Origin of the sequence: Acinetobacter sp. A22 (assembly GCF_030913345.1) — a bacterium.
Taxonomy (GTDB): Bacteria; Pseudomonadota; Gammaproteobacteria; order Pseudomonadales; family Moraxellaceae; genus Acinetobacter; species Acinetobacter junii.
The window spans coordinates 57,672-115,342 of sequence record NZ_CP133163.1 but is presented as its reverse complement, the minus strand read 5'-3'; the positions used below and the strand labels follow the sequence as shown (position 1 = coordinate 115,342).

Genomic DNA, 57,671 nt, shown 5'->3' with positions numbered 1-57,671 from the left:
GCCCAAGATTGAGTACCAGCAATTAAAGTTCCAGCACACATTAAAATTGTTAGACTACGACGCACTACAGTTTTCATAAGTTTCTCTAAAAGTTAATTTCTTGCTACTACAATAAAGTGAAGCACTGAACATCTAAGTGACTTGAAAATGACATTTTTGTAATCTATCTCGATCAGATGTTTTATAACGTTATTATAGTTTTAATGAATGACTTAGGATTCGGAAATGAGAATACTATTAGTTGAAGATGAACAAAAAACTGGTGATTATCTCAAGCAAGGTTTATCCGAAGCTGGCTATATTACGGACTGGGTTACAGATGGGTTAACGGGTAAACATCAAGCTCTTTCTGAAGAGTATGACTTAATTATTTTAGACGTGATGTTACCTGGACTAAATGGTTGGAATATTATCAATGATATTCGTAGCAGCGGTAAAACAATGCCCATTCTTTTTCTTACCGCCCGAGATCAAATCGAAGATCGAGTAAAAGGATTAGAGCTAGGCGCTGATGATTATTTAGTTAAGCCTTTTGCTTTTGCAGAGCTTCTAGCTCGAATAAAAACGCTCCTTAGACGAGGGCAACAAAGAGAAGATAATAATATTATTAAGATTGCTGATTTAGAACTTGATTTGAGAAAACGTCGGGTAACACGAGCAGGTCAACGCATTGATTTAACGGCTAAAGAATTTGCTCTTATGGAGCTTTTTATGCGTAGAAGAGGTGAAATTCTACCAAGAGCACTTATTGCATCTCAAATTTGGGATATGAACTTTGATAGTGATACAAATGTAGTTGAAGTCGCTATTAAACGATTAAGAAATAAAGTAGATAGTAATTTTACCCCTAAGTTAATTCAAAATATTAGAGGAATGGGGTATGTATTAGAGGTAGAAGATGAATAATAAATTATTCAAATCTATCAGTTTTCGTATTGGTATTATTTTCTCATTATCGACTATATGCATTCTCATTATGATGGGGTTTTTCATCCATAAATTAGTGATGCATCATTTTGAAACGCAAGATCGTACCCAATTAGAAGGTAAAATCCAGCTTATTCAGAATCTTCTCCAACAGCATCCTAAAAATTCTCCAGAACTTGATCTTTATGTAAGAGATGCGTTAGTTGGACACCATGATCTTATGGTCCAAATAGAACGACCGACAGGTAAAGTTTTATTTAGTTCAGCATCCTCAATCCTTAATACTCAAAATTTAATCAAGTCAGCAAATAGTTCATGGATTAAATGGCAAGTTCAAAATAAGACCTATCGTGGCATGATCTACACTACAGGTATAAATAGAAATTCTGAAATACAATCTGTACGAATTATTGTTGGGATCGATACATCAGAACATCTACATTTTCTAAAAGATTTTAAGCGTCAACTTTTGTATATTGGTTTGGCTGGTACAATTTGTTTAATGTTTTTAGGTTGGTTTGCAACCTGGAGAGGTTTAAGACCAGTGCAAAAAATGGCTAAGGTCGCACAAGGAATTTCTGCTCAACATCTTTCAGAACGTTTAGAAGTTGAGCATACACCAACCGAACTAAAATCATTGGCAATCGCCTTCAATGCTATGCTGGACAGACTAGAGTCAGCTTTAGAAAAACTTTCCGATTTTTCATCTGATTTAGCACATGAAATTAGAACACCAATTAATAATTTAATGACCCAAACTCAAGTATGTCTCGCCCGTAACCGAGATATTGGTACTTATCAAGAAATACTATTTTCTAATTTAGAAGAATTTGAACGTTTGGCTCGAATGGTGTCCGATATGCTTTTCTTGGCAAAAGCAGAACATGACTTAAATTTACAGAACTTACAGAATATTGACCTCATTAAAGAAGTTACCGCTTTATTTGATTTCTATGATGCGCTAGCTGCCGAAAAAAATATGACACTTCAACAAACAGGATCTGGCAATGTAAAAGGTGATCCTGCTATGTTACGTCGCGCACTCAGCAACCTATTGTCTAATGCAGTTAAATATGGAAACAAGAATTCTACAATACAGATAAAACTTCAACAGAATTTAGATAACACAATATTTTCAATTGAAAATGAAGGCCCTGAACTCTCTCCTGAACAACTATCCAGATTATTTGATCGTTTTTATCGAACAGATGCGTCTAGACAAAGAACAGAAGAAGGAACCGGCTTAGGGCTTGCCATAACAAAATCTATTCTTGATATGCTTGGTGCGACCATCCAGGCTGAATCCCTCAATGGTCGAATCATTTTTACCATTGTTTTTCAAAGTGAATCCATGCAAGGGGAATCATTTTAACTCATTTTTTGAACATCTTCCATTTACCCGAGTTGACCTTACATAAAGCTCAAACTGAGAGCCAGAGCTACGCCAGCACCTATCATGGCAATTGTGTAGCCAAATATGATAGCTCGGCCAAACTGTGCCCCCCCTGTCATCCATGCAATTGCCGCTTTGCTTAACATGTTGCTCAGTGTGGCCAGCCCTAGCGCGACAGCAGCCACATTTGTTGTTAAGCCTTCAGTACTATGCAGGCGGGCAAGTGAGACTAATATAGCATCTACGTCTGCTAGCCCAGAAATAGTCGATAATACGAAGATGCCGCTGGTGCCCAACCATTGTTTTGCTGCCGGGACCAAGACTGCCATGACAGCCAGGAAAGCAGCAAAGCTGAATGCTGTCCCAAGATCAAAAGGAGCCATTGCTTCTATTGTTCGATCGTTGTTTTCAGCGCTGGTAATTTGGCGTTGTCTCCACAATGCCATACCCAGCAGAAGGATTCCCGCAATCATCATTGCACCACCAAAAGTGCTTAGCAATGCTGGCTCAATGACGCCTATCAGCACAACCATACGAAAAAACATGATGCCACAGGCAGCCAATGTTCCAGAAATAGCAGCACTGACCATGACGGGGTGCTGGCGTGTATAGCGTGCCAGTGCGACAGTTGCAGCTGTAGAAGATGCCAAACCACCCAATAGACCTGTCCAGAATATGCCTCTTTCTGAACCGGTAAGCCGCATGGCAAAATGACCTGCCAGAGAGAGTCCGGCAATCAGGATCACTGCCCACCATAACTGGTAAGGATTTAATGCAGCAAAAGGTCCCAGACCCGTATTGGGTAAGTAGGGTAATATAACGACAGAAAGTACCAGCAACTGCAGGGATGCGGTTAATTCACGATGCTCTATCAAGCGTAGCCAACCGTGTAAGGTTGGCTTGAGATCCAAAAATACAGCGACGATTACAGCCGCGGTTAATGCTAAAGTAACATTACCATGGGATGCATATGCACCTAAAACTAATGTCAACAGCATCGCGATCGTCGTGGTAGCGCTTAGATTACCGGAAAGTTTTGCGGTACGCGCGTAGGACACTGTTAATAATAAGGAAAGCCCTAATACGGCCGCGACCAGCGGCCAAGGCCCGAAGTTTGGTTGTAAATGACCGAGCACTCCTCCGAGCAATCCTGTCAATGTGAAGGTACGTAGACCTGCTACTCGGCTGCCTTCTGGCAGTTCTCGATCCTGCCATCCTCGTTCTAAACCAATGAGCAGGCCGATGGCAAGTGCTGCAATAAGACCTGGTACATCTGGTGGAAGAAAAGAACTCTCTATCATAACTTTTTATTTCGCAGGCGAAGGGCATTGGTGATCACTGAAGCGGAGCTAAAACTCATCGCCAAGGCCGCAATCATGGGTGACAATAACCAACCGGTAAATGGATAGAGTACGCCAGCTGCGATTGGGATACCCAAGGCATTGTAAAGGAAAGCAAACATGAGGTTCTGTTTCATGTTGCCAACAGTAGCTTCCGAAAGGGAACGGGCAACCGCGATACCGCGTAAATCCCCCTTGACCAGCGTAACTTGAGCACTATTCATTGCGACATCAGTTCCGGTCCCCATAGCGATACCGACATCAGCCTTGGCTAGTGCTGGTGCATCATTGATTCCATCGCCGGCCATTGCCACGATGCGACCTTCCTTCTGCAATTTGCTGACCAGTTCTAGTTTATCTGCGGGTTTAACTTCACCATGTACCTCATCAATGCCTAGACGTGCTGCGACTGAACGGGCAGTGGTGAGACCATCTCCTGTTGCCATCACGATACGTAGACCCGCTTCCTTCAGGGTGGCAAGTGCTTCTGGGGTACTTTTTTTGATGGGATCGGATACTGCAAGCAGACCGGCCAATTCACCATTGATGGCTAGATGCATCACACTTGCACCTTCCGAACGCAGCTCTTCGGCTTGCGGAATCAGAGATTGTACCGAGATACCCAATTGCTCCATCAGTGCTGTGTTGCCCAAAGCTAACTGACGATCGCCCACTTGACCTCGAACACCAATCCCTGAGCCCGATTCAAAATTATCTGGTGTTTCAAGAGACAGGCCACGTTCGTGTGCTGCGTTTACAATCGCTTCGGCTAGCGGGTGTTCACTGCCTTGATCAAGACTGGCGGCTAAACGTAATACTTCAGATTCGTCAAAACCTGATGCGGCAACTACACGATCGAATACAGGGCGTCCTTCAGTTAACGTACCTGTTTTATCGATGATTAGTGTGTCAATCTTGCGCAGATTCTCAATGGCTGCTGCATCGCGGAACAACACACCATGAGTAGCACCTTGACCCGTTGCAACCATGATAGACATTGGAGTTGCCAAGCCTAGTGCACAAGGACAGGCAATAATGAGTACTGCCACAGCATTGATTAATGCATAAACCCAGCTCGACTCTTCTGGGCCGAACAGTCCCCATCCAAAGAAGGTAAGCAAGGCAATGGCTACTACAGCCATGACAAACCAACCTGCAACCTGATCAGCCATGCGTTGCATTGGGGCTCTTGAGCGTTGAGCTTGCGCCACCATCTGTACGATCTGAGACAACATGGTACTTGAACCAATTTTCTCTGAACGCATGATTAGGGAACCATTGGTATTCAGGGTAGCACCAATGACTTTATCACCGATGCGTTTAGTGATCGGTAAAGGTTCACCTGTCAGCATCGATTCATCCACTGAACTACTTCCTTCAGTGATTACACCATCCACAGGCACTTTTTCACCTGGGCGAATTCTGAGTAAATCTCCTACATGGACATGCGTTAGAGGAACATCTTCTTCAGTTCCATCAGGCAAGATTCGGCGAGCTGTTTTAGGAGCGAGCCCAAGGAGTGACTTAATTGCAGCAGAAGTTTGCGAACGTGCTTTTAACTCCAATATTTGTCCCAGTAGGGTCAATGAAATGATGACCGCTGAAGCTTCAAAGTAAACAGCGACACGACCCATGGAAATAAATGAGTCTGGGAAGATTTGCGGTGCAATGGTTGCGACCACACTATAAATAAATGCAGCTCCAGTGCCCAAACCAATCAGCGTCCACATGTTCGGGCTGCGATTCACAACCGATTGCCAACCCCGGGAAAAAAATGGCCAACCTGCCCAAAGTACAATTGGGAGTGACAACACCAGTTCAATCCAGCTCTGAACAGCCATATTGAACAGGTTCAGTTGATGACCAAACATCGCCAAAAAAGTCACGATGATGGTCAATGGCAGTGTCCACCAAAAGCGTCGGCGGAAATCACGTAACTCCGGATCCTCATCTTCCTCTAATTCAGGAATGAGTGGCTCCAGTGTCATTCCGCATTTAGGACAGTTTCCAGGATGATCTTGCCTGATTTCTGGATGCATTGGGCAAGTATAGATGGTCGTGCCTGTTGTGCTTGCATCATTAACGGATTGAGTAGTCTGATGATGCTGTGTGTGTGCATCGGCATTCATAGTTCCAGATTTAGTGATGTATTGCACAGGGTTAGTATGAAACTTGGATTGACATTTATCACTGCAAAAAAAGTAAGTTTTCCCCTTGAATTCCTCATGGTATTTCGATTCTTCAGTGACGGTCATACCACAGACTGGGTCTTTCAATACGTCTGTTGTAGCCTGTGTCATATGATCCTGATTATGATTTTTTTGATCTAACATGAATAATTCTCTTATGGCAAAATAGTTTTATGGCCGAATTTCGGAATAAATCTCGGAGTCTGTTGGGCATAGCTGTCATAGACAGCGCCAAATTGTTTACTCATTTCAGCCTCTTCCTTAATTGCCAAGCGGCTGTACATTAAGAGTAAGATTGGAAACATAATCAGTGTCAGTAAAGTTGGCCATTGCAATAAAAACCCCAGCAAGATCATTACAAAAGCTACGTATTGCGGGTGGCGTATGCGCGCATAGGGTCCGCTTACTGCCAATTGGTGATGACGTTGTGCGTGGTACAACACGTTCCATGCTGATGACAGTAAATAGAAACCATAGCCCAAAAAAATATAACTCGCGATGTGCAGAATGCCAAAATGTGGATCACCCTTTTCGCCTAGTAGCGTTGACCATAAGTGACCTGAGTTATGCGACAGCAAGTCAAGTTCAGGAAAGCGAGTTTGTAGCCAGCCTGACAACAGGTAAATGGTTAAAGGGAAACCATACATCTCGACAAACAATGCAATGATGAAAGCAGAGAAAGCGCCAAAAGTACGCCAGTCTCGTGCTGTGGCGGGTTTAAAAAAACTGAAGGCAAACATAATGAAAATTGCCGAATTTATGATGACGAGCCACCACAGACCATAGGCCGATTCCGCATGATTCATGAGGGGTCTCCTGGTTCGCGTGATTTTTTATTATCTGATGTGTCTGGATTTTTCTGTTGATGATGGTGATGTCCATGACCACCATGCATAAAAATATGCATGAGTGGGCATGCTAAAAGGAGTAAAAAGGGTAAAAAACCAACGACATGGGCCAAATGCTCGGTTAAGAGAAAATAGGCTGCGATACCACCCAGCACGATTAGACCAATGGCATAACGTGTAGACCAGAAGTTAGGTACTGAATTATTTTCTTGGTGTTGGTGATTCATGGTGCTTTCCCCTAATTCATGGGTAACTATTTAGTTGCTGACGGAGGCATACAGTCCATCATCATCTGCATCATGGATTGCATCATGTCCATACGTTTTTCCATCATCTGCTGACGGTCAGCCATATTTGCATTCATGCTTTGGCTGCCCATCTGTTTCATCATACTCATACCTCCTTGCATGAGTTTCATGTGCTCAGCCATAAGTTTCTGACGTTCTTGTGGGGTTTTTGCAGCCATCATCTTCTCATGCATGGCTTGCATCGCCTTCATGTGTTGATCCATTGCAGCCATTTTATCTGTAGCAGTGGTGCTGGTAACTGTTTGCTTAATTGTTACTGCAGATGGTGCTGTTTTTTCAGGGTGGTGATCTTTGTGTTCATCGGATTGCTGTGCAAATGTATTCAATGACGCGGCTGCGATACATAAGCCCAAAAAAATGTTTTTGAATTTCATCATAATTTTTTCCTTTAAATAATTTGGAAGTAAAAGCTATGTTTTAGTACTGAACAGAGTCTAGGAATTTGACTACTAAACTGATGAAATTTTTGGTTATTCTCTGTCTCTCTTAAAAATTTTAGCACTATTAATTAATTATTTTTAAAAATGACAAAAATGTAATTTTGAGATCTTCTCGAAATATATAGTCTATGCTGAGATGACAAAAATTTTATTTAATATTAATCTTTTAAAACTATTAAAGTTGTTATGATTTTATGTGCTTAAAAAAATAAAAATGAAATGATTAGATGACTCCAAGGGTAGTTAGAGACACATTCTTAATGTAATTTACACTGTTATTCCTTTAAAGAAAAAATACAGTTGATCAAAATAGTTTTTTATAGAAAAAAGGGTGGATAATTTAATTATTAAACTTATTGGTATATTTATTAGATAGAAGGGGCTTTGTTGCACAAAGATTTCATAACTATATGATTTTAGAAGTTTTGATTATTTTTTGATCCAAAATTAAATTTATTTAAATCAGATGCTTACATATTTATGCAACAAAGCCGATAGAAGGTAAAGAAGATTATTTTTAATATTAGGGTTTATAATCCAAATTTCAGAGTAAGGAATCTACTACTTATATAATAGAGATTCCATCTCCAAAACAGTACTACTGTATGAATGAGTTGTATTCAATGCAGGGAAGAATGTAGATCCTTAATACTAACGGAAAATTATTTTACTGAATTTTCATGTAAAGACTCATTTAATTGATCAATCACTGTCGTCCATTCACCATCAGAGTGTAGTTTTTCTTCTAAAAAATGACGTTGAGCATCAGTCCAAAAAATTGCTTGTGTTAAAAAAACATCTCCAGCTAGCTGATGGCTCTCTATGAATTTTGCAATTGCTTCTTCAGTAGAAGCTAAACCAAGCTGTTCAAATAATTTGGTCATTCTTGGACGTGTTTGAGTCATGTGCTTAGCCCACAAATTTATATTAGATCAAATTAAACATAACATGTTTATATTTAAAATAAAATATAAAAAATTAAATAGCTACTATTTTCTTAGACAAAATGATTACTACATTTCATAAATCAACCACCTACATAATTTGTTTGTTAAATGATCATTATTTTTCAATAAGATTATTTTAATAGTTAAAGATTTTAAATTTTAAAAATGACAAAAATGTAATTTTGAAGTCATCACTCTGTTTCTGTCTCTCACTTATAATTGAAATATAAGAGGAGATGATGTGGTCTCATTAAATACAGATTTTATAAAGTCATCTCTAATGAACTAACGAATCAAGAGGAAACGTAAATGAAATTATTTCAAAATAAAATGACTGCTCTACGTCATGTTTTAGTAGCTGCAACGATGATTGTGGCTACTACAACTACGTTCGCTCATGTGAGTTTAGTGAGTGCGATTCCTGCGGAAAATGCATCTGTCCTTAGTCAACCAAAGAACTTGACCCTTAACTTTGGTACAGAGGTTATGTTGATGAATATTAAGTTACTGGATGCTCAGCGAAGAGATGTTCCTTTAAAATATAAAGTTACTCATGACTTAAAGAAATCCTTTGATGTCGCTCTTCCGAAACTGAAAAAAGGTAAATATACCGTTGTCTGGACAACAATGGGGAAAGATGGCCACAACATGAATGGTGAATATAGTTTCACTATCAAATCAACTAAATAAGAATTGATTACCTTTCAACATGTCAGTGAGGTGCTGACATGTTGTTCTAGAATGGACAAAAATAATGATTTCTGAATATTGGATGTGGGCCACTTGGTTAACTAAGGTTATTTTATATTTAAGTTTAGCTTTTGTCGTTGGTGGAGCCTTTTGCTATTTTTTACTTAGACAATATCTTGAACTAAAAGAATCGATTCTTAAATATATTACAATTGGCGCTGGATTAGGCCTAATTTCCAGTACCTTGGGATTTTTTATTCTGATTGGTAGTTTTGCCAATACTGGTATTACAGGGATGGTGGACCCCACGTATATTAATATATTGGTTAATACTCCGACGGGGTATATATACGTTCTTCGTTCTATTAGTTTTGCTCTTTTACTTCTTCTCATGGTGGTTAAAGTTAACAGGAACAAAGGTCAGTTTTCTATAATTGAAAGTTCAATATTTTGTATTTTACTTATCCCGATTATTTTTAGTTTTTCCCAGCTCGGACATGTCGCTAATTTAACCTTACTTGCTCAAATTTTATTATCAATCCATATTCTAGTTATGTCGTTATGGATGGGGTCTTTATATCCGTTATGGAAAACCAGCCGGGAAATAAGTGGTTTACCTTTAAAAGATCGCATGCATGTATTTGGACGTATTGCTGCTTTCATTGTTGGGATATTAATCGCCTGTGGCGCTAGTGTAGCTCTTCTTTTAATTAAAGATTTTAATACCTTAATCAATACTGCATATGGCTATGGTTTCATGGTTAAAATGTTTTTTGTTATAAGTATTCTACTTTTAGCTGCCTTCAACAAATGGTATTTCACCCCGCGTCTTCAACATCCTAAATTCGCTAAACACCTTAGTCATGCCATTTTATTTGAGATGTTATTAGGTCTATCAATTCTATTAACAACAGGCTATATAACCACTGTCGTGGGTATTGAATAAGAGAATTTCAAAATAAGGGAATTGAGGAAATTTAACATTTCTAATGTTTTAAACAAATGTTTTGTTAAAAAGGAGCAACATATGAAATTTCACATCGCTAATATGACTTGTGGTGGTTGTGCACGCGGCATTACTACCGCAATTAAAGAACTCGACTCGAATGCTTCACTCGATATTGATTTACAAAACCGTATCGTTGAAATCAACACAACAGTGAGTCAGGATAAAGTCATTGCCACTCTCAGTGAGCGTGGATTTACAGCTGATCCTGCTTAATCTCTGTTAGAGTAACAGTGGGAATTCCTTACCACTTTTACTCTCTCTTATTTTCCTCATCGTACAGATAAAATCTGTACTTGCTTGCAATAAAAGTAGCCCCTGAATTCCCCATAATCTTGGTTCGAGCTGATCTTCGCATATAGAACTCAGCATATCTAAATGATAGAGATCGTATATGAGTACCGAAATGACTGATACGCCACACTACAGTGAAACATTAGAGATTGAGGGGATGACATGTGCTTCTTGTGTAGGCCGTGTGGAAAAAGCCTTAAAATCTCTTAAGGGTGTTGAATCGGCTCATGTAAATCTGGCTACCGAAAAAGCAGTCATTTATTCGCATCGTCCCCTTGACCGTTCTAGTTTAATTAAAGTTGTAGAAAAAGCTGGCTACGAAGTGGAAGCACTGCAACCAATAGAGCTTACGATTGAGGGTATGTCATGTGCTTCTTGTGTAGGTCGAGTAGAAAAAGCCTTAAAATCTGTTGAGGGTGTGGAATCAGCACATGTAAATCTGGCTACTGAAAAAGCGACTATTCAGGCAAGCTCATCTGTCACTCGTGACTCGTTAATTCAGGCTGTCACCAAAGCAGGGTTTGAAGCAAAGTCAGTTCATCAAACTACGGAAAGCTTTCAAGATAAAAAAAATATTGAATTAGAAAAACTTAAAAAAGATTTAATTTTGTCAGTCTTATTGACTCTACCCGTTTTTATTTTAGAAATGGGATCACACCTGATTCCCGCCTTTCATACGTTTATGATGGATAACATTGGCCAACAAAATAGCTGGTTAATGCAATTTTTCTTGACCACAGTAGCATTAATTTTTCCAGGCCGACGCTTCTTCAAAAAGGGCATCCCAAGTTTATTCCGCTTAGCACCAGACATGAATTCCTTGGTGGCTGTAGGAACATTGGCTGCTTATCTTTATTCAGTGGTTGCTACTTTCTTTCCAAGTGTCCTGCCACAAGGCACGGTCAATGTTTATTATGAAGCTGCAGCGGTTATTATCACTTTAATTCTATTAGGTAGATTTTTTGAAGCCAAGGCAAAAGGCCGAACGTCTTTAGCAATTCAACATCTAGTTGGAATGCAGCCTAAAGTTGCCAGAATACAGCTCAATAATCAGGTGATAGAAGTTCCGATTGCCGAAGTTCAAACAGGAACGATTGTAGAGATTAGACCAGGCGAGCGTATCCCTGTCGATGGTGAAGTTATTCACGGCCAAAGTTTTATTGATGAATCCATGATTACTGGCGAGCCTATGCCCGTTGAAAAAACGATAGGCTCTACTGTGGTAGGAGGAACAATTAACCAAAGTGGCAGCTTAAATATCAAAGCCACCTCTGTTGGTAGTTCATCAGTGCTTTCTCAAATCATCCGAATGGTTGAACAGGCACAGGGTTCCAAGCTGCCTATTCAGGCATTGGTTGATAAAATTACCATGTGGTTTGTACCTGTAGTAATGGGTCTCTCTCTTTTAACTTTTCTTACGTGGTTTATCTTCGGCCCTGAACCAGCCCTAACTTTTAGTTTAGTGAACGCGGTTGCTGTACTCATTATTGCATGTCCTTGTGCGATGGGACTTGCAACGCCTACATCAATCATGGTGGGAACTGGGCGGGGTGCTGAAATGGGGGTTTTATTTCGTAAAGGTGAAGCTTTACAGCTGCTCAAAGAAACTAAAGTGGTTGCAGTTGATAAAACAGGGACTCTGACTGAAGGGAAACCAGTTTTAACCGATCTGCATGTCTTAGAAGGGTTTGAATACAATGCCGTACTTTCACTTATGGCAGCCGTTGAATCAAAGTCTGAGCATCCTATTGCTCGAGCAATTGTACAAGCCGCTATAGATAAGGAATTAATCCTGTCTCCTGTTGCTGATTTCAAGTCAGTCACGGGCTATGGAATAGAAGCAACGGTGTCTGAACATTTGGTTCATATTGGTGCAGATCGATATATGGAAAAACTAGGTTTGAATCCTAATGTTTTTTCTCAATTTTCGGATCGTTTGGGAGAAGAAGGAAAAACCCCTCTCTATGTTGCGATTGACCAGAAACTTGCTGCCATTATTGCTGTAGCAGATCCAATTAAAGAATCAACATTTGCTGCAATTGAAGCGTTACATCAGTTAGGTTTAAAGGTTGCCATGATTACAGGTGATAACCGTCATACAGCTCAAGCGATTGCAAAAAAACTAGGTATTGATGAGGTTATTGCAGAAGTCTTACCAGAAGGTAAAATAGAGGCCGTTAAAAAATTAAAAAATCAATATGGTAAACTCGCATATGTTGGAGATGGCATTAATGATGCCCCTGCACTTGCAGAAGCAGATATTGGTTTAGCAATAGGTACAGGTACAGACGTAGCTATTGAAGCTGCTGATGTGGTTTTGATGTCTGGCAACCTGAAAGGAGTGCCAAATGCTATCGCTTTAAGCAAAGCGACTATAACCAATATTCGTGAAAATTTATTTTGGGCATTTGTTTACAATGCAGCTCTGATTCCTATTGCAGCAGGTGTACTTTATCCGCAATTTGGACTGCTACTTTCTCCTGTATTTGCTGCTGGTGCAATGGCTCTCTCGTCAATATTTGTACTAGGAAATGCTTTACGATTAAAACGTTTTAAAGCCCCCCTTGCAATTATTTAACCCTTTTTTATATACATTTAAAGTTTTGTTGGCTTCACTTTATATATTTGGAAATGAGATCCTTATTACAGGCATAACAACAGTAGTGGGTATTGAATAAGATAATTCTAAAATAAGGTTGTTGAGGAACTCAAACATTAGAGTACTTATCTTTAGTAGCTTACTCATACTTTTTTCTAAAAATAATACAAATAGTTTTTATCTTAGGTAACAATTTACTTTTGAAGTTCTATTCAGTATGCTTTCTGCGAATCTCGAGATGATTTTTTCGTATGCCACATAATAAGTTCTCAAAACTTATTCTTGCGTTTGTCCTGTTTTTGTTTGCGATAACAACAACGGGAGCTTACACATGGGCGCCAGTTATAGCTAAAAATCTTGACCATCATCATGATGTGACTATCTCAGTTGAAACAGACAGTTCCAGCCAATGGTCTCTTATTCATCATGCTGAAGAGCAAGTCTTAGAAGATACTAAAAATCACAACTGGACCAGTTATGATGAATCACCTTTTCATCATTCTACTCCACCGGTTCAAGCTAAAGACCAAATGAGCATTGATCCAGTTTTTCTCTTGAGTTTTTCCCTCCCGCTCATTCTGCTTTTTCTGAGTCTTTTTGAACGACCCGTTCGATCCTATGCACTTAGGAAAAGGATAGAATATCTTTGTAATTCCTATATATTTACAAAAGGTTTAATTGTTCTAAGAAATTGATTTTTCTGTACAAAAAATAATTTCCATTTTTTTGTATAGGTAAAGTCATGTCTAAAAAATATCAGATATTTCTTGCCTGTGGTTTAGTAGCAGCAACGACTCGATTATTTGCAGCATCTGATTACGTTCAGCTACAACAACAGGTAATTTCAAACGATTCAATTTTGAAGAGTTTGCAACAGTCTCAACACGCATATGCCATAAATCAGAAATATGCCGGTAGACTTAATAATCCTACGTTTAATCTTGAATTAGACAATTTAGGTAATTCAGACCTTAAAGATCTTGATGGGCCAACGACTATGATTGGTTTGTCCCAGGATATTCCTCTCAATAATAAACGCGCTTTGCGTAGGCAGTTGGCAGGGTTTCAAGGGAATAATAACCAATTTGAGGCATTGAAGCGTCAGGCTGAATTAAAAGCCGATTTCCGTGTTTGTATGTCAAATTGGTATGCGGCTTCAAAACGGGTAGAAATTTATTCTACCGAAAGCAAGATGAACGCGAGACAAGCCCATGTTCTGAATGAAAAATTGAAGTTTGGCAGAGTAATTCCATCTGATGTTCAATTGAGTTCAGCTTTATCGTCTGAATCAAAACTACGTTATCAGAACGAAGTGAAGAAAGTTCAATTTCAAAAAAATCTGTGTTCCAAATTCATATCTGTATTACCTGATCAAGCAATAGAAGTTCCTTTAAGCATTAACTTTGCCGATAAAGTGAGCTTATCTGAACAAGAAGCCTTGCTTAAAACTCAACTGGCTAAAACCCAGTATGAATTAGCTAAAAAAGAAGCCGTGCCAGATATTACGCTGGGTTTAGGGGTAAGGAACTATCAGGAGACCAATGATCAAGTTTTCTTAGTTTCTACATCTATTCCCCTATCTGTTTTTAATCGAAATAAGGGGAGCATTGCACTTGCACAAGCGGAGCAAGTACATGCAGAAACTCGTTCTATTCTCGTAAACCGTAACTCCAAAATTGAATTAGAAAATAAGTCTATTGAAGTATCGAACCTGATTGATTCGATCAAAAATTATGATCAGTCCATACTTCCTGCCACCAAAGAAAGTTTGAGAATTGCTGAAATGGGGTATCAGGCAGGAAAGATTTCTTTACTTGAATTCAATACTATTAAGCAAATTTGGTTGGATAAACATCTCGCTCGATTCGATTTGTGGTTGGCTTTGCAAAATCAAATTGCAGAGGTTGAACGAAATTATGTGACCAATTTAGATCAAGAATAAGGCCTGAAAATATGAATAAACCAACCAATACTTTAATTACTACAGGTGTTATCGCTTTATTAGTCGTTTTATGTGCAATCGCTTGGTACAAAACGGGTAATAAAGCCGAAACTTCAAGTCATAATGAGGTGACTGAAGAAAAAGTTGCTGTAGCAGGAGATGAAAAAGGCCCGCATGGGGGCCGTTTATATCGCGATGGTGATTTTGCTGCTGAAGTCAAAATCTTCGAGGAAGGGGTAGAGCCTCATTTACGGGTGTATGGCTACTTTAAAGATAAGCCATTAAAACCTGAAGAGATTAGTGCCAATATTTTTATCCAGCGTCTTGATGCAGAACAAACCATATCATTTAAGCCTGAAAGCGATTATCTGATTGGGAATGAAATTGTCTATGAGCCACATTCATTCTTGATGGTGATCAATGTTGATTATCAAGGTAAAAAACATACTTGGAAATGGGATACCAAAGAGGGACGAGTCACTATGCTTGATAGCAGTATCAAGAGCAGTGGTTTGGAACTTTTAAAAGTTGAACCCATGATGTTTGAAAATGCACTCGAACTCAAAGGTGAACTGAAATTTCCTGATAATTTTGAAAGTTTTATTACCCCTAAAGCGAGCGGAACATTAATAAAAACGTACCGTTCAATTGGCGATCAAGTGAATCAGGGGGATCTTTTGGCGACTGTACAAAGTCCGGATTTAATTCGTCTTAATGCGGAACGTACTCTTGCATTGGATACCTTACAATTTGCCCGTAAAAAGATGGAGCAGGAACGAGCTTTATTCCAAAAGCGTGTTTCACCTGAAATTGATTACATCAATGCCAAACGTGAATTTGAAAATACTCAGACTAGGGCTAATGAACTCAATAGTTTAATCAGCTCTTATGGAGGTGCGGGTAATGGAACAATTGAAGTCAGAGCCGCAATGTCAGGTACGATTTTACAAGTGCTTGGAGCAGTTGGTTCTAATGTAACGCCATCATCTCCATTGTTCAAAATAGCTAATACATCTCAGTTGCTTGCTGTGGTTAATGTACCAGCAGATAAATTAGATGCTATAAATCCAAACAATAAAGTAACTGTTAAGCCTCAAACTCAAACAGGCACAGAAGAAGCGTTGGGACGTATCAAATATATCAGTGATGTGATTGATCCAAAAACACGAACTGCGCAAGTCTTTATTGAAATTCCAAACCAGTTTAAATGGCGTTCAGGGCAGTTAATCACTGCACAAATCTTTGAAAACCAGAGCATGAAACCGATGGTTGTCCGTGAAGATGCTTTGCAAAACTTCCGTGATTGGGATGTGGTGTTTATTCGTGTCGGGAATGACTTTGAAGCACGTCCTCTAGAGTTAGGCGATAAATTTAATGGTTTTGTTGAAGTTAAATCTGGTCTAAAAGCAGGGCAGATTTATGCAGCAGGTAATTCTTATTTATTAAAAGCAGAGCTGGGTAAATCTGGCGCTACTCATGATCATTAAGGAGTAGCGTTTATGTTTGACCAAATTGTAAAGCTCTCGATAAAGAATCGTTGGCTGGTACTGATCATTTTCCTATTCATAGGGGCATTTGGCGTTTACAACTATTTTAAACTGCCCATTGATGCTGTACCCGATATTACCAACGTACAAGTTCAAATTAACAGTGAGGCCCAGGGCTTATCTCCAACCGAGATGGAATCCCAGGTCACCTACCCCATTGAAACGGCTTTGGCTGGTATTCCTAATCTGGACTATACCCGATCAGTATCCAGATACGGCTTATCTCAAGTGACTGCGATTTTTAAGGAAGGCACGGACATTTACTTTGCCCGTCAGCTAGTGAATGAAAAGTTGCAAGGGGTTACACCAAGTCTTCCAGGAGGTATATCGACTTCTATGGGTCCTGTTTCTACAGGACTTGGCGAAATCTTCATGTACACGGTGGAAAATGCAAAAAACAACCCGACTCCACTTTCACCGACTGAATTGCGAACACTTCAGGATTGGGTGATCAAGCCTCAGCTTCGAAATGTCGAAGGTGTGAATGAAATCAATACGATTGGTGGCTATTTAAAACAATTTGTTGTACAGCCCGACTATGCGTATTTACGAAGTATTGGTCTAGATCAAAAGACTATTTTGGATGCTATTTCTAAAAATAGCATGAATAAAGGTTCAGGCTATATTGAGAAGAATGGTGAGCAGTACTTGATACGTTCTGATTCTCAAATCAGTTCGATTGAACAAATTCAGAATATTCCGATCACCACAAGCAATGGTTATATTTTGCGTTTAAAAGATGTAGCTAAGATTTCTATTGGACATGAACTCCGTACAGGTGCTGCAACAAAAGATAGCCAGGAAATCGTGCTGGGTACAGCTTTTATGCTGATTGGAGAAAACTCTCGTAATGTCGCTCATGCAGTAGATCAAAAATTACAGCAAGTCCAAAAGTCTTTACCTGAAGGTGTTGAAGCCAAAGCAGTATATAACCGTACGACATTAGTTGATGCCACGATTGAAACCGTGAAGAAGAATTTGCTCGAAGGTGCAATTCTGGTCATTGTCGTGTTGTTCATTTTTCTGGGTCATTTCCGTGCTGCACTGATTACCGCAATGGTGATACCACTGTCTATGCTGATGACCATAACAGGTATGGTGAATCAGAAAATTAGTGCAAATTTAATGAGCTTAGGGGCTTTGGACTTCGGGATCATTGTAGATGGTGCCGTGGTAATTGTTGAAGCCTCACTTGCCAAATTGGCGATGAAGCAGAAAGAATTAGGACGAATACTCACCCGTCAAGAACGATTCACGACGGTTTTTGAAGCGACTAAGGAATCACGAAAAGCCATTCTCTATGGTCAGTTGATCATCATCTTGGTGTATCTGCCTGTCATGACGCTTACTGGTGTTGAAGGCAAGATGTTTACACCGATGGCAGCTACAGTTGTTATGGCTCTCGTGGCTGCAATGGTTCTTTCGATTACTTTTGTTCCTGCAATGGTGGCTTTGGTCACGACAGGCGAAATTAAGGAAGAGGAATCGAAGATTGTTCATTTCATTAAGAAAGTTTATAGCCCAATTTTAGATTGGTCTTTGAGTCATCGTTATAAGCTGATCGCGTTCGTAGCAATTTTCTTTGTATTCAGTGCGAGTCTTTCAACTCGTTTAGGTTCCGAATTTATTCCCTCATTAGATGAAGGTGATGTGGCATTACATGCACTTCGAATTCCTGGAACTTCTTTAACTCAAGCTGTTGAAATGCAGTATGCGCTTGAAAAAGAAATCGTCAAAATTCCTGAAGTGAAAACCATGTTTGCCAAAGTGGGGACAGCTGAAATTGCGACTGACCCAGTTCCACCAAACGTCGCTGATAATTTTGTGATATTGAAACCACGTAGCGAATGGCCGAATCCTGACAAGGAAAAATCAGCTGTCGTTGCCGATATTGAACGTGTGGCAAAAGGCGTTTATGGCAACAACTATGAGTTCACTCAGCCGATTCAAATGCGTTTTAACGAACTGATTTCAGGTGTCCGTACAGATGTTGCAGTGAAGATTTATGGTGATGATTTAGATCAGTTGCTTGAATCTGCAAATGCTGCAGCGAAAATTTTAGAAGGTGTGAACGGTACAGCTGACTTGAAAGTTGAACAGATGTCGGGACTGCCAATGGTGTCTGTTGAACTCAAGAAAGACATGATTGCGAACTATGGGCTAGATGCAGAAGATGTGCAAAAGCACGTTTCTAATCTAATCACCGGTGAAACAGCAGGTAAAGTATTTGAGGGTGATCGTAAGTTCGATATTGTTGTGCGGATGGATCAAAACTCAGTAACTGACCTGGAAAAACTGTATCAAATTCCTGTCAGTTTGCCTGATGGTTCAAGTGTATTGTTGTCCGAATTGATTGAATTGAAGAATATTCAAGGACCCAACCAAATTTCTCGTGAAAATGGTAAACGTCGTATTGTGATCACGGCAAACGTGCGTGGTACTGATATCGGTAGTTACATTGCTGATGCACAATCAAAATTAAACTCTGATTTCCAAATGCCAGAAGGTTACTGGCTCACTTGGGGCGGTACTTTTGAACAAATGGAGTCCGCCTCTAATCGACTTATGATTGTTGTACCCATCGCTTTGATTTTGATATTTGCAATGATTTATATGGCCTTAGGCAATATCAGAAATAGTGTGCTGGTCTTTACTGGTGTGCCTTTTGCATTAACGGGTGGCGTCATTGCTTTAGCCCTCCGTGATATTCCTTTCTCTATCTCGGCTGCTGTTGGTTTTATTGCTTTATCGGGTGTTGCAGTACTCAATGGTTTGGTACTCGTATCGGCCATTCAGAGATTGCGTGATCAGGGTGAAGGGCTGATTGATGCAGTAAAACATGGTGCATTAGAACGTTTGCGGCCAGTGCTGATTACTGCACTGGTTGCCTCTTTGGGCTTTATCCCTATGGCTTTAAACGTGGGGATTGGTTCAGAAGTACAGCGTCCAATTGCAACCGTTGTTATAGGGGGAATTATTTCCTCAACGCTACTTACCTTGATTATTCTGCCCACCCTGTATGTTTGGTTTAACCAAGCTCTTCAGAAAAAATCTGACGATTTCGCTGAGCAGAAAGGGTAGAGAAGTTCAATATGATGGCAATAGTGCAAGATTCAAAAATGAGATATGTGATGATGTGGCTGGTTTGCATCATCAGTCTTGCACTATGTCTGCATTTTAACGAGCATGCGACTGAAAACCGCTTTCAAGAGCATGCCTATGTAGATGTGATTCATACTCATCATCATGAGGTAAATCAGCAACATTCACATCATCATCAAGATACCTATTACGAACATTTTTCTAATGTTGCATCTCTCAAAGAAATAGCACTCATCTTGCTTCTGTTAGGTGCGCAAATATTTGACCGTACGAAGAAATACGCTCTATTGCTTGCAAGTCGTATTTTTAAACCTCCAAAAAAAATCATGAGTTTTTTGAACCATTTTTTAATTTTTGGAGTTTGATTTAGATGCAAATTATTGATTCACATTATGTGAAGCTCAAAACCTATTTAAAGCTGTTGATTGCTTTAGGTATGGTCTTGATAAGTCCTGCACTTTTTGCTCATGGAGTTGCAGAGGGTGACAAAGGCTATATACAGGAAATCTACGGTGTTCATGTGATCCCCTTTATTTATCTGGGCGCCAAACACATGGTTACAGGTTATGACCATTTATTATTTCTGGTCGGTATTATTTTCTTCTTATACCGTATGAAAGATATTGGTTTGTATGTCAGCCTGTTCGCCATCGGTCATTCAGTTACCATGCTGATAGGGGTGTATTACAACATTTCGATGAATGCATACATTATTGATGCAATCATTGGTTTTTCTATTGTTTATAAAGCTTTAGATAATTTAGGTGCTTATCAGCGCTGGTTTGGATTCCAGCCCAATACAAAAATTGCCACGCTGATTTTTGGTTTGATTCACGGCTTTGGTTTAGCTGTAAAAATTCAGGAATATGAAGTGCCAGATGATGGCCTGCTTGCGAATCTGATCTCTTTCAACATCGGGGTCGAATTAGGGCAACTCATGGCATTAGCCATCATTTTACTGCTTATGACGATGTGGAGAAAAACCCCTTATTTCTTCAAAACAGCATATCAAAGCAATGTCTTCTTGATGTTCCTTGGTTTTCTACTTGTTGGCTACCAACTCACTGGCTTCATTACACAATAAGGATCTAAATTATGTTTAACGCTGAAATTCCAAAAGATGTTGAATTACCCTCTTCAAAGAAACTGATTAAATCCACTGTGGTTGCTGCGGTGAGTGCCGTTGTTGTTCTTGTGACTTGTGTAATGCCAGCCGAATACGCTATTGACCCTACTGGTGTCGGTAAAGTTTTGGGTTTAACCAAAATGGGGGAAATCAAGCAATCTTTAGCGGCTGAATCAGAGAATGGAATGGGAGAGACCCCTCAGATCCCTTCAGTAAATACTGCTAATAGTTCGGTTGCTCAGGCTGCTGTAACAAATGATAGCTCAAATACAATGCCCGCTATTAAGAAAGAATCGATCTCTATCGAATTAAAACCTAACCAGGCAACTGAAGTTAAGTTGGCTATGCCTAAAGATGCAAGTGTAAGCTTTGATTGGAAATCTTCAGGTGGTGGTCTGAACTATGACACGCATGGCGATCCTGTAAATGCGCCAAAAGACTTTTATCATGGTTACGGTAAAGGTAAAAATGAAACTGAGCAATCTGGAACATTAACCGCAGCCTTTGATGGTAAGCATGGTTGGTTCTGGCGTAATCGTACTGAAAGTACAGTAACGGTCACTTTAAACGTAGAAGGTCAATTCAGTGAAATGAAGAAGGTCTTCTAAGTTTTAATCAATCTCCTTGGACTAAACTCCAAGGAGATTCTAATTAGCATAAATATTAGGTTCTAAATAGGAGTCCCTAAAATGCTAGAAGTTTTAAAAAATACAACATATCGGCATTTGTTCTTAGCCCAAGTCATTGCTTTGATTGGTACGGGACTCATTACTATTGCTCTAGCTTTACAGGCTTATGACATCGCAAAAGGGCAGGCAGCGCAGGTCCTGGGTATTGCCTTGGCAATTAAAATGATTGCTTATATTGGGGTCGCACCCATTGCTTCCGCATTTGCTGAAAGATTACCGAGAAAAAAAGTTTTGGTGGGCTTAGATGTCATTCGAGCTTTAACCGCATTGTGTCTGCCTTTCGTGACTCAAATCTGGCAAATCTATATTTTGATCTTTATTCTTCAGTCTGCCTCAGCTGCTTTTACCCCCACATTTCAAGCCATGATTCCTGATGTATTGCCCATAGAAGAAGAGTATACAAACGCGCTGTCTCTATCACGATTGGCCTACGACCTAGAAAATATTATAAGTCCAATGCTGGCAGGCTTGTTACTCACTGTGATGAGTTATCACAACTTGTTTTTGGGAACTGTGGTTGGATTTATTGGTTCGGCACTATTTGTAGTCAGTGCAAAATTACCAAATGCGAAAATGCCGGAGTTTATCGGGGTATATAACCGAATCAAACAAGGCGCAAAAATATATTTCAGAACACCCCGCCTAAAAGCCTTACTCGCTTTAAATCTGGCTATTGCTTCAGCCAGTGCGGTTGTCATTGTCAATACGGTTTTTTTAGTTCAAACGACATTTGAATTAACTGAACAGGCGACTACTTGGGCATTTGGTTTATTTGGATTAGGCTCAATGCTTGCTGCATTTGCATTACCAAAAATATTAGATAAATTGAATGATAGAACTGTCATGCTTTCAGGCACTGTGGTTCTCGTCGTTGGATTGTTTAGCGGTTACTTTATTTCTGCCTATACTGGGCTATTAGCCCTCTGGTTTATATTAGGTATTGGTTATTCAGTTTCTCAAACACCAACCGGACGTCTTATTAGAAAGTCTGCATCAAGTGAAAATCGAACAGCGCTATTTGCAGCTCAATTTGCATTTTCACATGCCTGCTGGCTAATCACTTATCCATTAGTGGGCTGGTTAAGTACAAGCTTTGGAACGCTTATAACTTTTTTGCCTATGGCATTCATCGCCTTGGTATCAATAGTCGTCGCGTTTGTTATCTGGCCAAAAAACGATAATTTAGTTTTAGAACATACTCATCTTGATTTACCAGAAGATCACGAGCATTTATTGCAGCACAACTATAAAGGTAAGCATGAACATGAATTTATGATTGATAGCTATCACCAGCACTGGCCTAAATAGTGGCTTATATTTTTTTATTCTTAAGTGCATTTGGGGCAGCAACATTACTGCCTCTTCAATCAGAATCTGTATTGGCAGGAATGCTAATATTGGGAGAATATTCACCGGTTTTACTTATAGGTGTGGCAACGCTAGGGAATGTATTAGGTTCATGTAGTACAAATATCGGGTGAGAGTTATCGTTTGAGGGATAAAAAAAGAATTGGGATTCAGCCCCAGGTTGAAACTTAATACGAGATCAAAGGGGTCAATTTTACTTAGCCATTTTTAAGGTAAAAGGGGTCAATTTTAGAATGCCGTTGACAAGCACACACCAAAGGTGCAGCTTCAACTGAACTTAGTTCATCAGGAATAGTCACTAATCCTGTTTCTTTGGCAAGTAGCATTTCTGCATAGCCACCATCATGGCTACTCCCCATAACAGGCTGGTTGTTGCAGAGATTAAATAAACCCTGACGACATTCAGCACAGTGATTGCAATGTCCGCCTAGGCGACTGACTCCAACTCGCTGACCAATTTTCCAATAGGATGAGGAATCTGCAATAGCAATAATCCGCCCAACCACTTCATGACCTGGCACACGGGGATATTGAAAATCAGGATTGCTACTTTCGACTGTGGTGGCATCTGCACCACAGATGCCACAGGCTTCCACCGCAATCAGAACCTCACCTACCTGTGGTGTGGGAATATTTCGTTCAACCATTTCCAGTTTACCAAACTGGCTTACCTGTACGGCTTTATAAGTCTTTTGCATAAATATGCCTATTGAATTTTATAAGAGTTGTTGAATACGCTGAACACCAATCTGAGCAGCATCTATCGCCCCTGCTAAATAGCCTGAATAGTGCTGTGACCATTCGCTAGCAATGCCAATGATACGGTTATGCCAAATTTGGTCATTCGGGGTATTTTCAGGTGCTACTCCATGAGAGACAGCAGGGTTTTTCCAGTCATCTTCAGTGGCGGTAAAATTGTCTGCTGACCAGTCTTTGATATATTCATATTCAGGGGTTGCAGCTTCTGAACCAAACAGGCGAACCAGTTGTGCCCGACAATGTGCCATCAAGTCTGCCTCACTGACTTTTTTACGAACGCTTGCAGGAATACCCAGAAAACCAAATAAGGCGGCATGACCATTGGATGTAGACGCATCGTGAATTTCACCCATAGGGCCAACATGGCTACTGGCTTGACCAGACAAGCCCTGTTTTCTCCAAAAAGCTTCAGGATAAACTGCCACATACTTGGCATGGGGAGCCATCCATGTCGCAGTGTGTTTCCACTGGCTCAGTAATGCAGGGGGCAAGGCTGGAGAGAATAAAATGTGTTGAGCAGTTAGACGAGGTGCAAGCGCAATTAGGATATAATCTGCTTCAATAATTGTTTCATCACCCGCCTGATTCTGAGTGGTTAAATGAAGTGGTGCTTGTTCTTGTTGAGTAATATGAGTGACCTGTTGTTGAGTCATAATTTTTTGTGCAGGAATTTGTTGGGCTAAGCCATGAATCAGGCTGCTCATTCCACCCTCAAGGCGAATCGAGGGTGTCGATGCCCAAGGACTTGATAACTGTACAGGGGGTATTCCTCTTTGCTTTTCAAAGACCAACTTACCCTTTTCAAACTGTTCGGAAAACGTCAATTCCAATTGATGTACCAGTCGCATTAGATCAGGATTGAGGTCAGGCCAGATCCATGTTGCACCTAAATCAAATCCTCGCTCTGAATAGACACGTCCTCCTAAACGCTCTCTCGCTTCCAGTACAACATAGTCGGTGATTTTAGCTTGCTCCAGTAAATAGGCAGCATAAAGGCCACTTAATCCTGCGCCAATAATGGCAATCTTGGTCTGTATCATGACTGCTGCTCCATAAATTTTTGGGCAGAGGAAAGATGGCCTGTTTTTACATACAGCATTGCGCCTATTTCACTTGCATAAAAACTATGGCTACTTTGAAGTGGTAAACGAATCCATGAACCTGTGGGATAACACTCTCCATTTGCAATCAATTCACCCTGTACAATTAAAAGTTCTATCCCATTTAAACTATGTTCATCAAAACTCTGATGTGGTTTAAGTTTTTCGAGATAGGTATGTTCATCATGCGAGAGGTATAAGGGACAAATCAGACGCTGACCAAGTGTTTGCCAGTTTTCAGGATAATGAGTATTGATACGCACAGTCTCAGTATTAGTCTTGGACATTTGCATGAGTTTGACAAAAATCAGTGTGCCATCTTCACTGGATGGAGTATGTTTTGAACCATCTGGATTGCGTAAATACCAGCCTGCTGGATAATGCTGATCATTATTTTCAGTGAATGTTCCTGAAAGCACCAAAATTTCTTCACCCAATGGATGCTGATGCTCTGGAAAAATGGTGTGTGGTGTATAACGAACCAAACTCGTGGCACGGGCAGTTTCATCTCCAACCCGATCCAGCATAACTCTTTCAACTTCACCACGAGGAGACTTGACCCATTGATAGTCGTTGGGTTTAACCACAGCCATTTGGGAAAAATCAGCGTTAATTAACATGCTTTGTCTCATCCATTCAAAAAGGCAAATATCCTATTGACCTGATGCAGATCAATAGGAGGAAGAATTTAAAAATGTTATTGCTGACTTACGCTATCTACTGCTTCTAAAACACGGGCTGAATAAGTCAGGGCAGTACCAGCATTTAATGCAATTGCCACAGAAAGAGCTTCTGCAATTTCTTCACGGCTCACACCTAGTTCAATCGCTTTTTTAGAATGAACGGCAATACATGCATCACAACGTGTCGTTACAGCGACTGCCAGAGCAATCAATTCATGGGTTTTGGCATCCAGTTTTCCCATCTTGCCAATACTTGGCTCAAGTGAACCAATGGCTTTCATTACATCTGGCGCAAGTTGAGCATATTCACCCACACGTTGTAATAAAGAATCACGATAATTATTCCAGTCTTGCATATTAAATCTCACTTAGCTAAAAGGTTAAAAATAGGTATAAATTAATGACCAGCCATTACACCACCATCAACAGGTAGAATGGTTCCTGTAATCCATGCTGCATTTGTTGAGGCAAGGAATAAAATCGCTTCTGCAACATCGGCAGGCTGACCGTTACGACCTAATGGATGGAACGAGTTAAAAGATGGAAGTGCTTCTTTCACTTGATCATCTGTCATAAAGGTGTTGTACACAGGTGTTTCAACTACAGCAGGAGCAACGGTATTAATACGGATATTCACCTCTGCAAGTTCAATTGCTAAGTTATGAGTTAATGCATGTACACCAGCATTCGCAGCAGAATAGGCAGAAGATGGCGTTGCTTTAACTGCCTGTAATGCCCATAACGAACCTGTTTGAACAATTGCACCGCCACCACGTAACTGCATGGCTTTTGCGGCAGCCTGAGCCATGAAAAACTTGCCTTTTAAGATGATGTCTAGAAATCCGTCATATTCAGATTCAGAGACTTCCAGAAATGGTTTAGGCGCAAAAATGCCAGCATTGTTAATCAGGATATCAACCCCACCAAATTCTGCGGTGGTGAAATCAACAAGTTGTTGTGAAGTTATTGGGGATGCAATGTCCGCAGCAAAATAACGGATATGCTCACCTGTGGCATCAATATCCTGAGCAGCCTGTTTTAACTTATCTTCATTACGTCCAGTAATGACAACATTTGCACCTTCTTTCACTAAGCGAGTGGCAACCTCTTTACCAATACCTGAACCACCACCTGTTACAATCGCTACTTTCAAAGAAAATCTATTCATGACTATGCCATCCTCTATCAATTTTGAGTTTTTCCCTGACATATCTATTCTGTATGTCATTTGCATGGATTGATTTTATGATTCATGTCCTATATAAACAAATGAGATAATCTTGTGATGATTAATAGAAAATCTTTAGAATGAAAACTCCTGTATATCTCAACGCATTAAGAGCTTTTGAGGCTAGTGCCAGACATCAAAGTTTTTCGGCTGCTGCTGATGAACTAAATGTTACCCCTGCGGCAGTAGGACAACTGGTTAAAAGTCTAGAAGATTATCTCGGCATGACCTTGTTTCAGCGGAGTACAGGAGGTAAAGCCAGACTGGTAGCAACTGAAGCGGCATTGTTGGCATTACCTGATATTCGTGCAGGATTCGACAGGCTGATATTTGGACTGGAAAAATTACAGGCTCAAACCTCAACAGGGGTTTTAACTGTTGCCATCAGTCCTGCTTTTGCAGCGAAATGGCTGTTACCAAGAATTGATACTTTTCAACAAGCTTATCCTGAGATTGATATTCGACTGGATACCAATTTAAAGCCTGTGGATTTTGGACGTCATGGTATTGATATTGCAGTGCGATATGGACAAGGCAACTGGTCAGGATTGGTTGCAGAGAAGTTAATGGATGAGGAGGTATTTCCTGTTTGTTCGCCTGCGTTTTATCAGAAGTATCAGCTACAATTACAAGATCCTAAGAGTTTATTAAATCTACCATTAATCCATGATTTAACAATGGATGCCCATTCAGGGTTTACGACTTGGGATACATGGTTACAGTACAATCAGATTAGTGATGAACCGACCCAACGAGGTTTAAAAATCAATAATTCGGCTGCGGTTTTACAGGCAGCCATAGACGGACATGGCGTGGCATTGGCCAGAAGTGTCATGGCAGCAGATGATTTAAAAACGGGGCGATTGATACGATTATATCCTGATATGCAATGTTCATCTGTATTGGCGTATTACATGGTGTATCGGGAAGAATGTCAGAATATGCCGAAACTGGTGGCATTTAAGACATGGCTGACGGAAGCACAACTATAAATTAAACAACTTTCGATAACGCCATAATGTAGTTCGGCTGATATTAAGGGCTTGAGCTGTTAAAGCGAAGTCATATTGATATTTGACTAACATCTTTTGCACTGTATCTTTGTTTAGCTTTCCCTTTTGTGGTGATGGCTCTAATGAATTGATGCATTCACTGTGGTATTGGGTATGACTGATTTCATCGGGTAAATCCATGACTTCAATATGAGATTGACCATTTGCCATCGTCAGTGCATAGAGCAGCGTATTTTTAAGTTCTCGTACATTGCCAGGCCAGTCATAATTTATCAATACTTCGATTGCCTGTTGTGTAAGTCTAGGTGTGGTGTTTAAACTTTCCTGTTGTTCTTTTAAAATTGCTTCGGCAATGAGGGGAATATCCTGTTTACGCTCACGTAAAGGCGGTATAAAAATAGGAATCACCCGTAAGCGATAGAGTAAATCCTGTCGAAAATGCCCCAGTCGAGCTTCTTCTCTCAATGCCCGATGGGTTGCAGTAATAATACGCGCATCAGATTTAATGGATTTTTCCCCACCCATTGGAGTAAATTCACCTGTTTCCAGAATACGCAATAACTTGGCTTGTAATTCCAGTGGAATTTCGGCAATTTCATCCAAAAATAATGTGCCACCTGCTGCACGTTCAAATACGCCTTTATGTTCTCTAATTGCCCCTGTAAATGCCCCTTTAACATGTCCAAACAGTTCACTCTCCAGAATATTGGCATTGAGTGCAGCACAGTTAATGGCAATAAAAACCTCATTCTTACGCTGACTGTAATGGTGAATGGCTTGGGCAACCAACTCTTTACCGCTACCAGATTCTCCACGAACCAAAACAGGAAATTCAGTCACCGCTACTTTTTCAATAATTGAATACATATGCCGCATTTCTTTGGAGCAACTATGAAATTTTTGACTTAATTCGAGTTGTATAGGGCTGCATTCGATTTCTTGTGGCTGATGTTTCATATGTTATTTCAGTTGTTGCAACATTTGAAACAATTTATGAAACAAAAATAAGTTGTTTGAAATACCAAAATAAATAAAACGAATATATTTAATTGATTTTACTGTATATAAAATTAAAAGATAAAATTGGCATTGTATTTGCAAAATTAGAATATAAGTTGATTTGATTCGAGAAAAATACCTATGATATTTCATCAATTCTTTGAACAGGAAAGTTCGACCTATACCTATTTACTCGCCTGTGAGGATACACAGCAAGCGATATTGATTGACCCTGTGGCTTCCGAGATTGGGCATTATGCCAAGCTCTTGGCAGCAAAGAACTTAACTCTGGCATATAGCTTAGATACCCATGTTCATGCTGACCATGTGACGGCTGCCAATCAGTTAAGGGAAAAATTCGGTTGTAAAACGGTGTTGCATCGCAATTCTGGTGTGGCGTGTGGTGATATTTTTATCACTGATAAAAGTGCAATTCGGATTGGCGATATTTTAGTTGAAGCCCGTTATACCCCTGGGCATACCAATGCCTGTACCAGTTATGTGGTCGAGGGTATGGTATTTACAGGTGATGCTTTACTGATAGATGGCTGTGGTCGTACTGATTTTCAGGAGGGTAATGCTGCAACCTTATATGACAGTATTCATCAACAAATTTTTTCTTTGCCCGATGAAACTATTGTTTACCCAGGCCATGATTACAAAGGCAGACTGTCTTCAACAGTTGGACAGGAACGTTTACATAATGCACGTTTGGGCAATGGACGAAGCAAACAGGAGTTTATCGACATTATGCAGAATCTGAATTTACCTTATCCAAAGAAAATTGATATTGCTTTACCTGCCAATAAAGCCTGTGGCAAATAAGGAGATCATGTCATGCAACTTAAACAGGTCAATACTGAGTTTCTAGTTTCGGAACAGATTACCGCACAGGATATGACAACGCTTGCAGAACAAGGCATAAAAACCATTATATGTAATCGTCCTGATGGTGAGGGGGCAGACCAGCCCAATATCATCGAAATTCAACAGGCTGCAACACAACATGGCATAACCGTTGAATATTTGCCTGTCACCAGTGGTCAGGTTACGGATGAGCAGGCACAGGCATTTAGAATGATGTATCAAAATGCCGAAAAACCGTTATTGGCATTTTGCCGCACAGGTACACGCTCAATTACGCTCTGGGCATTATCACAAGGACGTGAGCAGAATCTTGAACAGACTTTACTCACTGCAAAAACGTTGGGTTATGATTTACAGGGTATTGTTCCTCGTGTGTTAAAACAGGCAAATCCACAAAGTAGTACCAAATATACGGTGGTGATTGTCGGTGCAGGAGCAGCAGGAATTTCCGTTGCTGCAAGCCTATTATCACGTCAGGCTGATTTGGATATTGCCATCATTGACCCTGCCGATATTCATTATTATCAACCTGGTTGGACGATGGTGGGCGGTGGTATTTTTCCACCAGCAAAAACTGCCCGTCAGATGCGTGATTTAATTCCGCAAAAAGTCAAATGGATTCAGCAAGCTGTTGCTGCTTTTGACCCAGAAAATAAACAGGTCATTTTAGAGGGCTGTAAACCACTAAGTTACGAAGCTCTGGTCATTTGTCCAGGTCTAAAACTGAATTGGCATGGCATAGAGGGGCTGGTAGAAACACTCGGAAAAAATGGAGTGACTTCCAATTACCGTTATGACCTTGCTCCTTATACATGGCAGCTTGTACAGAATTTAAAAAAAGGCAAAGCAGTATTTACCCAGCCACCAATGCCAATTAAATGTGCTGGTGCACCACAAAAAGCCATGTACTTATCAGCAGATCACTGGAAAAAACAGGGGTTGCTGAAAGATATTCAGATAGATTTTTTTAATACAGGTGCGGTGTTATTTGGTGTGGCGGCTTATGTGCCTGCATTGATGGAATATGTTGAACAATACGGTATCAATTTAAATTTTAATCATCAGCTCATCAAGGTCGATGGTCAGCAAAAACGAGCTTGGTTTCAGGTTGTGGTAGGTGAGAGTAAGTCAATCATCGCAACGGATTTTGATATGTTGCATGTTGTACCCCCACAGCAAGCCCCCGATTTTATTCGTGCCAGTTCTTTAGTAGATGCAGCAGGTTGGCTTGATGTCAATCAACATACCTTACAACATGCCAATCCAAAATATCCTAATATTTTTGCTTTGGGTGATGTGATGAATGCTCCCAATGCCAAAACTGCCGCAGCTGCACGTAAACAGGCTCCAATCGTTGCAGTTAATGTCCTGCAATATCTTAAAGGCAGTGAACAATTTGCTCATTATGATGGTTATGGTTCATGCCCACTCACTGTAGAACGGGGCAAAATTGTACTGGCTGAGTTTGGCTATGGCGGCAAGCTGCTACCAAGTTTTCCAAAATGGTTCTTAGATGGTGAACAACCCTCTCGTATGGCATGGCTACTCAAAGAGCAGATTCTACCACCTATATATTGGGATGGTATGCTCAAAGGGCATGAATGGCTAGTTAAACCGAAGCTCACAAGAAAATAAATTAAATTATATATCAAATACCTATCTTTTTATAGGAGATGGGTTTAGGGCTTTTTTGACTTTAAAAAATGATTCGATATGAGATAAAAGGCGGGTTCAAGATATGTTTTTACTCATTATTGAGGGTTTAGTTATTGGTTGCTTGCTTGGCTTGACAGGAGCTGGTGGTGGCATTTTGGCGGTACCTGCATTGATGGCAAGTCAAGGCTGGACAGTGGCTCAAGCGGCACCTGTTGGTTTATTAGCAATTACCTTGTCTGCTTTTATTGGAACTGTTCAAGGCTTATTCAACAAGATTGTCCGTTATCGTGCAGCCATCTGGATTGCTTTAATCAGTATTCCATCGGCACGCTATGGTGTACACCTGTCTCATATTGTTGAACCACTCTGGCTAACACTGGCTTTCGCAGTGGTGATGCTGATTGTTGCTTATCGTATTTTCTTTAATAAAGTCAATGATTTTGAAAACCCACCTTGCAAGGTTAGCCCATCCACAGGACGTTTTATCTGGAATGTTAAAACTGCCTCAATACTGGGAGGACTCGGTGTAATAGCAGGTTTACTCACAGGTTTGTTGGGGGTTGGTGGTGGTTTTGTGATTGTGCCTGCACTACGCAAAATCACCAATCTGGACATGTACAGCATCGTTGCTACCTCATTGATGATTATTTTTTTAATCGGTGGTTTAAGTATCTCGATTCATGTGCTGGATGGGTTTCAGTACCCTCTTGAAGTCACACTTAGTTTTGTTTTGGCATGTATTGCTGGCATGTTAATAGGACGACGTATCATCACCCTGATTCCAGTTAAAACGGTACAAAAAATATTTGCAACGACTGTCACCGTTGTTGCTGCTTATTTAATTTTTTCCGCATTATCTGCTTGAGTAAGGAGGTCTTATGAATTTAGGGCTGACAGCTTTGGAACTGGCAAGAATACAGTTTGCTTTCACAGTTTCATTCCATATTATTTTTCCTGCTATTTCGATTGGTCTGGCAAGTTTTTTGGCGGTACTGGAATGGAAATGGTTGCGTACCCAAAACCCGATTTATCAGGATTTGTTTAAATTCTGGATAAAAATCTTTGCCTTGTCTTTTGGGATGGGCGTGGTGTCTGGTGTGGTGATGAGTTATCAATTTGGTACGAATTGGAGCGAATTTTCCTATTTTGCAGGCAGTATTACAGGACCTTTACTTTCCTATGAAGTATTGAGTGCATTTTTCCTTGAAGCTGGTTTCTTGGGGATTATGCTGTTTGGCTGGGGGCGTGTTAGTCCTCGCATGCACTTTTTTGCCACGTTAATGGTCGCAATTGGCACCTGTATTTCCATGTTCTGGATTCTATCCTCTAATAGCTGGATGCAGACGCCACAAGGCTTTAGCATTGAGAATGGCATTATTGTGCCACATGACTGGTTTGCAATTGTCTTTAATCCATCATTCCCATATCGCTTGGCACATATGGGTATTGCTGCATTTCTTGTGGCAGCATTATTGGTCACAGGTACAGCAGCATGGCACTTATTGAAAGGTCGTCGTGATGAACTGGTTAAAAAATCCTTTTCCATGGGATTGTGGCTGATTCTGATTTTAGCCCCGTTACAGGTGTTTATTGGTGATGCCCACGGTTTAAATACCTTAAAACATCAGCCTGCCAAAGTTGCAGCCATGGAGGGACATTGGGAAACTAATCATGAGGAAGGGATGCCACTTTATTTATTTGGACTGCCTGACATGCAGGAAGAACGTACCAAATATGCCATCGCTATTCCCAATTTAGGTAGTTTAATTCTGACTCATTCAATGGATGGAACTGTCACTGGATTAAAAGACTTTGCCCCTGAAGATCGTCCAAACTCAACCATTGTATTTTGGAGTTTCCGTATTATGGTGGGGCTTGGCATGTTAATGCTGCTGATGGCATTCGCCAGTGTCTGGCTTAGAAAAACAGGCAAACTCTATGAGCAAAAATGGTTTCATGGTTTTGCACTTATTATGACACCCTCTGGTTTTATTGCCTTACTGGCAGGTTGGTTTACCACCGAAGTTGGACGGCAGCCATGGATTGTCTATGGCATTATGCGAACCAAAGATGCGCTTTCTCCTGTATCAGCCGAGCAGGTGGGTTTAACCCTGATTATCTTTGTGGTGGTCTACTGCATTGTGTTTGGTGTGGGTATTTATTACATGCTCAAACTAATGCATAAGGGACCAAAGTTTATTCATAGTCAGGCAAGTGAAATAGGCGGTGTGGGACATTTTAAAACCCCGATGCGCCCACTCAGTGCCATCAATGAATCTCTTGATGAACAGGATAAAGGAGCATCATCATGATTGATTTATCTTTAATCTGGGTTGCCATTATTGGTTTGGGTGTACTGGTCTATGTGGTACTTGATGGATTTGATTTAGGTATTGGGATTCTCTTTCCTTTTGTCAAAGACCAACAGGAACGGGATGTGATGATGAATACTGTTGCCCCCGTCTGGGATGGTAATGAAACATGGATGGTACTCGGTGGGGCAGGATTATTTGCAGCTTTTCCCATGGTCTATTCAGCCGTCTTATCTGCACTGTATTTACCAATTATCCTCATGGTGATTGCCCTGATTTTTCGTGGGGTTGCCTTTGAGTTTCGTTTTAAGGCAAATCGTACCAAACATTTATGGGATAAGGCATTTATTGGTGGGTCGATACTTTCCAGTTTTTTACAGGGTGTGATTTTAGGTGCATATATTCAGGGCATCAAAATTATAGATGGTCGTTATGCTGGTGGTGGACTCGACTGGCTCACGCCATTTTCTTTATTTACAGGTGTGGGCGTGGTGGTGGGGTATGCTGCTTTGGGCTGTGGCTGGTTGATTTTAAAAACTGAATCTCAGTTGCAACAGCAACTTTATCAACTGATGCCTAAACTGGTGGTAGCATTATTGGTGATTTTTGCTGGGGTCAGTATCTACACGCCACTGGCACATCCTGTAATTGCTGAACGCTGGTTTAGCTTACCGCAACTGTTTTATTTTAGCCCTGTACCAATACTGGTTTTATTATTGAGTTTTCTGGTGATTCGTGCCTGTAAACAACGACATGAGTTTGCACCCTTGATGTATATGTTTGGTCTTGTCTTTTTAGCCTATACAGGTTTCCTGATTAGTCTGTTCCCCTACATTATTCCACCCTCAGTGACTATCTGGGATGCCGCAGCACCGTATCAAAGCCAGCTATTTTCGTTGATTGGTGCGTTAATTCTTATCCCAATTATCATTACCTATACTGCGATGTCCTATTGGGTATTTCGGGATAAAGTTAAAGTCGGTGATGGTTATCACTAAAGGAGTAAAGCCATGAAACTTTCTCAAACCCAATGGTTTATTGTGCTGTGGCTGGGTGGTTTTTTAAGTTTACTTATGATTGCAGGCTTTTTTAGGCTGTTACTTAAGTTGGCCTATTAAATAGTAAATTGCCAGAATAATAAGGTGCTGTCGATTTTATTTAGGAGTGATGGAGGTTTAAAGTGGAAAACAATTATTGGGAAAAGGTTTACCAATCCAAACAGGTAGATAAGGTAAGCTGGTATCAGCAGCAAGATTTAAAAAGACTAGCTCTAATTCAACATCATGTTGTTGATTTAAAATCAAATTTAATAGATGTGGGTAGTGGTGCATCATTACTTATCGACCAACTGATTGAAATAGGGTATAAAAATTTATATCTTCTGGATTTATCTGAAACAGCTTTAAATACAACTAAATATAGACTTAAGGAGAAAGAGCTGGATGCAGGTCATGTACAGTGGCAGGTTGCGGATATTTGTATAGCTCAGTTACCAACACAATTTTTTGATTTATGGCATGACCGTGCAGTATTTCATTTTATGGTGACAGAAACTCAACAACAGCAATATATAGATGTAATGCGTCATGCACTAAAGCCTAATGGTATGGTGATGATTTCTACCTTTGCTGAAGATGGTCCGACCCAATGTAGCGGTTTACCTGTAGAGCGTTATAGTGTGAATAAACTGGCGATGACATTGGGGCAAGATTTTCAGCTTATTCAGCATGATACTGAAATTCATTTAACGCCTTGGGGAACGGAACAAAAATTCCTAAATACTTTATGGCGTTTTCAAGGCTAATCAGAAATTGAAGAATAAATCCTGATTTTTAATCCTTGTGGTTGATTGTGCAAAAACTGCATTGAAAACCCATGTTTTTCCAGTAGTAATTTGACTAAAGATAATCCCAAACCATGCCCAGCATTTTGCGAAGATTTACGCCAGAATCGCTGTGTCAGTAAACCGAGTTCAGCATTGGTCAAACCATGACCTGTATCCGCAACCATTAAATCCCCCTTATCCATATATATTTGAATCGGGGTTATCGATTGTGCATGTAAGTAAGCATTCTCAATCAGGTTTTTAAGTACAATCGTTAAAGTAGCGTGAGGTAGATTGATTAAAGATAAACTTTCCCAGTCAATATTAAGATGTTTGGATATATCAGGATATTTTTGTTCAAGTTCAGCAATGACGTGTTGTAGGGTTTGGGCAATGTCTGTGGATTCGATTGAAGCATGTTGCGGTTGTATTTCAGTTTTGCTGAGTAATAATAGTTGTTCCAGTAACTGCTCATAACGCTGGATACTTGCTTCTGCCTGTTTGAGATTGAAGTCAATTTTACCTTGTGTTGGTTCAGTCTGGCTCAGCATAAGCTGGCTCAGTTGAACATGAGTCTTAATTGCGGTAAGTGGACCACGTAACTCATGGGCTGCAAAGGCACTAAAACTTTTTTCATTTTCCAGACTTTGATGCAGGTCATGGATAAGTTCCAGTAAACCATCAACAAAGGGTTGAATTTCTTTAGGGATATTCTGGGTTTTTAATTCCAGTAAATAGGTGGCCGCATCAGATAAATGCTGTTTCTTATGGCTTAGGTGTTGTGCAATCTGGTCTAAAGGTTGAAACTCAACCCGAATAATCCATAAAATTAAAAAAATACATAAAATCAATGTAATGATTAAAGGGATCAATACTGATTGTAAAATCTGTTTGAGCAAGGAATAACGTAATTGCAACCTTTCCGCAGCAACCACCTGTATCTGTCCTTTCTGCAAGACATAACTACGCCATTCCACTCCATTTTCTGACCAGGTACTCAGCCCTATTTTTCGTGTACTTAAACTTTCAGGTGAACCTTGTGTTTTGGCAATCACCTGATGGTTGGCTGAAATATTAGAACTGAATAATGAAACCTGACAGGCAATCAGATTTGGAGTGCCATGGTCTTGTTGTGTCGCATTCACTGTATTGGCAATCTCGTCTACAGGGAGCTGCTGAATTAAACGGGCGACCATATGAGCAGAAGCAGAAAGGCGTTCATCCAGTGTGTTTTGCAGGCGTTTTTCCAGTTCAAAATAAAGCCAGCAGAATACCAGTGACCACAAGATAACAAAGACCACCAGAATAGTGGAAACCAGTCGCCATTTTAAACTATAACTTTTCATGTGCTTTGCTCTGGCACTTTGAACATATAGCCCACACCCCGAACCGTCTGAATCATATCAGGATGAAGCTTTTGCCTGAGGTGATGGATATGCACATTCAATGCATTGCTTTCAATACTGTCCTGATAACCATAAATTTTATCAATCAATTGCTCTGTTTTTAACACTTGATTGGGATAAAGTATAAAGGCTTCCAGCAAACTATATTCCCGTCTGGATAATGTGAGGAGTTGTCCTTGATAATGCGCCTGTTGCGTGTCCTGATGAATCTCTAATTCACCAATATGCAGCACATTTGAGGAGTAACCACGATTTCGTCTTGCCAAAGCATGGACTCTGGCAATCAGTTCCTTTAAGTCAAAGGGCTTGGCCAGATAATCATCTGCCCCGATATTTAAGGCATCTACACATTGCTGGGTTTGATTACGTGCTGTAAGCACCAGAACAGGTACATGAATTTGATCTTTACGCCATGTATTTAACAAATCAAGACCATCCTGATCAGGCAAACCCAAATCCAGTAAACATAAATCAACCGCACTGTTGCGAATAAAATAATCCGCAGCTTTAGCAGTATCGACATGCTCAACTGAAACATTCAGGTAATCTAGTGCAGCAAGAATACTCTGGGCAATATAGGGATCATCTTCAACAAGTACGACAAACATGGTATTTCCTCATCTAGCCCACCTATTTTACAAACAAAAACAGCCCTTAATGTTCTGTTAATTTAGCGTCCCTGATAATGCTCTGAATGTTAAGTTTAGATAAGCTCGTATGTTGATTAAACCATTTATAGCGATTGTATTGGGCATAGCCACAACATCGATATATGCAAATCAGGATTTTTTGCCACCAGAACAGGCATTTAAATTTCAGGCAAGTTCTCTATCTGAAAAAACAGCCGAGTTAAAATGGGATATTGCCCCTCATTATTATTTATATCATGACCAGTTCAAGGTGAGTCTAGATCAGCAGAATCTGTCTTTAAACTTACCCAAAGGGCAGGAAAAGGATGATCCAACTTTTGGTGTAACCAATGTGCACTACAATCAGGTGCTGACCCAACTGGATGTAAAACCAAACAGCCAATATACAGTGAGTTGGCAGGGTTGCTCGGAAGATGGCCTATGTTATCCCGTACAACGTACCACAATCACGACTGATGCAGCAGGACTGCTTCCACAACAAAATTCAGAAACAAAGTTCTCTAATCTTGCAGCTTTAGTCACTCAGGAAAATACATCAAAAGTAGAAACAGAATCTGAAGAGCAAACTGTTCAGGAAAAATCGAATCCTGAAACTTCTTCGACCTTACAGGAGGATGAATCAGCCGTACCTCTTCATGATAAGGTACAAGAGCAGGCTGAAACTCAGCCACAAACAACATCATTGAGTGATGACTGGAACAATGATCAATTCTTTTTAAACCTTTTATCCAATCAAAGTGTCGTTTTTAACATTATCCTATTTTTAGGACTGGGTATTCTGCTTGCCTTTTTACCTTGCTCATTACCTTTGATTCCTATTCTTTCAGGCATTTTGGTGCAGCGTAATAAAGGCTATAAAGCTGCCATCATCGCATTGACCTTTGTACTGAGTATGGCATTGGTCTATGGACTTATGGGTATTGTGGTTTCACAAATTGGTTATGGTATTCAACGCTGGTTTCAAAATCCTGTATTCATTGGCTTATTTGCCCTGATGTTTATTGTATTTGCGTTGAACTTATTTGGTTTATATCAACTGTCCTTACCACAGGGTTTATTACAACGTTTAGACCAGATACAGCAACGCCAAAAAGGTGGAACACTGCTGGGTGCTGGCATCATGGGAGCAGTTTCGGCTTTGATTGTTGGTCCCTGTATGAGTGCACCATTGGCAGGGGCTTTGCTCTATGTCTCTCATCTTGAACATAGTTTACTTGGTGGATTCTACCTGTTCTTACTGGGTCTTGGGATTGGGATACCTTTATTTATCGCCAGTGTCTTTGGAGCTAAATATCTACCCAAACCTGGTTTATGGATGGATCGATTAAAGTTTAGTTTTGGCTTTATCATGCTGGCAATGGCGATATATTTTGCTCGTCCTTTATTGCCTTTAACTTTTTACTATGCAGGACTTGCCTTAATTCTGATTACAATGGCGGGATATTTACTGGGTATTTTACGCCATATTGTCCATATCCCTTATAAAGCTGCCATTCTGGTTTTGATCTGTGGCTGTGCTGTGAGTGGAATTTGGCATATCAATCAAGCGATTGCAAATGTCAAGACCACAGAAAGTGAGTCACTTCAATCGTGGATCATTGTTAAAAATCAACAGGAACTGAATCAGGCGTTAGCTGCACATGCTAAAGACCCTATTGTCATTGACGTCTATGCTGACTGGTGTGTTGCTTGTCAGCCTATCGAAAGAGATGTTTTACCAAGAACTGATGTTCAGGATGCATTGAAAAATGTGACTCGTATTAAACTGGATTTAACCCAGTATGAAGCTTCGCAAGACATCATTTTAAAACAGTGGCAGATTCTTGGTCCACCAACGGTATTGTTTCTTGCACCTAACCAGAAAGAGCAGCGTGATCTTCGTCTTACAGGAACTTATACCGCAGTACAACTAATTCAGAATATTCAAAAATTAAATAGGGAGAATCAACCTTGATTTCTTCCCAAGCATTGCATCTCGGTGTTTTTATACTCCCGTGGTCACTATTGATTTTACTGTCTGGATTTGTTGGCGTATGGTTCATTGGGAAATATTTTAAGCAACGTCATCAATGGAGTGATTCAACCTGGAAGTGCTATAAGGATTCCTTATGGACTGCACTATGGATTGGCTTATTTGCCGCAAGACTTGTATTTGTGCTGATTCATGCTGATTTATATTTGGCTCATCCAATAGATATTCTTAAGGTTCAGGATAAAGGATTTAACCTTTATGCAGGCATCATTGCGGGTAGTGGCTGGTTTATCTGGAAAAATCGCTTATTAAAATTGCCTGCATTGGTAAGCAGTTTTCTATTGTTTATCACAATACAGTTTGTGGGAATCAATTTACTCAATCATTGGAATGCACAGCAACACTATCCAGATTTAGCATTTAACGATCCCAAACAGCAACCACAATCCCTGACTCAATTTATTGGTAAACCTACTGTCGTGAATTTATGGGCGAGTTGGTGTCCGCCTTGCCATCGTGAAATGCCTGTGTTGTATCAGGCACAGCAAGATTATCCAAATGTTCAATTTGTCATGCTTAACCAAGGTGAAACACCTGAAGCGATTGTGTCCTATCTACATCGTTATCAATTGAATTTTAACAATGTCTTGTTTGATCCTCATGGGGAAATGCCTCAACACATGAATATGTATGGCTTACCCAGTACCTTATTTTTTAATGCACAAGGACAACTTGTGGAACGTCATCTTGGTGAATTAAGCCAAGCCATGCTCAAGCAATACCTGCGAAAAATTACTTATCCATCAAATCAATAGAGGTGTAACCTGATGAACGCTCATTTAAAGTTAATGTCTGGCTTAATATTATCCCTGAGTGCCGCTCAGACATTTGCTGCTGTACCCACAATTAAGCAGCAACTGGAAAAAGAGGGCTTTAGCTTTGTAAAACAGATAGAAGCCCCCGCACAAATGACGGGTTGGGCAGGACATATGCAACAAAATCCTGCAACAGTCTTTATCTCCAATGACCAGAAATATTACATCATTGGTGACTTACATAATGCCAAAGGCGATAACCTGACTGTTGATGCCCTAAATAAGCATGTTAAACAATCCGTATTGGATGATGTCTGGAAAAGTTTGGGTAAATCCGCTTATATTCAGGACGGCAATGTTAATGCACCCCGTATTGTCTATGTATTCTCAGATCCAAACTGTCCATACTGTCATATGTTTTGGGAAAAAGCCCGTCCTTATGTAAAATCAGGAAAAGTCCAGTTACGTCATATTCAAGTGGCAGTGATTCGTCCAGAAAGTAGAGGACAGGCAGCAACATTACTTGCTGCTGCAAATCCAGCAAAGGTTTTTGAAGAATTTAATGCGACCAAAGGGAAGCAGAAGATAAAAGAAATGAAACCAATCCCAGCGAACATTGCCCAAAAAATTGAAAGTAATGAAGAAATGATGACCAAGTATGGTTTTTATGCTACACCTGCAATGATCTGGAAAAATAGTAAGGGGCAAATGGAAACTGCTTCTGGCGTACCAAAAGATTTGAAAGGAATTTTTCAATGATATATTTGAAAGATATGAGCCAAAATTAAATTTGGCTCATATCTAAGTTCTATATGACAAGAATCCTGTTTATACCTGATAATATTTTATAATCTACTTATAACTAATAAGTTAAATTATTTGCTTAATGCCTTAAAAAGATTCTTGAATTTATTTTTCCATTCATCAGGAGTTGCCCAAGAATGTTTGAGAGAAATAATTTGTTTAGTAAAATGTTCGCAATGGGCCATCCATTTTTTAATCCCTTTTGCACTTTCAAGTTCTATACATATTTTACTTATCTGTTCTCCAGTTAATCTGTAAGGAGTAATGATAAGGAAAGCGCAGAAAGCTTCATGGTTTCTATTTTTATGTATATCAATTAAATAGTAGTGATCAATTCTATCTTTGAGTTCTAGTTTTAGAAATAATAGTTGTCTTCCAAGCTTATCATCAATCCAAGACGGGTGATTAGGATTAGGAACAAGTTCTTTGATTTGCAATAGGTTGAAGCCTTCTATTCCCTCACCAAACTCATTAATAGCATAGACTTTTTGCAATGGAGAATCTTTCTCTAACGCTAATGCTTGAAGTGATTCAATAATATACGGAATGTCAAAACGTTCATCCCTTGTAGGCGGTTTATCTGTAGTTTCTGACTTTTTGATATTTGTTTTTTCATTTCCATGCGGTTCATCGGATGATGTCTCAACATCTTCGGATTTATCTGTATATGGTCGAATATAGGAATCAACTTCTACTGGATCGGTAGTAGGTTCATTAAATGAATACTTCAATATACCATTGGTGTTTCCTGATTCTACATCAGACCTTTTTCGGTATTCACCATTTACTTTTGATGGCGGTTTTTGGGTATTGATATGTTCATTCTTATTTTTGCTTTTTTCCCGAGGAATTGGGTTCTTTTCATCGTCTTTGGGGATAGTGTTAATGTGGTCTTGATTTACATCAATGGTATGAACCGTACCGGGTTTGTCGGAGACTTTTTTATTTAAGTTAGGCCACCTGACCTAACGGGTTAATCTTATCATAGTACATTGCTTCAAACTCAAAAGGTGATACATAACCCAGTGCACTGTGTACACGCTCTTTATTGAACCAATCTACCCAGTTTAGTGTCGCAAGTTGTACATCCGCTAAACCTTGCCAATCCGCTTTTAAATATTCAATCACCTCTGTTTTGTATAAGCCATTCACCGTTTCAGCCAAAGCATTATCGTATGAATCACCGGTCGTACCGACTGATGCTCGTAAATTTGCTGCTTCTAAACGATTGGTATAACGAATGGAAAGATATTGCACGCCTCTGTCACTATGATGAATCACGTTCTTTGGCATGCCTCGATCATGCAATGCTTGCTCCAGTGCATCGAGCACCATATCTGTATTCATACGTGTTGATACTTTCCATCCAACAATTGCTCGCGAGAACACATCAATAATAAAGGCGGTATAGACCCAGCCTGAATGAGTTTGAATATACGTGAAGTCAGCGACCCACAGCTGGTCAGGATGATCTGCATTAAAATTGCGTTTTACTAAGTCATCTGCTCGTTTTTGATCATCTCGGCTACGGGTGGTTTGTTTATTCTTACCACGCCAAACACCTTGTATACCTAGCTTCTGCATCAATCGAGCAACTGTACAACGTGCGATAACATAACCTTCACGTTTCAATTGTTGCCAGACCTTACGCACACCATATCGACCTAAACTTTCTTTCCAAATACGTTTGATTTGCTCTGCATGATGTAAATCATGCAGAGCACGTTTCGCTCGATGTTCTGGGTTATCAACGAGATCTAAAGCCCGATAATAGGTCGAAGCTGCAATCGGTAAAATTCTACAAATCGCTTCAACACCATATCGATCTTTATTGTTCTGGATAAAATCCACCATTATTTGTGTGGGCGGTCGAGCTCCGCCTGGGCGAAAAAAGCGGCTGCTTTACGTAGAATTTCGTTAGCACGTTGCAGTTCTTTATTTTCACGTTCGAGTTGTTTAATACGTTCTTGATCTGAAAGTTGCTGTACTTTAATTGGGTTTTGTTTATCTAAATATTTTTGATACCAAACACGTAGAGTTTCAGGAGTACAACCTATCTTGGGAGCAATAGCGGTGATTGCAGCCCAAGTAGAAGGATAATCTTTTTCAGATTCAATCAATAATTGAACCGCTCTATCTCTGATTTCAGGGGTGTATTTTACTTTTTTCATCGGGACATTCTCTCAAGAAAAGTGGTCTCCGACAAACCCGGTACGGTTCAGTATGGTCATCAATCGGGTCAACTTTTTTGAATCGAGTGATAAAGAACCGTGTTTTATTATCATCTAACCAAAGTCCTTCTACCTCAACTGATAGCTTTGTTGGATGGGGAGGAAATACAATTGGATATCTTTTACCATACTGGAGAGGATCAAAATCAGTAATTTCCATACTGTGTTGAAGTCGTTCAACTATGTTTTGAACGTGTTCATTTAAAGCGAGATTTGCAAGAAAGATGATGGCGATTTCACCTAGATCTTCATAAGGTTTTCTAATCCTGATTCTGTATTCAGTTTGATCTTCTACGGATTCAGTTGTATAAGATTCAAGATAACGATTAATAATATTTTGAATTAGTGAGGATAATATCATTCCTCTAATATCTTTACGGTTCACAAATAAACTATGAAGTGATATGTGCTGAATTAGCAGGAGACTTTCACTTGGGATATGCTAGGCAGCTAACCGATAAAAGTTCTCTGCTATTTGATTTGGCGTTTTAAAATCCAAACTCTTTTGAATTCTTCGCTGATTATAAAATAACACAATGTATTTTGTAATATCTGCTTTAGCTTCATCTCTGGTTTTATAGTTGCAATGATGCACTAATTCATTCTTGAGTATGCCCCAGAAACTTTCAATCGGTGCATTATCGTAACAGTCCCCACGTTTGCTCATTGAACCTTGAAAATCACATTTTTCCAGTATCTTTCGATATTCATGGCTGCAATATTGGCTGCCTCTGTCCGAATGAACAATTAAGCCTTTCGTTGGTTTTTGATTACGAATCGCCATAGTCAGTGCATTGCAAACAAGTTGTGCGGTCATACGCTCATTTAAGCTATAGCCAACCACTTGTTTCGTGTACAGGTCTTTTACTGCTGCCAAGTATAACCAACCTTCAGCAGTCCAAATGTATGTAATATCGCTTGACCATGCAAGATTGGGCTTAGTCATTGAAAACTGTTGCTCTAGTAAATTTGCGTAGATCGCTCGATTATGATCACTCTTCGTAGTTCTTTTGAAACGCTTATGACGCTTACAATACAGCTGGTTGAGCTTTTTTATTTGACGTACAGCATACGTACTGATTTTGATACCTTGCGCTTGTAAATGCTTAGTTAATCGAATATAGCCATAGCTTTGTTTAGTTTCCTCATGAGCTATTTTGACCAAAATTGTCTGTTGATTTCGCTGAACCAATCTTTTATTCATGCCTCGTTTTAGCCAATCATAAAATCGTGACACTGAAACGTGAAGTAATCTAGCCATAAAGCTAATCGGGAATAAATATCTTTGCTGTTTCATATAGGCGTACCTTACTGACTTTCTTTCGCAAAGTACGCTGCTGCCTTTTTTAGAAATTCACGTTCCATTTCAGCTGTTTTGAGCTGTTGTTTGAGCTTTTTATTTTCTTCGAGTAAGGCATTTAGATCAGGTGAATATTGTTTAGTGCCTGCTAAGGTGCCAGTCTTTGCTTTATTATTCCAATTTGAAAGAGTTTGCATTGAAATGCCAAGTTGTCTGGCTGTTTCCGATACATTGCCTTGATTGGCTTCAATCAATTTTATTGCTTCAACTTTAAATTCTGCGGTGTAAGTCTTCTGTTTCTTGCTCATGGTAAACTCCTGATGAGTGTCTATAGTTTACCAAGTTAAAACCTCCTGTTTTCTCAGCACACATCAGTTTCTTTATCTTTAAAACCTGTCTGAATCACGGCTTCTTGCTGGAAATCATCCGCAGCAGCTCCCGTACACCAACCAGTTTCACTCAAAGGATAAGTAAAACTATATTTCTCACCTTGTTTAGGTTGTGGACCCTGTACTGGATGACAGATATCACTGTCTTTCAAATTGATTACTAGGTCATCCATCCGATTTTGTGTCGGACGCTTTTTGCCCGTACCAAAACCAATAATCGGATAAGGTTGTCCATGAATATCTTTGGCAAAACCCGCACGATCATAGTTTTTAACCAAACCTAGTACACTGGTTTCCTGACCTTGTACATATTTTCCAGTACGCTTGGCATAGCCATTTAAAATTAGAGTGTGATCATGATCTGCAGTTATCACAATCAAGGTATTTTTTAATTCAGGGTCACTTTGTCGAAGTTTTTTAATGGTTGCATCCAAAGCCTCGTTTAGGGCAATTGTATCCTGTAATGCACGCTTAGCATTGGTGTCATGTAAAGCATGGTCTATACGTCCCCCTTCAACCATCAGGAAAAAACCATTTTTATTTTGGGTTAGAATGTCCAAAGCGGCCAACGTCATTTGCTTTAAGCTAGGTTCAGGCAAGTTTTTTTTGGTTCGATCTAAGTCATAATTTAAATGGCTAGTATTAAACAAACCCAATAATTTTTCATTCTTTCCTAACTTCATCTGGGAGAGTTGAGTTTGATCATAGACCACTCGATAGCCTGCTTGTTGCATTTCTGCGATCAAATTCCGTTGGTCTATCCGTTCTCCCCCTTGATCTTTCGGCAGAAATTGACGCTTACCCCCGCCTAGAATCACATCAACCCCATCTTTTAATTTGACGTTATAACGCTGATAGGTATCACCTTGCGAACTTGGTACTAATTGGGATGCTATGTCATTTTCAGCATCACGATGACAAATATGGGCATAAGTCGATGCTGGTGTAGCATGCGTAATGCGAGTTGTCGTGACTACACCTGTACCCCAACCTTGTGCCTTGGCCAATTCGAGTAAAGTTTGGGTGTCTTGCTTATTCTGGTTCTGAGGATTGGTTCCACATTGATGGTTTCCAGCCTGATCTGGTTCTACTGCAATTGTTCCAGTCTGCATGGATATCACTTCATTTTTCATTTTTACACCTGTCATATAAGCACCCATCGATGGTGCGCTATCTGTAACCTGTGCATCTTCTGAGAAAGTACGAACAAATGCTGACTCTGGAAGTTGATCTATCGGCAGTTGCCCGTCTTCACCAACAGCATAGATTCGTGCAGCTGTTAGTGTCGTGATACCCATTCCATCTCCCAAGAAAAAAACCACACGTTGAGGCTGTTTTGATGGTTGTACTGAAGTAGAAGTTGATTGAACTAAAGCAGGACTTTGACAGCCCATCAAAATAACTGTGCCCAAACTACAGCATGCCAAACTTATTAATTTTTTATTAAATTTTTTCTTATGCCAAAGCATTGCATCGACTCATCTTAGGATGGTCGAAAAATACGCTTTAAATATTCAATTTAAATGACAAATTTATGAAAATATTATTATGACTACTTATATAAATTTTCCTAATTGCAAAAAATAGTGTAGCAAGTTGCTACACTATTTTTTTACTTTATTTTTCTAACATTCTTTTTAGGAAAGCTTCTAATTCTTGTAAATTTTGATCATCAAATTGTCCGATTTTTAAAGATATCTTTAATGTATTATGGTCAAATTTGATATTACCAGCAACTTTCCCATCATATTCAATTTTATGTACAATTGAAGTTTGAATTACTTCTTTCGTTTCTCTTGACTTAAAGATTTTTTCAGCTAGTGATGCCAGTTTTGTCTGTTCAACTTCTTTTTTAAGCAATTTTGACCATGCTTCGAATAATGCTTCTTTAGCATTTTCATGGTTTTCTTCATGATCTGATAGAAACTTTTTCACTGCTGTAGCAGCGGTCCGTGCTAATAATGACGGCTGTTTTTCCAAATCTTCAATCAACTCTCCAGGTAATTTTTCAAAAGATAAATATTTATACATATCTTCACGATTCATACCTAATGACTTTGCTAACTTCTGCTTATTTTTTTTTAATTTTTCATCCAAAGAAGTTAATCCAACATATATTTCATAATCTGTCAGATCTTCTCGCTTTAAATTTTCAGCTAATGTTAATAAAGCAACTTCTTCATCCGATGCATCAATAATGATTACTTCAATGGTGTTCTTATTGAGAAATTGGTGGGCTTTCAATCGTCTTTCACCAGCAATCAACTCATATTTATCATTTATTCTACGAACTGCAATTGGTTGTAATAGCCCAATTTCCTCAATTGATGCTGCTAAATCTTCAATATCTTGTTGATTAAAGAGTTTTCGAGGCTGGTTAGGGCTAGCCTGAATATCTGTAATTTGTACATTACGTCTTAGCTCTTTGACATCGTTAATATGCTCCTTTTGGGCATGTTGATGCTTTTGAGTATTTTGCTGAAGACGTTTAGCCAATAGCTCTTTATTACTTACCATAGTATTTCCAGAATTATATTATCCGACACGCTGAACAATTTCTTGTGCTAAAGTTTCAAAAGCTTTTCGAACTTTTGAGTTTTTATCAACAGATAATAAAGGTTGTTGCAAAATTGCAGCTTGATTAACCTTAGTGCTCATTGGAATTGTGGTATGCAATAATTCTCCAACTTGATTAAATGCTTCATCTTTTATTAATTTACATACATTCTGACGCTCATCATGTTTAATTAATAAAGCACCTAAGAGTTCTAATTCAGGGTTAACTCTTCTAATTTTACTTAAATGATTAATTAAATCAGTAACACCATAGAGACCGTATTGTGAACCAGATTCAATTGGAACAATAACATGTGTCGAAGCGGCTAAAGCATTGCTGGTTAGTAATTTTAAGCTAGGAGGGCAATCAATAAGAATGTAGTCATATAATCCTTCTAGAATTTCCAATTTATTTGAAAGTTCCTCGGATGGTCTTGGTGCATCATCTTTCAATTGATCTTCAGTTTTACCAAGAGTTAATGAGCCATATATTAAGGAAACATTTTTAAATTTTGTTTCTTCTTCTAATGCTTCCGATAATAGACTTATATCACCAATAAGTAATTCAGCTGATGTAGTTTCAACTTCGCTAGGATGTCTTAATCCTATATGTAAACTTGCATTTGCTTGTGGATCCAGATCAATTACTAAGACCTTATTTCCTAATTCAGCAAGTTCTGAAGCAAGATGTACTACAGTAGTTGTTTTCCCGCAACCACCTTTATGATTAGCTACAGCAATGATTTTAGTTGACATATTTGTCTTAAGGAATTTACTTTGATTTCATTTAATATAAAGATATTTGTAGCAACTTGCTACAGTTCCTTTGTCATATTTTTATCTTTTGAATTCAAAAGATGTGGGAAAAACATTTCTTAACTTTTTTTAAAAATATAGCTAGCTAATTTTAATTAGTATTAATTAATATTAATTAGTTAATTATAATTAGACTGATTTTATTTGTTTAAAAACAAATATATAGAGTTTTTAAAGTGGAAGGCCTGTCATTGATAAGTGGAAGGCCTGTCATTGATAAGTGGAAGATCTGTCACCGATAAGTGGAAGGTTTGTCACTAATAAGTGGAAGGTCTGTCACCGATAAGTGGAAGGTTTGTCACTATGGTGGAAGACTTGTCCTTGTGATTTATTTTAACGTGGATTTTTTAATTTAAAACAATATAATTCAATTGCTTATGATGTTGATAAGTTTGTTTTTCTTAAAATAAAGGTGGAAGACTTGTCATTAGATGTTTTTTATTCTGTGGATAAACTATTTGTATAAAATTTAATTGATAACATGATGTTTGATAGTCAAGAATACCGGAATGGTGGAAGGTTTGTCACTTTAATAGTGGAATATGTGTTAAGTAATTCCACTTTAGTGGTGTTGTAGGCTATTCCTACTTTCAAATTGATTACTTTAGCGACACGGATGAATTCTCAAAGGTGGAAGAATTGTCACTTAAAAGTGTTTAGTTTTATAGATATTCCACCATAAGGCTGAATAGTATCAAAATTGCACTTTAATAGTGACACTTCTTCCACTCTTAAGATGTTTGATGGGCATAAACTGAGTTAATTTAATGTAAGCAAGAGAAAATAGTGAGCGGTTTGCATCTTCTTCCACTTTTGTGTATAACATGTAGAAAATATTTTAATCTTTCCACTTATGAGCAATCACAACGAACCAGAAGAATTAGAACATCTACCTTATTGTATTGGTAATATTCGACATAATGGAGTAGTCAGCACTAGTAACCGTCTGATTAGACCAATTGAATTATCATCTAATGAGTATAAAGCTCTACTTTATGCAATGGCTGTTGCGAATTATGGTGAGAAGAATAATCAAGATCGTGAAATTACAGAGCAAACTTATATTTATTTGCATAAAGATGATTTAGGCGAACTATTAGGATTAGATAAAAAGAATTCCATTAATGTTGCTATTGATCGTATTTATAAAGAATTATCATCACGAGTAGCTCATTTTGTAATTGAAGAGCCCGTGGATGATAATAAGCGTAAAGTTAAAAAAGTACACTCAGTAGTACCAATTATTCGTGAACTCCGTTGGGAAGATGACGCTAAAAATGCTTTGCAGATACGTTTCACCAGTGAAGTACTTCCATATTTTACTCGTTTAGCAAATGGAAATTTTACGACCTATCAATTGAAAGATTTATTTGCTTTGGACTCTGTAACTAGTATGAGTTTGTATTCATACTTTATCAAAAATGAATTTAAGTATGCTAATCAAGATTCTTATGAGGTTGAACTTTCACTTGAGAATATCAAAGCATTAATTGATATTGGGGAGAAAAAATACGATCGTTGGGTTGATTTTAGACGATACGTTTTAGACAAAATTATTGAAGAAATTAATGAAAGGACTAGTCTTCAATTAGAATACGATACCATCAAGAAAGGTCGACCTATTGTCGGAGTTCGATTTAAAATTCTTAATAGGCATGCCACTGAAGTTGTTGTATCTAATACTAATGATAAGACTCAAATCTATTTAGATGTCAATTTTGATGATAATGCGCTTGTTAAAGAATTAGGTGCGAAGTTCGATATGACTGTAAGGTCTTGGTACATCTATGCAAACGATCCAAATTATAAACAATTTAGTAAGTGGTTTAAGACAGAAGGGTGCTTAACTGAATCTCAAGCAAATGTGATAGTGAATGATATTATGTTCCAAATGGATTTTGCTGTAGCTGGCAGTTCAATGAGTGAATTTAAGAAAGAAATGAAATATAAATTAAAAAATAATCCAAATTTTGTAAAAGAAAATAGAAAACGATTGAATGAAATATTTGGAAAAGACGTTATATGACTGTGTAGCAACTTGCTACACTTTTCACTATAAGGTGTGAAATAAGCTTGATATCAGTTTACGTCATATTTTGATAGCTATTTAATAGACCTATGAACTCATAATCCGTTGGTCGACAGTTCAATTCTGTCTGGGCCCACCATATAAAACAACCACTTACGCGTACAAATCGTAAGTGGTTTTTTTGTTTTTAGATTCTGGTAAGCAGATAAAATCAACTTAAACAAACAGTTTCTTTCTATAGTTCTACTAGGTTTTGATCTGTGCTTGGAATGAAGTCTTGAAGTTTGGGGTGAACACGGAAATCTGCTTCAGCTTTTGTAGATATCTCTTTAACTTCACTAGACCAGTTTTCCTTTCTGTATTCTCGCCAATTTAATTTAATTTTGAGTGGACGACTATATCCTTTTAATTCCATAAGGAAGATCTGATCACATAATTCATCAAATAAAAAGACATGTGAACGATGGAAGTGAGGATTTCTTTTTAGTAATAACTCTAATGAATTTATGAGAAGTGAACAGCAATCATTAGAAAGAGCAGTACTATTAATTGTTACTCCCCAGTGATGCAATAAATACAATGTACATAGGCTGTCGAGTGAGCCATAGCTTGCTATATGTTCTAAGCAACTCTTATCAAAATCTTTAATACGTCGATTGGATGAAATGAACTCTACGATATAGTGAGGTAGAGTAGTTAATTCTAATAATATAAGACATGCAAAAAAAATCATTTGAAGTTCTGATCAAACTCAGAGCACTTTTGATATTAGATTTACCAGACTTTATTCGAGGTTTTATCTTGAATCTTAAAAACAAGCTGGATGCTTACATCAAAAGAACTCTTAACACGGGGGCGAAATCGAATAAAGCCGTTGATGAATTTGAGGTCCTAAAATGGTTATGTATAAGCAATATTCAAAAGATACTGCCTTTAGAATGTTATGGAAATACAGTTTGCAACAGGGTGTCATGAGATAAGGAAGATTTATGATGTGGAATTGAATACGAGGAGAGTTCTATACATTGTTAATGGTACTGGAACGTTATCCTAAAGTTTGGATATTACCTTGTATCTTTTTTCTATTTTGTATAGCTGTTATGGCATGGCTTAATAGTCACTCCTCAGCATGATGCAAGTCATGTAAATCTCGCTTTGCTCGATGTTCTGGATTTTCGCAGAGATCTAGAGTCCGGTAATAGGTTGAAGCTGCGATCGGTAAAATCCTACAAATCGCATCAACACCATATAAGTCTTTATTGTTATGGATGAAATCCACCATTATTTGTGTGGGCGGTCGAGCTCCGCCTGGGCGAAAAAAGCGGCTGCTTTACGTAGAATTTCATTGGCACGCTTTAATTCTTTAATTTCACGTTCCATTTGCTTCATTTTTTCTTGATCAGATATCTGTTGTACTTTAATAGGATTTTGCTGATCTAAATGCTTTTGATGCCAGGCACGAAGTGTTTCAGGAGTACAACCAATCTTAGGCGCAATTGCTGTGATTGCAGCCCAAGTAGAAGGATAATCTTTTTCAGATTCAATCAATAATTGAACCGCTCTTTCTCTGATTTCAGGGGTATATTTTAATTTTGTCATCGGGATAGTCTCTCAGAATATTGACTCTCCGACAAACCCGGTACGGTTCATAAAGCTCAGAAAGCTGTTATTGAACAAAGAAATTTAAATCCTGTGCTTGACTCTTGTGGTTAAAAACAGGACATTTTAAATGGTTTATCGCATAGACATTTTAATTGGTGAATAACAGTGTTTTTAATATTACTTTAAGATCAGTATCTTATCGTTATTCATACCCTCTGGAACGTTCTCGTTCAACCGACTTGGAAACAAGTCGGTTTCTTTTTAAGCAAAACTGTAACTTTTAGCCAATAAAATTGATCAAAAAACATTCGTTTTTGCATTTTTTCCTGATTTCTCAAGGGTCACAGTTCATAAATAATCCCCAATTTCTGCGGACAACTCTTGGGATAAAATAGGCCAACTTTGTAAGCTAAAACTTACATGAATTTAAGATTTTTGAGGATTGGTAATCCAAAGCATTAGCCCTATGATGAATACATAAGAGAACTGGATGTTTCCAGAAAACAAGAATAAGAAAATAGCGCAAGGAATGGGCAGCACGAGATCAGTAAGACGAGCACCCCGATATGAAAAAGCCCGACAGGATGTCGGGCTTTTTTATTGCCTTATGATTTTAATTTCACTTTGACTTTACAAGATTTAATGTTAAGATATGTATCAATGATATATATCTTGGTTTCGGGAGGTAATTATGGAAATTGCGAAAGTATTTCAAACTGGTCGCAGTCAGGCTGTTCGCTTGCCTAAAGCCTTTCGCTTTAATGGCACGGAAGTGGCCATCAAAAGCTTCGGTCGTGGTGTATTACTCATGCCCATCGACAATCCTTGGGATGTCATGTTAGAAGCAATAAATGAGTTTGAGGTTGGATTCCAATTGGAGCGAGCTGATCAAGGCGAACAGCTCCGTGAGGAGTTCAGATGATTTACCTCTTAGACACAAATATTTGTATCTATGTCATCAATAATAAGCCTCAACAAGTTTTTGAGCGCTTTAAGCAATATCAACTCGGCCAGCTTGCGATTTCGAGTATCACGGCATCTGAGCTGGCTTTTGGTGTAGAGAAGTCTGGATCTGAACGCAATAAACAGGCGTTAAACAAGTTTTTGTCACCTTTAGAGATTCTTCCTTACGATGAACAGGCGATTTGGCATTACGCCAAATTACGCCAGAATCTTCAATCTACAGGTAAACCGATTGGCAGCTTAGATATGCTGATCGCTGCTCATGCTTTGGCATTGGATGTTGTATTAGTTACGAACAATACAAAAGAATTTGAACGAATTGATGGTCTGAAGCTAGAGAATTGGGTCTAATCGCTATATCTAGCCCGCCCTATGCAGGGCTAGAATTCGTATAAGAGATTTATGTTAAATGGATACAGCTTTTGAAAATTTTAACTTTGAATCAGAGATTTCATTTTTAATATGATAAAAACCAAAGGATAAAGAAAATTTTGATTTAGGTATGTCATAAGTGAATTTTTCAGGTGATGTAGAGGTTTTTTTATCTTGTCTTGGAACTAAAGAGTCAAGTTCAGATATTTTGAAAGCAGTTATTCTTGTTGCAAGTGAGTTTGACTCATTAGAGACTAATTTTGGTGGAGAAAAGCTATCCTATTGGCAATTTTTTAAGAGAGGTATTACGTTCAGGTTTAATGAACATCAGATACTAGATACCATTTTCATCTACGTCAAAGAGAATGAAGAATATTACCCATACCCATTTTTAGAAAATCTGATCACAGGTATTAATCACAAAAGTACGATGCAATCTGTAGCTAATTTATTTGGAACCCCCGAAAGAGAAAGTAACAGTTGGCTTAAATACAAAATATTTGATAATTATTTACATTTTGAGTTTCATAATTCATTAGAATTGAAACAAATTACAATGGGACAATATTAATACCATGTTATTAATTTTTATGTATTTTTTTAAATTTAAACCCTAGATTTGAGTCTAGGATTTTTTATGTTATGTTATTCACCAATTAAAATGTCTATGCGATAAACCATTTAAAATGTCCTGTTTTTAACTACAAGAGTCAAGCACAGGATTTAACTTTCTTTGTTCAATATCGGCTTTCTGAGCTTTACGGCTTGGCATACTTTTCTTGGCCCGGGAACGTTTATTCTGTTTCTCCAACTCTTCATGCTGTTGCTGGATATGCGCCAGAACTGAACCTAATCTTTTATTATCAACGACTTTATTCTGCTGTAGCCCAGCTAATTTATTGAGGATGCTGTATAGGCATTTACTCATCGATACTGGTTCTGCTAAGATTGGGTTTATAAGAATTAAAATGTTCAAAAAATCTAATAAAATTAATGGATATATTTATGAATAAACGGACTGCTTTAGAAATTACCCAAAAGTTACGATCTATTTATGCTCATCAAGTCAGAGTGGCAGAGCTATTTTTAAAAATAGGCGAAGTCTCTAATCTTACCCCTCTAATCCTCACAGGAAATAAAACCGTTTTTTCTTTTAAAGAAACTGGGAAATCTCTCACTAAAATTAAAAAGGAAATTTCTTCTGTGAAAAGTACTTCGCAAGCAGACGAAGTATTGGCAGATATTATTTCTGAGCTGGTATAGTCCCGACAGTAAATAATGAAAAAAGCTGAATTTCCTAATAGGAAATTCAGCTTTTTTTTACTTTCTAGTGAGACTAATCCTCACTATATTACTTCTGTTTTTTAAGCTGCTTTTTGAACTTATTTAACTTGTTTTTGTGTTTTGAAATCTTTTCAAGACGTGCTTTGATCTTCTGTTTCAAGATTTTAACTTGCTTCGACATGATGTCACTCCTTGGTATGAATATCCGCTGACTGATTTTTTTTCATAAAACTACGGATAAATTTTCTTAATTCTCTAGCGGCACTGGTGTCCATAGCTTCACACAATTGAATGAACTCATCACGTTCAGTGCTGTTAATGCGAATTAAGAGTTGCCCATCTTTTTTGTTGGCCTTTATTTTTTTGGGTTGATCAGTCATAAGATATTTATTCCCAAAGGCATTAAAACAATAAAATGTATATACACTATATATACATTATGAAAACTAAGCAACTATTTAATTTATTGTTTTTTATTAATAATATTGTTATTCCTGATCGGATAGAAAACCGGACATTTCTATTTATGGTTTACAACTTTAATGAATGGCCTAATGTAATTTTAGAGCACACGCCAAAGTAAGGTCATGCCAGTCAAAATCCTGAACTTTAAATCAATGGTTTAGAAGCCGTGAAACATCATCTTAGCAACGATTAAAACAATTCTTAGATTTATATACGTGACACTAAAAAGCCAGTACATATTGAACTGGCTTTTTTCTCAATTTGTCTAACGTGCGTTATGTAAATTTTAGCAAATCTAAACTGGCAGCCTAACTTAAATAACTGATGTTACGCAATAAGTGTATTTTTGAGCATCTTCGCCACTACATGTTGCGGTCGATTTTTTTAAAATTTACAACATATAGAATGGATGCGTAACATCAGTTAAATAAACTGTCTCCGATATATTGGTCTCAAAATCCTTAAAGATCTGACTGCATATTTTCCCACTGTGGAACAGCATGCCCATCAGAGTGAAACAAAAAAATGAGATTTTATCTCCAAACCCTTTATTATTTTTAAGATCGTATAAGTTGACAAAAACAACTAAACATGCGAAAAGACATTTTTGGTTAAACGATGTTTGCACATGCCACGGATTGTTACCGTCCCACTCAGCTTAGAACAGCGTGCACAACTAATTCTCCTGACCAAGCATGCAGCACATTGGCGTGAAAGACAACGTGCCCAAACCATTCTCTGGCTTTCCGAAGGTAAAACTGTTGCCGAAGTTGCTGCGTTACAAGAGCGTATCCCAGAAACCATAAGGCTACAACGCCGACATTGGGAGCTACATCAGTTTGAATCGATTCAAGAAGGTCATCGCTCAGGCCGTCCCAATACACTGACCTCAAACTATCAGGCTCAAATCTTAGAGTGGGTCAACACAAGCCCACTCAATGCAGAACAAATCCGAGTCAAACTGCATGAAAAACACGGTGTGTCCGTGTCTGTTGAAACTCTTCGCAAGTTTTTGCGAGATTCGGGCATGGTCTTCAAACGCACCCGCCACAGCTTGAAAAAAAAGAGACCCGACCGCATTTGGACAAGCGCAACAGCAGATTGAAGCATTACGTGAGCAAGCGGCACGTGGTGAAATTGTATTGGGCTATGTCGACGAAACAGGATTTTCGGCTACGCCAGATAACCGTTATGCATGGACAAAGATAGGCGATGTTCATGCGGTTGATGCTGTAAGACTAAAGCGAGTTAATGTGATGGGTTGTCTGCTGTCAACGGGTCATCTGATCACCAGTTGCCTACAGGAATCCGTTAACAGTCGCTGGTTTTATGCCTATTTGATGGGTGTAGCAGCACAGGTGAAACGCAGCTATCAAGTTCCTTTGGTGTTGATTGTTGACAATGCCTCGATTCATTGCAGCAAACAGATGGTAGATTGGCGCAAGCTTCTTGTACAAGAGTATTCAACGACTTTGTATTTTCTACCTGCGTATAGTCCTGAGCTGAATAGAATTGAGATGGTTTGGAAGCAGATGAAGTATAACTGGCGGGATTTTAAGGTGATGAAGGCAGATCAAATAGAGCGTTGGGTTGGGCAGATTTCAAAGGGTTTTGGTAATGAATACATGTTTACTTTTTAGTTGATACTTATGATTTTAGAAATTTGAAAGAAACTCAAACTTTAAAATATTCGAATCATGGGGATACAATATGAAAATCAAGTTAATCACGCTGACATTAGCACTATCCGCAGCATCACTGGCAAACGCACATAATCATGAACAGTTAATCAGTAATGATTACCAACTGTTTAGTCCAGAAATCACCTCTAAAATCACTGAGCACAAACCTGTTTCATTAGATTTTATTGCTAGTGCAATTAGCACCCCAACTCAGGCGGTATTAAAAGAAAATTTAGGTGAGACTAAAAACGTCGTAGTGATTAGCGATGCGGAAACCTGGTATTACGGTGTTCAAATCACCGATCAGGAAAATCAAAAATGTTCTGTCTCTTTTATTTTCGACCGTGAAAATGGCAAGTTAAGTACATCGGCAGATCTGGTCAGCTTCCATCCAGTAGAATGTGAATTAGCCGTTGCCCAAAAATTAGAAAAGAAAAATAACTAACTCCAAACCAGACATTAAAAAGCCCGCAAATGCAGGCTTTTTAATTCGTCCAAATTTTCCATATATCACCCTGCCAGAATCCGGTTTAATGACAATTAAATAGAATATTTGAACTCTTATTGGCACTGTTGCAAATAACCACGAATGGTAAGCTGAAGACTGTTTTAGCTAAAGGTGCAGCATGTGAATCCTTTCCATGGTCGGCATTTTCAGGGCGAAATCATTCTTTGGGCTGTGCGCTGGTATTGTAAATATGGCATTAGCTGGCACTGTTGCAAATAACCACGAATGGTAAGCTGAAGACTGTTTTAGCTAAAGGTGCAGCATATGAATCCTTTCCATGGTCGGCATTTTCAGGGCGAAATCATTCTTTGGGCTGTGCGCTGGTATTGTAAATATGGCATTAGCTATCGTGAACTACAGGAAATGCTGGCCGAACGGGGTGTGAATGTTGATCACACGACTATTTACCGTTGGGTTCAACGTTATGCTCCTGAAATAGAAAAACGGTTACGCTGGTATTGGCGTAATCCTACAGATTTACATTCATGGCATATGGATGAGACTTATATCAAAGTGAAGGGGCGATGGACTTACCTGTATCGTGCAGTTGATCAACGGGGGCATACGATTGACTTTTACCTTTCCGCTAGACGGAACAGTAAATCAGCCTATAGTTTTCTAGGAAAGATC

The 57,671-nt window shown here is 39.0% G+C and carries 55 protein-coding genes, 8 pseudogenes and 2 other annotated features (2 of these 65 cut by a window edge); of the genes and pseudogenes, 37 read left to right on the top strand and 26 right to left on the bottom strand.

The window, feature by feature from the left end; all coding sequences use genetic code 11:
* On the bottom strand, window positions 1-77 hold the 5' end (the start) of the coding sequence (locus Q9Q86_RS16900; RefSeq protein WP_005006338.1) for a hypothetical protein. It extends 220 nt beyond the left edge of the window; the window shows 77 of its 297 coding nt (coding positions 1-77); the start codon lies at window positions 75-77; the stop codon falls past the left edge of the window.
* 148 nt (window positions 78-225) lie between these two features.
* On the opposite strand from Q9Q86_RS16900, the gene Q9Q86_RS16895 reads away from it, so the two are divergent.
* Window positions 226-906 carry a heavy metal response regulator transcription factor gene (locus Q9Q86_RS16895; RefSeq protein WP_004679347.1) on the top strand — a complete coding sequence of 227 codons (681 nt, stop codon included), beginning with the start codon at window positions 226-228 and terminating at the stop codon, window positions 904-906.
* The gene (locus Q9Q86_RS16890) at window positions 899-2,299 is read left to right on the top strand and encodes a heavy metal sensor histidine kinase (protein ID WP_112987549.1); all 1,401 of its coding nucleotides are present in this window, start codon (window positions 899-901) and stop codon (window positions 2,297-2,299) included. The genes Q9Q86_RS16895 and Q9Q86_RS16890 overlap by 8 nt, the downstream gene beginning before the upstream one ends.
* A gap of 38 nt (window positions 2,300-2,337) precedes the next feature.
* Here Q9Q86_RS16890 and Q9Q86_RS16885 read toward each other — a convergent pair whose 3' ends face one another.
* The 6 genes from Q9Q86_RS16885 to Q9Q86_RS16860 all read right to left on the bottom strand — a co-directional run bounded on the left by Q9Q86_RS16885 (window position 2,338) and on the right by Q9Q86_RS16860 (window position 8,350).
* Entirely contained in the window at window positions 2,338-3,621 is a 1,284-nt protein-coding gene (locus tag Q9Q86_RS16885; protein ID WP_112987548.1) for an MgtC/SapB family protein, read from the bottom strand.
* Window positions 3,618-5,993, bottom strand: coding sequence for a heavy metal translocating P-type ATPase (locus Q9Q86_RS16880; protein WP_112987547.1), 2,376 nt, complete (start codon window positions 5,991-5,993; stop codon window positions 3,618-3,620). Before Q9Q86_RS16880 ends, Q9Q86_RS16885 begins: the two co-directional genes overlap by 4 nt.
* Before the next feature lie 11 nt (window positions 5,994-6,004).
* Window positions 6,005-6,655: an isoprenylcysteine carboxylmethyltransferase family protein gene (locus Q9Q86_RS16875; protein ID WP_112987546.1), complete on the bottom strand. Its 651-nt coding sequence runs from the start codon at window positions 6,653-6,655 to the stop codon at window positions 6,005-6,007.
* Window positions 6,652-6,924, bottom strand: a complete 273-nt coding sequence (locus Q9Q86_RS16870; RefSeq protein WP_112987545.1) for a DUF2933 domain-containing protein — start codon at window positions 6,922-6,924, stop codon at window positions 6,652-6,654. Before Q9Q86_RS16870 ends, Q9Q86_RS16875 begins: the two co-directional genes overlap by 4 nt.
* Before the next feature lie 26 nt (window positions 6,925-6,950).
* Window positions 6,951-7,382, bottom strand: a complete 432-nt coding sequence (locus Q9Q86_RS16865; protein ID WP_004695737.1) for a hypothetical protein — start codon at window positions 7,380-7,382, stop codon at window positions 6,951-6,953.
* A 725-nt stretch (window positions 7,383-8,107) separates the two neighbouring features.
* Window positions 8,108-8,350 carry a DUF2789 family protein gene (locus tag Q9Q86_RS16860; protein ID WP_004281876.1) on the bottom strand — a complete coding sequence of 81 codons (243 nt, stop codon included), beginning with the start codon at window positions 8,348-8,350 and terminating at the stop codon, window positions 8,108-8,110.
* Between the two features lie 351 nt (window positions 8,351-8,701).
* On the opposite strand from Q9Q86_RS16860, the gene Q9Q86_RS16855 reads away from it, so the two are divergent.
* The 14 genes and pseudogenes from Q9Q86_RS16855 to Q9Q86_RS16790 form a co-directional block, all read left to right on the top strand.
* The gene (locus Q9Q86_RS16855) at window positions 8,702-9,082 is read left to right on the top strand and encodes a copper resistance protein CopC (RefSeq protein WP_005403756.1); all 381 of its coding nucleotides are present in this window, start codon (window positions 8,702-8,704) and stop codon (window positions 9,080-9,082) included.
* A 64-nt stretch (window positions 9,083-9,146) separates the two neighbouring features.
* A complete protein-coding gene (locus tag Q9Q86_RS16850) occupies window positions 9,147-10,028 on the top strand; it encodes a copper resistance D family protein (RefSeq protein ID WP_004755889.1) in 882 nt (293 codons plus the stop codon).
* Window positions 10,029-10,109: 81 nt separating this feature from the next.
* Complete coding sequence (locus Q9Q86_RS16845; RefSeq protein ID WP_004733233.1) at window positions 10,110-10,304, top strand: heavy-metal-associated domain-containing protein; 195 nt, start codon at window positions 10,110-10,112, stop codon at window positions 10,302-10,304.
* A gap of 178 nt (window positions 10,305-10,482) precedes the next feature.
* The gene (locus Q9Q86_RS16840; protein WP_039908970.1) at window positions 10,483-12,960 is read left to right on the top strand and encodes a heavy metal translocating P-type ATPase; all 2,478 of its coding nucleotides are present in this window, start codon (window positions 10,483-10,485) and stop codon (window positions 12,958-12,960) included.
* 272 nt (window positions 12,961-13,232) lie between these two features.
* On the top strand, window positions 13,233-13,676 hold the full coding sequence (locus Q9Q86_RS16835) for a hypothetical protein (RefSeq protein WP_112987544.1): 444 nt from the start codon (window positions 13,233-13,235) through the stop codon (window positions 13,674-13,676).
* Window positions 13,677-13,723: 47 nt separating this feature from the next.
* Window positions 13,724-14,923 (top strand): TolC family protein, encoded by a 1,200-nt coding sequence (locus Q9Q86_RS16830; RefSeq protein ID WP_112987543.1) that lies wholly within the window; start codon window positions 13,724-13,726, stop codon window positions 14,921-14,923.
* A gap of 11 nt (window positions 14,924-14,934) precedes the next feature.
* Entirely contained in the window at window positions 14,935-16,410 is a 1,476-nt protein-coding gene (locus Q9Q86_RS16825; RefSeq protein WP_112987542.1) for an efflux RND transporter periplasmic adaptor subunit, read from the top strand.
* Between the two features lie 12 nt (window positions 16,411-16,422).
* Complete coding sequence (locus tag Q9Q86_RS16820) at window positions 16,423-19,551, top strand: efflux RND transporter permease subunit (protein WP_112987541.1); 3,129 nt, start codon at window positions 16,423-16,425, stop codon at window positions 19,549-19,551.
* Between the two features lie 11 nt (window positions 19,552-19,562).
* Entirely contained in the window at window positions 19,563-19,937 is a 375-nt protein-coding gene (locus Q9Q86_RS16815; RefSeq protein WP_004761005.1) for a hypothetical protein, read from the top strand.
* Window positions 19,938-19,942: 5 nt separating this feature from the next.
* A complete protein-coding gene (locus Q9Q86_RS16810; protein ID WP_004761006.1) occupies window positions 19,943-20,656 on the top strand; it encodes a HupE/UreJ family protein in 714 nt (237 codons plus the stop codon).
* A gap of 11 nt (window positions 20,657-20,667) precedes the next feature.
* Complete coding sequence (locus Q9Q86_RS16805) at window positions 20,668-21,306, top strand: hypothetical protein (protein WP_004761007.1); 639 nt, start codon at window positions 20,668-20,670, stop codon at window positions 21,304-21,306.
* A gap of 81 nt (window positions 21,307-21,387) precedes the next feature.
* The gene (locus Q9Q86_RS16800; RefSeq protein ID WP_112987540.1) at window positions 21,388-22,695 is read left to right on the top strand and encodes an MFS transporter; all 1,308 of its coding nucleotides are present in this window, start codon (window positions 21,388-21,390) and stop codon (window positions 22,693-22,695) included.
* A pseudogene (locus Q9Q86_RS16795) lies at window positions 22,692-22,850 on the top strand (DedA family protein); the annotation flags it as partial. The gene Q9Q86_RS16800 and the pseudogene Q9Q86_RS16795, both read left to right, overlap by 4 nt.
* Window positions 22,846-22,926: pseudogene (locus Q9Q86_RS16790) on the top strand (AAA family ATPase); the annotation flags it as partial. The pseudogenes Q9Q86_RS16795 and Q9Q86_RS16790, both read left to right, overlap by 5 nt.
* Before the next feature lie 74 nt (window positions 22,927-23,000).
* Here the strand turns inward: Q9Q86_RS16790 and Q9Q86_RS16785 are convergent.
* From Q9Q86_RS16785 to Q9Q86_RS16765, 5 genes and pseudogenes are all read right to left on the bottom strand, one after another.
* A pseudogene (locus Q9Q86_RS16785) lies at window positions 23,001-23,453 on the bottom strand (alcohol dehydrogenase catalytic domain-containing protein); the annotation flags it as partial.
* 18 nt (window positions 23,454-23,471) lie between these two features.
* Window positions 23,472-24,554, bottom strand: coding sequence for an FAD-dependent oxidoreductase (locus tag Q9Q86_RS16780; RefSeq protein WP_016165170.1), 1,083 nt, complete (start codon window positions 24,552-24,554; stop codon window positions 23,472-23,474).
* On the bottom strand, window positions 24,551-25,234 hold the full coding sequence (locus Q9Q86_RS16775) for a cupin domain-containing protein (RefSeq protein WP_016165171.1): 684 nt from the start codon (window positions 25,232-25,234) through the stop codon (window positions 24,551-24,553). Before Q9Q86_RS16775 ends, Q9Q86_RS16780 begins: the two co-directional genes overlap by 4 nt.
* A gap of 77 nt (window positions 25,235-25,311) precedes the next feature.
* Entirely contained in the window at window positions 25,312-25,653 is a 342-nt protein-coding gene (locus Q9Q86_RS16770; protein WP_112987539.1) for a carboxymuconolactone decarboxylase family protein, read from the bottom strand.
* Between the two features lie 41 nt (window positions 25,654-25,694).
* Window positions 25,695-26,465: an SDR family NAD(P)-dependent oxidoreductase gene (locus tag Q9Q86_RS16765; RefSeq protein WP_016165173.1), complete on the bottom strand. Its 771-nt coding sequence runs from the start codon at window positions 26,463-26,465 to the stop codon at window positions 25,695-25,697.
* A 140-nt stretch (window positions 26,466-26,605) separates the two neighbouring features.
* On the opposite strand from Q9Q86_RS16765, the gene gcvA reads away from it, so the two are divergent.
* A complete protein-coding gene (gene gcvA, locus Q9Q86_RS16760; protein WP_016165174.1) occupies window positions 26,606-27,517 on the top strand; it encodes a transcriptional regulator GcvA in 912 nt (303 codons plus the stop codon).
* Here the strand turns inward: gcvA and Q9Q86_RS16755 are convergent.
* On the bottom strand, window positions 27,512-28,495 hold the full coding sequence (locus tag Q9Q86_RS16755) for a sigma-54-dependent Fis family transcriptional regulator (protein ID WP_016165175.1): 984 nt from the start codon (window positions 28,493-28,495) through the stop codon (window positions 27,512-27,514). The genes gcvA and Q9Q86_RS16755 overlap by 6 nt on opposite strands.
* A gap of 183 nt (window positions 28,496-28,678) precedes the next feature.
* On the opposite strand from Q9Q86_RS16755, the gene Q9Q86_RS16750 reads away from it, so the two are divergent.
* The 7 genes from Q9Q86_RS16750 (at window position 28,679) to Q9Q86_RS16720 (ending at window position 35,176) form a co-directional block, all read left to right on the top strand.
* Window positions 28,679-29,362 (top strand): MBL fold metallo-hydrolase, encoded by a 684-nt coding sequence (locus tag Q9Q86_RS16750; protein ID WP_016165176.1) that lies wholly within the window; start codon window positions 28,679-28,681, stop codon window positions 29,360-29,362.
* Between the two features lie 12 nt (window positions 29,363-29,374).
* Window positions 29,375-31,039 (top strand): bifunctional protein tyrosine phosphatase family protein/NAD(P)/FAD-dependent oxidoreductase, encoded by a 1,665-nt coding sequence (locus tag Q9Q86_RS16745; RefSeq protein WP_016165177.1) that lies wholly within the window; start codon window positions 29,375-29,377, stop codon window positions 31,037-31,039.
* 103 nt (window positions 31,040-31,142) lie between these two features.
* Window positions 31,143-31,925 (top strand): sulfite exporter TauE/SafE family protein, encoded by a 783-nt coding sequence (locus Q9Q86_RS16740; protein ID WP_016165178.1) that lies wholly within the window; start codon window positions 31,143-31,145, stop codon window positions 31,923-31,925.
* A gap of 13 nt (window positions 31,926-31,938) precedes the next feature.
* A complete protein-coding gene (locus Q9Q86_RS16735) occupies window positions 31,939-33,372 on the top strand; it encodes a cytochrome ubiquinol oxidase subunit I (RefSeq protein ID WP_016165179.1) in 1,434 nt (477 codons plus the stop codon).
* Entirely contained in the window at window positions 33,369-34,370 is a 1,002-nt protein-coding gene (gene cydB / locus Q9Q86_RS16730; protein ID WP_016165180.1) for a cytochrome d ubiquinol oxidase subunit II, read from the top strand. Before Q9Q86_RS16735 ends, cydB begins: the two co-directional genes overlap by 4 nt.
* Before the next feature lie 12 nt (window positions 34,371-34,382).
* Entirely contained in the window at window positions 34,383-34,490 is a 108-nt protein-coding gene (locus Q9Q86_RS16725) for a hypothetical protein (protein ID WP_016165181.1), read from the top strand.
* Window positions 34,491-34,552: 62 nt separating this feature from the next.
* Window positions 34,553-35,176, top strand: coding sequence for a class I SAM-dependent methyltransferase (locus tag Q9Q86_RS16720; protein WP_016165182.1), 624 nt, complete (start codon window positions 34,553-34,555; stop codon window positions 35,174-35,176).
* On the opposite strand, the gene Q9Q86_RS16715 is transcribed toward Q9Q86_RS16720, so the two are convergent.
* Window positions 35,173-36,543, bottom strand: a complete 1,371-nt coding sequence (locus Q9Q86_RS16715; protein WP_016165183.1) for an ATP-binding protein — start codon at window positions 36,541-36,543, stop codon at window positions 35,173-35,175. The genes Q9Q86_RS16720 and Q9Q86_RS16715 overlap by 4 nt on opposite strands.
* Window positions 36,540-37,211: a response regulator transcription factor gene (locus Q9Q86_RS16710; protein ID WP_016165184.1), complete on the bottom strand. Its 672-nt coding sequence runs from the start codon at window positions 37,209-37,211 to the stop codon at window positions 36,540-36,542. The genes Q9Q86_RS16715 and Q9Q86_RS16710 overlap by 4 nt, the downstream gene beginning before the upstream one ends.
* Before the next feature lie 109 nt (window positions 37,212-37,320).
* On the opposite strand from Q9Q86_RS16710, the gene dsbD reads away from it, so the two are divergent.
* The 3 genes from dsbD to dsbG are packed head-to-tail and all read left to right on the top strand — an operon-like array spanning window position 37,321 to window position 40,799.
* Window positions 37,321-39,207 (top strand): protein-disulfide reductase DsbD, encoded by a 1,887-nt coding sequence (gene dsbD / locus Q9Q86_RS16705; protein ID WP_016165185.1) that lies wholly within the window; start codon window positions 37,321-37,323, stop codon window positions 39,205-39,207.
* The gene (locus tag Q9Q86_RS16700; protein WP_023013329.1) at window positions 39,204-40,040 is read left to right on the top strand and encodes a TlpA disulfide reductase family protein; all 837 of its coding nucleotides are present in this window, start codon (window positions 39,204-39,206) and stop codon (window positions 40,038-40,040) included. The genes dsbD and Q9Q86_RS16700 overlap by 4 nt, the downstream gene beginning before the upstream one ends.
* 12 nt (window positions 40,041-40,052) lie before the next feature.
* Window positions 40,053-40,799 carry a thiol:disulfide interchange protein DsbG gene (gene dsbG, locus Q9Q86_RS16695; RefSeq protein WP_016165187.1) on the top strand — a complete coding sequence of 249 codons (747 nt, stop codon included), beginning with the start codon at window positions 40,053-40,055 and terminating at the stop codon, window positions 40,797-40,799.
* Between the two features lie 116 nt (window positions 40,800-40,915).
* Here the strand turns inward: dsbG and Q9Q86_RS16690 are convergent.
* The 7 genes and pseudogenes from Q9Q86_RS16690 to Q9Q86_RS16660 all read right to left on the bottom strand — a co-directional run.
* Window positions 40,916-41,758: pseudogene (locus tag Q9Q86_RS16690) on the bottom strand (hypothetical protein); the annotation flags it as partial.
* A 37-nt stretch (window positions 41,759-41,795) separates the two neighbouring features.
* Window positions 41,796-43,015, bottom strand: a protein-coding gene (locus Q9Q86_RS16685; protein ID WP_100833221.1) for an IS3 family transposase whose coding sequence is annotated in 2 segments (ribosomal slippage) — window positions 41,796-42,739 and window positions 42,739-43,015 — 1,221 coding nt in all. Because the reading frame shifts where the segments join, the coding sequence is not laid out codon by codon here.
* Window positions 42,624-42,740: a sequence feature (AL1L pseudoknot), on the bottom strand. Its footprint overlaps the gene before it by 117 nt.
* A gap of 52 nt (window positions 43,016-43,067) precedes the next feature.
* Window positions 43,068-43,475: pseudogene (locus Q9Q86_RS16680) on the bottom strand (hypothetical protein); the annotation flags it as partial.
* Window positions 43,476-43,517: 42 nt separating this feature from the next.
* Window positions 43,518-44,683, bottom strand: a protein-coding gene (locus tag Q9Q86_RS16675) for an IS3-like element ISAba21 family transposase (RefSeq protein WP_089024808.1) whose coding sequence is annotated in 2 segments (ribosomal slippage) — window positions 43,518-44,425 and window positions 44,425-44,683 — 1,167 coding nt in all. Because the reading frame shifts where the segments join, the coding sequence is not laid out codon by codon here.
* A 53-nt stretch (window positions 44,684-44,736) separates the two neighbouring features.
* Complete coding sequence (locus Q9Q86_RS16670; protein WP_227540311.1) at window positions 44,737-46,233, bottom strand: alkaline phosphatase; 1,497 nt, start codon at window positions 46,231-46,233, stop codon at window positions 44,737-44,739.
* Window positions 46,234-46,381: 148 nt separating this feature from the next.
* Window positions 46,382-47,281, bottom strand: a complete 900-nt coding sequence (locus tag Q9Q86_RS16665) for a ParB/RepB/Spo0J family partition protein (RefSeq protein WP_016165153.1) — start codon at window positions 47,279-47,281, stop codon at window positions 46,382-46,384.
* An 18-nt stretch (window positions 47,282-47,299) separates the two neighbouring features.
* Window positions 47,300-48,076 (bottom strand): ParA family protein, encoded by a 777-nt coding sequence (locus Q9Q86_RS16660; protein WP_000104830.1) that lies wholly within the window; start codon window positions 48,074-48,076, stop codon window positions 47,300-47,302.
* Window positions 48,077-48,989: 913 nt separating this feature from the next.
* On the opposite strand from Q9Q86_RS16660, the gene Q9Q86_RS16655 reads away from it, so the two are divergent.
* Window positions 48,990-50,162 (top strand): replication initiation protein, encoded by a 1,173-nt coding sequence (locus tag Q9Q86_RS16655; protein ID WP_000064928.1) that lies wholly within the window; start codon window positions 48,990-48,992, stop codon window positions 50,160-50,162.
* A gap of 238 nt (window positions 50,163-50,400) precedes the next feature.
* Here the strand turns inward: Q9Q86_RS16655 and Q9Q86_RS16650 are convergent, their stop codons facing one another.
* Both Q9Q86_RS16650 and Q9Q86_RS16645 read right to left on the bottom strand, forming a co-directional pair.
* On the bottom strand, window positions 50,401-50,898 hold the full coding sequence (locus Q9Q86_RS16650) for a hypothetical protein (protein ID WP_004726987.1): 498 nt from the start codon (window positions 50,896-50,898) through the stop codon (window positions 50,401-50,403).
* A gap of 387 nt (window positions 50,899-51,285) precedes the next feature.
* A pseudogene (locus tag Q9Q86_RS16645) lies at window positions 51,286-51,764 on the bottom strand (transposase); the annotation flags it as partial.
* Window positions 51,373-51,489: a sequence feature (AL1L pseudoknot), on the bottom strand. Its footprint overlaps the pseudogene before it by 117 nt.
* Before the next feature lie 694 nt (window positions 51,765-52,458).
* On the opposite strand from Q9Q86_RS16645, the gene Q9Q86_RS16640 reads away from it, so the two are divergent.
* From Q9Q86_RS16640 to Q9Q86_RS16630, 3 genes are all read left to right on the top strand, one after another.
* Window positions 52,459-52,689 carry an antitoxin gene (locus Q9Q86_RS16640; protein ID WP_000401521.1) on the top strand — a complete coding sequence of 77 codons (231 nt, stop codon included), beginning with the start codon at window positions 52,459-52,461 and terminating at the stop codon, window positions 52,687-52,689.
* Window positions 52,686-53,081, top strand: coding sequence for a type II toxin-antitoxin system VapC family toxin (locus Q9Q86_RS16635; protein ID WP_000639719.1), 396 nt, complete (start codon window positions 52,686-52,688; stop codon window positions 53,079-53,081). Before Q9Q86_RS16640 ends, Q9Q86_RS16635 begins: the two co-directional genes overlap by 4 nt.
* Window positions 53,082-53,241: 160 nt before the next feature.
* Window positions 53,242-53,673, top strand: coding sequence for a hypothetical protein (locus Q9Q86_RS16630; RefSeq protein ID WP_004763240.1), 432 nt, complete (start codon window positions 53,242-53,244; stop codon window positions 53,671-53,673).
* Window positions 53,674-53,799: 126 nt separating this feature from the next.
* On the opposite strand, the pseudogene Q9Q86_RS16625 reads toward Q9Q86_RS16630, so the two are convergent.
* Window positions 53,800-54,024 (bottom strand): annotated as a pseudogene (locus Q9Q86_RS16625) (ISNCY family transposase); the annotation flags it as partial.
* A gap of 83 nt (window positions 54,025-54,107) precedes the next feature.
* Here Q9Q86_RS16625 and Q9Q86_RS16620 point away from each other — a divergent pair.
* The gene (locus Q9Q86_RS16620; RefSeq protein ID WP_016165156.1) at window positions 54,108-54,365 is read left to right on the top strand and encodes a hypothetical protein; all 258 of its coding nucleotides are present in this window, start codon (window positions 54,108-54,110) and stop codon (window positions 54,363-54,365) included.
* A 206-nt stretch (window positions 54,366-54,571) separates the two neighbouring features.
* Here the strand turns inward: Q9Q86_RS16620 and Q9Q86_RS16615 are convergent, their stop codons facing one another.
* A complete protein-coding gene (locus Q9Q86_RS16615; RefSeq protein WP_016165158.1) occupies window positions 54,572-54,766 on the bottom strand; it encodes a hypothetical protein in 195 nt (64 codons plus the stop codon).
* A gap of 713 nt (window positions 54,767-55,479) precedes the next feature.
* Here Q9Q86_RS16615 and Q9Q86_RS16610 point away from each other — a divergent pair.
* The 5 genes and pseudogenes from Q9Q86_RS16610 to Q9Q86_RS16590 form a co-directional block, all read left to right on the top strand.
* A complete protein-coding gene (locus Q9Q86_RS16610) occupies window positions 55,480-55,956 on the top strand; it encodes a helix-turn-helix domain-containing protein (RefSeq protein ID WP_004677047.1) in 477 nt (158 codons plus the stop codon).
* Window positions 55,952-56,491 (top strand): IS630 family transposase, encoded by a 540-nt coding sequence (locus Q9Q86_RS16605; RefSeq protein WP_112987680.1) that lies wholly within the window; start codon window positions 55,952-55,954, stop codon window positions 56,489-56,491. The genes Q9Q86_RS16610 and Q9Q86_RS16605 overlap by 5 nt, the downstream gene beginning before the upstream one ends.
* 70 nt (window positions 56,492-56,561) lie before the next feature.
* Window positions 56,562-56,978, top strand: a complete 417-nt coding sequence (locus Q9Q86_RS16600) for a hypothetical protein (RefSeq protein WP_016165159.1) — start codon at window positions 56,562-56,564, stop codon at window positions 56,976-56,978.
* Between the two features lie 183 nt (window positions 56,979-57,161).
* Window positions 57,162-57,239 (top strand): annotated as a pseudogene (locus tag Q9Q86_RS16595) (IS6 family transposase); the annotation flags it as partial.
* 66 nt (window positions 57,240-57,305) lie between these two features.
* Window positions 57,306-57,671: the 5' portion of an IS6-like element IS1008 family transposase gene (locus Q9Q86_RS16590; protein ID WP_019383564.1), read on the top strand. 339 nt of this gene lie beyond the right edge of the window; the window shows 366 of its 705 coding nt (coding positions 1-366); its start codon is at window positions 57,306-57,308; the stop codon falls past the right edge of the window.

Bases quoted from the DNA above. Each gene is read 5' to 3' on its own strand.
- Q9Q86_RS16615 (WP_016165158.1), bottom strand. From the start codon at position 54,766: ATGACTGATCAACCCAAAAAAATAAAGGCCAACAAAAAAGATGGGCAA.
- Q9Q86_RS16880 (WP_112987547.1), bottom strand. From the start codon at position 5,993: ATGTTAGATCAAAAAAATCATAATCAGGATCATATGACACAGGCTACA.
- Q9Q86_RS16755 (WP_016165175.1), bottom strand. From the start codon at position 28,495: ATGAAACATCAGCCACAAGAAATCGAATGCAGCCCTATACAACTCGAA.
- Q9Q86_RS16850 (WP_004755889.1), top strand. From the start codon at position 9,147: ATGATTTCTGAATATTGGATGTGGGCCACTTGGTTAACTAAGGTTATT.
- Q9Q86_RS16640 (WP_000401521.1), top strand. From the start codon at position 52,459: ATGGAAATTGCGAAAGTATTTCAAACTGGTCGCAGTCAGGCTGTTCGC.
- dsbD (WP_016165185.1), top strand. From the start codon at position 37,321: ATGTTGATTAAACCATTTATAGCGATTGTATTGGGCATAGCCACAACA.
- Q9Q86_RS16710 (WP_016165184.1), bottom strand. From the start codon at position 37,211: ATGTTTGTCGTACTTGTTGAAGATGATCCCTATATTGCCCAGAGTATT.
- Q9Q86_RS16865 (WP_004695737.1), bottom strand. From the start codon at position 7,382: ATGATGAAATTCAAAAACATTTTTTTGGGCTTATGTATCGCAGCCGCG.
- Q9Q86_RS16660 (WP_000104830.1), bottom strand. From the start codon at position 48,076: ATGTCAACTAAAATCATTGCTGTAGCTAATCATAAAGGTGGTTGCGGG.
- Q9Q86_RS16620 (WP_016165156.1), top strand. From the start codon at position 54,108: ATGAATAAACGGACTGCTTTAGAAATTACCCAAAAGTTACGATCTATT.
- Q9Q86_RS16890 (WP_112987549.1), top strand. From the start codon at position 899: ATGAATAATAAATTATTCAAATCTATCAGTTTTCGTATTGGTATTATT.
- Q9Q86_RS16740 (WP_016165178.1), top strand. From the start codon at position 31,143: ATGTTTTTACTCATTATTGAGGGTTTAGTTATTGGTTGCTTGCTTGGC.
- Q9Q86_RS16825 (WP_112987542.1), top strand. From the start codon at position 14,935: ATGAATAAACCAACCAATACTTTAATTACTACAGGTGTTATCGCTTTA.
- Q9Q86_RS16775 (WP_016165171.1), bottom strand. From the start codon at position 25,234: ATGTTAATTAACGCTGATTTTTCCCAAATGGCTGTGGTTAAACCCAAC.
- Q9Q86_RS16805 (WP_004761007.1), top strand. From the start codon at position 20,668: ATGTTTAACGCTGAAATTCCAAAAGATGTTGAATTACCCTCTTCAAAG.
- Q9Q86_RS16875 (WP_112987546.1), bottom strand. From the start codon at position 6,655: ATGAATCATGCGGAATCGGCCTATGGTCTGTGGTGGCTCGTCATCATA.
- Q9Q86_RS16770 (WP_112987539.1), bottom strand. From the start codon at position 25,653: ATGCAAGACTGGAATAATTATCGTGATTCTTTATTACAACGTGTGGGT.
- Q9Q86_RS16635 (WP_000639719.1), top strand. From the start codon at position 52,686: ATGATTTACCTCTTAGACACAAATATTTGTATCTATGTCATCAATAAT.
- Q9Q86_RS16800 (WP_112987540.1), top strand. From the start codon at position 21,388: ATGCTAGAAGTTTTAAAAAATACAACATATCGGCATTTGTTCTTAGCC.
- Q9Q86_RS16830 (WP_112987543.1), top strand. From the start codon at position 13,724: ATGTCTAAAAAATATCAGATATTTCTTGCCTGTGGTTTAGTAGCAGCA.
- Q9Q86_RS16655 (WP_000064928.1), top strand. From the start codon at position 48,990: ATGAGCAATCACAACGAACCAGAAGAATTAGAACATCTACCTTATTGT.
- Q9Q86_RS16895 (WP_004679347.1), top strand. From the start codon at position 226: ATGAGAATACTATTAGTTGAAGATGAACAAAAAACTGGTGATTATCTC.
- gcvA (WP_016165174.1), top strand. From the start codon at position 26,606: ATGAAAACTCCTGTATATCTCAACGCATTAAGAGCTTTTGAGGCTAGT.
- Q9Q86_RS16735 (WP_016165179.1), top strand. From the start codon at position 31,939: ATGAATTTAGGGCTGACAGCTTTGGAACTGGCAAGAATACAGTTTGCT.
- Q9Q86_RS16810 (WP_004761006.1), top strand. From the start codon at position 19,943: ATGCAAATTATTGATTCACATTATGTGAAGCTCAAAACCTATTTAAAG.
- Q9Q86_RS16670 (WP_227540311.1), bottom strand. From the start codon at position 46,233: ATGCTTTGGCATAAGAAAAAATTTAATAAAAAATTAATAAGTTTGGCA.
- Q9Q86_RS16780 (WP_016165170.1), bottom strand. From the start codon at position 24,554: ATGATACAGACCAAGATTGCCATTATTGGCGCAGGATTAAGTGGCCTT.
- Q9Q86_RS16745 (WP_016165177.1), top strand. From the start codon at position 29,375: ATGCAACTTAAACAGGTCAATACTGAGTTTCTAGTTTCGGAACAGATT.
- Q9Q86_RS16665 (WP_016165153.1), bottom strand. From the start codon at position 47,281: ATGGTAAGTAATAAAGAGCTATTGGCTAAACGTCTTCAGCAAAATACT.
- Q9Q86_RS16840 (WP_039908970.1), top strand. From the start codon at position 10,483: ATGAGTACCGAAATGACTGATACGCCACACTACAGTGAAACATTAGAG.
- Q9Q86_RS16715 (WP_016165183.1), bottom strand. From the start codon at position 36,543: ATGAAAAGTTATAGTTTAAAATGGCGACTGGTTTCCACTATTCTGGTG.
- Q9Q86_RS16750 (WP_016165176.1), top strand. From the start codon at position 28,679: ATGATATTTCATCAATTCTTTGAACAGGAAAGTTCGACCTATACCTAT.
- Q9Q86_RS16820 (WP_112987541.1), top strand. From the start codon at position 16,423: ATGTTTGACCAAATTGTAAAGCTCTCGATAAAGAATCGTTGGCTGGTA.
- Q9Q86_RS16835 (WP_112987544.1), top strand. From the start codon at position 13,233: ATGCCACATAATAAGTTCTCAAAACTTATTCTTGCGTTTGTCCTGTTT.
- Q9Q86_RS16725 (WP_016165181.1), top strand. From the start codon at position 34,383: ATGAAACTTTCTCAAACCCAATGGTTTATTGTGCTGTGGCTGGGTGGT.
- dsbG (WP_016165187.1), top strand. From the start codon at position 40,053: ATGAACGCTCATTTAAAGTTAATGTCTGGCTTAATATTATCCCTGAGT.
- Q9Q86_RS16815 (WP_004761005.1), top strand. From the start codon at position 19,563: ATGATGGCAATAGTGCAAGATTCAAAAATGAGATATGTGATGATGTGG.
- Q9Q86_RS16600 (WP_016165159.1), top strand. From the start codon at position 56,562: ATGAAAATCAAGTTAATCACGCTGACATTAGCACTATCCGCAGCATCA.
- Q9Q86_RS16870 (WP_112987545.1), bottom strand. From the start codon at position 6,924: ATGAATCACCAACACCAAGAAAATAATTCAGTACCTAACTTCTGGTCT.
- Q9Q86_RS16650 (WP_004726987.1), bottom strand. From the start codon at position 50,898: ATGATTTTTTTTGCATGTCTTATATTATTAGAATTAACTACTCTACCT.
- Q9Q86_RS16855 (WP_005403756.1), top strand. From the start codon at position 8,702: ATGAAATTATTTCAAAATAAAATGACTGCTCTACGTCATGTTTTAGTA.
- Q9Q86_RS16885 (WP_112987548.1), bottom strand. From the start codon at position 3,621: ATGATAGAGAGTTCTTTTCTTCCACCAGATGTACCAGGTCTTATTGCA.
- Q9Q86_RS16845 (WP_004733233.1), top strand. From the start codon at position 10,110: ATGAAATTTCACATCGCTAATATGACTTGTGGTGGTTGTGCACGCGGC.
- Q9Q86_RS16860 (WP_004281876.1), bottom strand. From the start codon at position 8,350: ATGACTCAAACACGTCCAAGAATGACCAAATTATTTGAACAGCTTGGT.
- cydB (WP_016165180.1), top strand. From the start codon at position 33,369: ATGATTGATTTATCTTTAATCTGGGTTGCCATTATTGGTTTGGGTGTA.
- Q9Q86_RS16765 (WP_016165173.1), bottom strand. From the start codon at position 26,465: ATGAATAGATTTTCTTTGAAAGTAGCGATTGTAACAGGTGGTGGTTCA.
- Q9Q86_RS16610 (WP_004677047.1), top strand. From the start codon at position 55,480: ATGCCACGGATTGTTACCGTCCCACTCAGCTTAGAACAGCGTGCACAA.